Origin of the sequence: Faecalimonas umbilicata (assembly GCF_042846195.1) — a bacterium.
Classification (GTDB): Bacteria; Bacillota; Clostridia; order Lachnospirales; family Lachnospiraceae; genus Faecalimonas; species Faecalimonas umbilicata.
Genome location: NZ_AP031411.1, coordinates 1 through 57671 on the forward strand (window position 1 = coordinate 1; position 57671 = coordinate 57671).

The 57671-nt window shown below is 42.2% G+C and carries 40 protein-coding genes, 10 tRNA genes and 3 rRNA genes (1 of these 53 running past the window's edge); 51 read left to right on the plus strand and 2 right to left on the minus strand.

Annotated elements, in window-relative coordinates:
- Positions 1-100: 100 nt before the first annotated feature.
- From dnaA to ACGG81_RS00230, 46 genes are all read left to right on the plus strand, one after another.
- Entirely contained in the window at positions 101-1471 is a 1371-nt protein-coding gene (gene dnaA / locus ACGG81_RS00005; RefSeq protein WP_009263551.1) for a chromosomal replication initiator protein DnaA, read from the plus strand.
- A 278-nt stretch (positions 1472-1749) separates the two neighbouring features.
- Positions 1750-2859 (plus strand): DNA polymerase III subunit beta, encoded by a 1110-nt coding sequence (gene dnaN / locus ACGG81_RS00010; RefSeq protein WP_009263552.1) that lies wholly within the window; start codon positions 1750-1752, stop codon positions 2857-2859.
- 74 nt (positions 2860-2933) lie between these two features.
- Complete coding sequence (locus tag ACGG81_RS00015) at positions 2934-3143, plus strand: RNA-binding S4 domain-containing protein (protein WP_009263553.1); 210 nt, start codon at positions 2934-2936, stop codon at positions 3141-3143.
- Between the two features lie 20 nt (positions 3144-3163).
- Positions 3164-4249 (plus strand): DNA replication/repair protein RecF, encoded by a 1086-nt coding sequence (recF, locus tag ACGG81_RS00020; protein ID WP_008977319.1) that lies wholly within the window; start codon positions 3164-3166, stop codon positions 4247-4249.
- A 10-nt stretch (positions 4250-4259) separates the two neighbouring features.
- Positions 4260-6176 (plus strand): DNA topoisomerase (ATP-hydrolyzing) subunit B, encoded by a 1917-nt coding sequence (gyrB, locus tag ACGG81_RS00025; RefSeq protein WP_009263554.1) that lies wholly within the window; start codon positions 4260-4262, stop codon positions 6174-6176.
- A 48-nt stretch (positions 6177-6224) separates the two neighbouring features.
- Positions 6225-8744 carry a DNA gyrase subunit A gene (gyrA, locus tag ACGG81_RS00030; RefSeq protein WP_270457361.1) on the plus strand — a complete coding sequence of 840 codons (2520 nt, stop codon included), beginning with the start codon at positions 6225-6227 and terminating at the stop codon, positions 8742-8744.
- Between the two features lie 98 nt (positions 8745-8842).
- Positions 8843-9310, plus strand: a complete 468-nt coding sequence (locus tag ACGG81_RS00035; RefSeq protein ID WP_008977324.1) for a superoxide dismutase family protein — start codon at positions 8843-8845, stop codon at positions 9308-9310.
- 134 nt (positions 9311-9444) lie between these two features.
- On the plus strand, positions 9445-10290 hold the full coding sequence (locus tag ACGG81_RS00040) for a fumarate hydratase (protein ID WP_009263557.1): 846 nt from the start codon (positions 9445-9447) through the stop codon (positions 10288-10290).
- A 20-nt stretch (positions 10291-10310) separates the two neighbouring features.
- Positions 10311-10880: a Fe-S-containing hydro-lyase gene (locus ACGG81_RS00045; protein WP_270196970.1), complete on the plus strand. Its 570-nt coding sequence runs from the start codon at positions 10311-10313 to the stop codon at positions 10878-10880.
- Positions 10881-11603 (plus strand): lysophospholipid acyltransferase family protein, encoded by a 723-nt coding sequence (locus ACGG81_RS00050; protein ID WP_390108923.1) that lies wholly within the window; start codon positions 10881-10883, stop codon positions 11601-11603. It begins immediately after the preceding gene.
- A gap of 223 nt (positions 11604-11826) precedes the next feature.
- A tRNA-Ser gene (locus ACGG81_RS00055) sits at positions 11827-11914 on the plus strand.
- A 330-nt stretch (positions 11915-12244) separates the two neighbouring features.
- Positions 12245-13775, plus strand: a 16S ribosomal RNA gene (locus tag ACGG81_RS00060).
- A 201-nt stretch (positions 13776-13976) separates the two neighbouring features.
- Positions 13977-14094, plus strand: a 5S ribosomal RNA gene (gene rrf / locus ACGG81_RS00065).
- Positions 14095-14103: 9 nt separating this feature from the next.
- Positions 14104-14177 (plus strand) — tRNA-Ile (locus ACGG81_RS00070).
- 43 nt (positions 14178-14220) lie between these two features.
- A tRNA-Ala gene (locus tag ACGG81_RS00075) sits at positions 14221-14293 on the plus strand.
- A 214-nt stretch (positions 14294-14507) separates the two neighbouring features.
- Positions 14508-17394: ribosomal RNA gene (locus tag ACGG81_RS00080) — 23S ribosomal RNA — on the plus strand.
- The 16S, 23S and 5S rRNA genes sit together here with 10 tRNA genes alongside, the layout of an rRNA operon.
- An 86-nt stretch (positions 17395-17480) precedes the next feature.
- Positions 17481-17554: transfer RNA gene (locus ACGG81_RS00085), tRNA-Asp, on the plus strand.
- 31 nt (positions 17555-17585) lie between these two features.
- Positions 17586-17658: transfer RNA gene (locus tag ACGG81_RS00090), tRNA-Val, on the plus strand.
- Positions 17659-17707: 49 nt separating this feature from the next.
- A tRNA-Thr gene (locus tag ACGG81_RS00095) sits at positions 17708-17780 on the plus strand.
- 33 nt (positions 17781-17813) lie between these two features.
- Positions 17814-17895, plus strand: a tRNA-Tyr gene (locus ACGG81_RS00100).
- Between the two features lie 41 nt (positions 17896-17936).
- Positions 17937-18010, plus strand: a tRNA-Met gene (locus tag ACGG81_RS00105).
- Positions 18011-18040: 30 nt separating this feature from the next.
- A tRNA-Phe gene (locus tag ACGG81_RS00110) sits at positions 18041-18113 on the plus strand.
- A 33-nt stretch (positions 18114-18146) separates the two neighbouring features.
- A tRNA-Lys gene (locus ACGG81_RS00115) sits at positions 18147-18219 on the plus strand.
- 166 nt (positions 18220-18385) lie between these two features.
- Positions 18386-21613 (plus strand): carbamoyl-phosphate synthase large subunit, encoded by a 3228-nt coding sequence (carB, locus tag ACGG81_RS00120; RefSeq protein WP_116440943.1) that lies wholly within the window; start codon positions 18386-18388, stop codon positions 21611-21613.
- Positions 21614-21734: 121 nt separating this feature from the next.
- Entirely contained in the window at positions 21735-23237 is a 1503-nt protein-coding gene (locus ACGG81_RS00125) for an aminotransferase class I/II-fold pyridoxal phosphate-dependent enzyme (RefSeq protein WP_390108926.1), read from the plus strand.
- A complete protein-coding gene (locus tag ACGG81_RS00130; protein ID WP_039861787.1) occupies positions 23230-23844 on the plus strand; it encodes a guanylate kinase in 615 nt (204 codons plus the stop codon). The genes ACGG81_RS00125 and ACGG81_RS00130 overlap by 8 nt, the downstream gene beginning before the upstream one ends.
- A 41-nt stretch (positions 23845-23885) precedes the next feature.
- Positions 23886-24875 (plus strand): DNA polymerase III subunit delta', encoded by a 990-nt coding sequence (gene holB / locus ACGG81_RS00135; RefSeq protein WP_008977656.1) that lies wholly within the window; start codon positions 23886-23888, stop codon positions 24873-24875.
- A gap of 4 nt (positions 24876-24879) precedes the next feature.
- Positions 24880-25791 carry a stage 0 sporulation family protein gene (locus ACGG81_RS00140; protein WP_008977655.1) on the plus strand — a complete coding sequence of 304 codons (912 nt, stop codon included), beginning with the start codon at positions 24880-24882 and terminating at the stop codon, positions 25789-25791.
- Entirely contained in the window at positions 25781-26521 is a 741-nt protein-coding gene (locus ACGG81_RS00145) for a tRNA1(Val) (adenine(37)-N6)-methyltransferase (protein ID WP_270666427.1), read from the plus strand. Before ACGG81_RS00140 ends, ACGG81_RS00145 begins: the two co-directional genes overlap by 11 nt.
- A 61-nt stretch (positions 26522-26582) precedes the next feature.
- On the plus strand, positions 26583-27419 hold the full coding sequence (gene rsmI, locus ACGG81_RS00150; protein ID WP_390108931.1) for a 16S rRNA (cytidine(1402)-2'-O)-methyltransferase: 837 nt from the start codon (positions 26583-26585) through the stop codon (positions 27417-27419).
- A 142-nt stretch (positions 27420-27561) separates the two neighbouring features.
- Complete coding sequence (locus ACGG81_RS00155) at positions 27562-28674, plus strand: ABC transporter ATP-binding protein (RefSeq protein WP_009263814.1); 1113 nt, start codon at positions 27562-27564, stop codon at positions 28672-28674.
- A gap of 281 nt (positions 28675-28955) precedes the next feature.
- Positions 28956-30248, plus strand: a complete 1293-nt coding sequence (locus ACGG81_RS00160; RefSeq protein WP_116440941.1) for an MATE family efflux transporter — start codon at positions 28956-28958, stop codon at positions 30246-30248.
- 45 nt (positions 30249-30293) lie between these two features.
- A complete protein-coding gene (locus ACGG81_RS00165; RefSeq protein ID WP_008977649.1) occupies positions 30294-31184 on the plus strand; it encodes a carbohydrate ABC transporter permease in 891 nt (296 codons plus the stop codon).
- A gap of 11 nt (positions 31185-31195) precedes the next feature.
- Positions 31196-32113, plus strand: coding sequence for a carbohydrate ABC transporter permease (locus ACGG81_RS00170; protein ID WP_009263812.1), 918 nt, complete (start codon positions 31196-31198; stop codon positions 32111-32113).
- 8 nt (positions 32114-32121) lie between these two features.
- Entirely contained in the window at positions 32122-33423 is a 1302-nt protein-coding gene (locus tag ACGG81_RS00175) for an ABC transporter substrate-binding protein (RefSeq protein WP_009263811.1), read from the plus strand.
- Between the two features lie 19 nt (positions 33424-33442).
- Positions 33443-34951 (plus strand): CehA/McbA family metallohydrolase, encoded by a 1509-nt coding sequence (locus ACGG81_RS00180; RefSeq protein WP_390108937.1) that lies wholly within the window; start codon positions 33443-33445, stop codon positions 34949-34951.
- A 15-nt stretch (positions 34952-34966) separates the two neighbouring features.
- A complete protein-coding gene (locus ACGG81_RS00185) occupies positions 34967-35737 on the plus strand; it encodes an HAD family hydrolase (protein ID WP_390108940.1) in 771 nt (256 codons plus the stop codon).
- Positions 35719-36828, plus strand: coding sequence for an ABC transporter ATP-binding protein (locus ACGG81_RS00190; protein WP_390108943.1), 1110 nt, complete (start codon positions 35719-35721; stop codon positions 36826-36828). The genes ACGG81_RS00185 and ACGG81_RS00190 overlap by 19 nt, the downstream gene beginning before the upstream one ends.
- 380 nt (positions 36829-37208) lie before the next feature.
- Complete coding sequence (locus tag ACGG81_RS00195) at positions 37209-39809, plus strand: cation-translocating P-type ATPase (protein ID WP_009263807.1); 2601 nt, start codon at positions 37209-37211, stop codon at positions 39807-39809.
- Between the two features lie 11 nt (positions 39810-39820).
- Positions 39821-41014 carry an AI-2E family transporter gene (locus ACGG81_RS00200; protein WP_008977641.1) on the plus strand — a complete coding sequence of 398 codons (1194 nt, stop codon included), beginning with the start codon at positions 39821-39823 and terminating at the stop codon, positions 41012-41014.
- Positions 40992-41936 (plus strand): leucine-rich repeat domain-containing protein, encoded by a 945-nt coding sequence (locus tag ACGG81_RS00205; RefSeq protein WP_390108946.1) that lies wholly within the window; start codon positions 40992-40994, stop codon positions 41934-41936. Before ACGG81_RS00200 ends, ACGG81_RS00205 begins: the two co-directional genes overlap by 23 nt.
- 47 nt (positions 41937-41983) lie before the next feature.
- Positions 41984-43348: a VWA-like domain-containing protein gene (locus tag ACGG81_RS00210; RefSeq protein ID WP_390108949.1), complete on the plus strand. Its 1365-nt coding sequence runs from the start codon at positions 41984-41986 to the stop codon at positions 43346-43348.
- A complete protein-coding gene (locus tag ACGG81_RS00215; RefSeq protein ID WP_390108950.1) occupies positions 43338-44852 on the plus strand; it encodes an ATP-binding protein in 1515 nt (504 codons plus the stop codon). Before ACGG81_RS00210 ends, ACGG81_RS00215 begins: the two co-directional genes overlap by 11 nt.
- Positions 44853-44914: 62 nt before the next feature.
- A complete protein-coding gene (locus tag ACGG81_RS00220) occupies positions 44915-45502 on the plus strand; it encodes a nucleoside recognition domain-containing protein (protein WP_009263802.1) in 588 nt (195 codons plus the stop codon).
- Between the two features lie 115 nt (positions 45503-45617).
- The gene (locus ACGG81_RS00225) at positions 45618-45794 is read left to right on the plus strand and encodes a ribbon-helix-helix domain-containing protein (RefSeq protein WP_008977636.1); all 177 of its coding nucleotides are present in this window, start codon (positions 45618-45620) and stop codon (positions 45792-45794) included.
- Positions 45795-45846: 52 nt separating this feature from the next.
- Complete coding sequence (locus ACGG81_RS00230) at positions 45847-46380, plus strand: spore maturation protein (protein ID WP_008977635.1); 534 nt, start codon at positions 45847-45849, stop codon at positions 46378-46380.
- 128 nt (positions 46381-46508) lie between these two features.
- Here the strand turns inward: ACGG81_RS00230 and ACGG81_RS00235 are convergent, their stop codons facing one another.
- Positions 46509-47375 (minus strand): DUF4474 domain-containing protein, encoded by an 867-nt coding sequence (locus tag ACGG81_RS00235; protein ID WP_116440935.1) that lies wholly within the window; start codon positions 47373-47375, stop codon positions 46509-46511.
- A 68-nt stretch (positions 47376-47443) separates the two neighbouring features.
- Positions 47444-49213, minus strand: coding sequence for a DUF885 domain-containing protein (locus tag ACGG81_RS00240; protein ID WP_009263800.1), 1770 nt, complete (start codon positions 49211-49213; stop codon positions 47444-47446).
- 77 nt (positions 49214-49290) lie between these two features.
- Between ACGG81_RS00240 and ACGG81_RS00245 the strand changes: the two genes are divergently transcribed.
- The 5 genes in view from ACGG81_RS00245 to ACGG81_RS00265 are tightly spaced (at most 60 nt apart) and all read left to right on the plus strand, a layout consistent with a single transcriptional unit that may run on beyond the window.
- The gene (locus ACGG81_RS00245; RefSeq protein ID WP_116441381.1) at positions 49291-50826 is read left to right on the plus strand and encodes a trypsin-like peptidase domain-containing protein; all 1536 of its coding nucleotides are present in this window, start codon (positions 49291-49293) and stop codon (positions 50824-50826) included.
- A 21-nt stretch (positions 50827-50847) separates the two neighbouring features.
- A complete protein-coding gene (locus ACGG81_RS00250; RefSeq protein WP_117578235.1) occupies positions 50848-51639 on the plus strand; it encodes a PP2C family serine/threonine-protein phosphatase in 792 nt (263 codons plus the stop codon).
- A gap of 60 nt (positions 51640-51699) precedes the next feature.
- Complete coding sequence (locus ACGG81_RS00255) at positions 51700-53403, plus strand: serine/threonine-protein kinase (protein ID WP_116440933.1); 1704 nt, start codon at positions 51700-51702, stop codon at positions 53401-53403.
- The gene (locus tag ACGG81_RS00260; protein ID WP_120092745.1) at positions 53382-53666 is read left to right on the plus strand and encodes a hypothetical protein; all 285 of its coding nucleotides are present in this window, start codon (positions 53382-53384) and stop codon (positions 53664-53666) included. Before ACGG81_RS00255 ends, ACGG81_RS00260 begins: the two co-directional genes overlap by 22 nt.
- Positions 53663-57671, plus strand: the 5' portion of a protein-coding gene (locus ACGG81_RS00265) for an Ig-like domain-containing protein (RefSeq protein WP_390108955.1). 1082 nt of this gene lie beyond the right edge of the window; 4009 of the gene's 5091 nt are visible here — the first part of the coding sequence; the start codon lies at positions 53663-53665; its stop codon lies beyond the right edge, outside the window. Before ACGG81_RS00260 ends, ACGG81_RS00265 begins: the two co-directional genes overlap by 4 nt.

A 57671-nucleotide genomic window follows, 5' to 3' on the forward strand; every position in this document is an offset into this window, starting at 1 on the left:
CCACACTTATTTCCATTGCTTAAATATGGGTTTTGATGTAAAATATAGTGGAGAGATTGTCTACAAATTTCTTTTACTATGATACTTAGGAGTTAGAAGAATGAATATTGTTGAGGAAAATTGGGAAGAAATTATACAAAAATTAAAAATTGAACACAGTCTTACGGACGTTTCTTTCAAAACGTGGATTCTTCCACTGAGAGTATATAAAGTAACAAGTAATACTGTGTACATTCTTGTGAATTTAAAAGCAAGTATTGACTATATTAAAAACAAATACCTGCTGCCGTTTCAGGTATGTATTGCCGAAGTTGTCGGAAAAGAATATGAAGTAAAATTTATCGCCGAAAATGAATTCGATCCGAAAGATTTTGAGGATAAAACCGCCACACCGAAATCAAAAGTAACTGTATCTCAGGCTGCAAACCTGAATCCCAAGTATACATTTGATACTTTTGTCGTTGGTGGAAACAACAATTTTGCACATGCTGCATCACTTGCAGTTGCAGAATCACCGGGTGAAGTCTATAATCCCCTCTTTTTATATGGAGGTGTCGGACTTGGAAAAACCCATCTTATGCACTCCATCGCTCACTTTATTTTAGAAAATGAGCCAGAGAAAAAAGTATTATATGTAACAAGTGAAACGTTTACAAATGAACTGATCGAAGCAATTAAAAACGGAAAAACTGGCAATGAATCCGCAATGACTGCTTTTCGCGAAAAATACAGATCGATTGACGTCCTTTTAATAGATGATATCCAATTTATTATCGGAAAAGAAAGTACACAGGAAGAATTCTTTCACACATTTAATCATCTTCACATATCCGGCAAGCAGATCATCATCTCCAGCGATAAGCCTCCAAAAGACATTGAAACACTGGAAGCTCGTCTCCGCTCCCGCTTTGAATGCGGCTTAGTCGCAGATATTTCCTCACCTGATTATGAAACACGAATGGCAATTCTCAGGAAAAAGGAAGAATTGGACGGACTGGACAAATACAATATTCCGGATGCTGTTATGCAGTACATTGCTTCTAATGTAAAGTCAAATATCCGTGAGCTTGAAGGCTCTTTAAACAAATTGATCGCATTATATAAGTTAAAAAATGCACCGATTGATATCAATTTGGCTGCGGAAGCGCTGAAAGATATCGTTTCACCAAATGAAAACAGACAAGTCACCCCGGAATTAATCCTGGATGTTGTCTCAGAACACTTTAATATTTCGATCGCTGACTTAAAAAGTGGCAAACGAAACGCTGAAATCGCAATTCCGCGTCAAATAGTTATGTATTTATGCCGTACTATGACCGATACTCCACTCAAAGCAATCGGTCTGACACTTGGTGGTCGTGATCATTCTACGATCAGCCATGGAGTTGATAAAGTTACTGCTGATATCAAGGCCAGTGACACCTTCAGCAACACCATTGATATTATTAAGAAAAAATTAAATCCAGTTTAGATTGTTATTTTTTTAACGGCTATTGTGGATTGATATGTGGAAAAACTGTGGATAGATTGTTCGTTCATTGTGGATAATTTTTTCTGTGGAAAACTCGCTTAAGTTATCCCAATTTTGCGAACGTATTATCCTTTGTTTTTCCACATACTTTTCGAGCGTAAAAATCGCTCAACCATAGGGATTTTTAGGGTTATCCACATATCCACAGCCCCTACGGCGGTTACGGCGGATAACTTTCATATATTTACTCAAAGCAAATACCGAAAGGAGTTATACACATGAAAATCATTTGCACAAAATCAAATTTAGTCAAAGGTGTCAGTATTGTCTCCAAAGCAGTTCCTTCTAAAACAACCATGCCAATCTTAGAATGTATCTTAATTGATGCAACAACAGATACAATCAAATTGACAGCGAATGATATGGAACTTGGAATTGAAACTACGATTGAAGGAACCATTCTTCAAAAAGGAATCATTGCATTGGATGCCAAGATTTTTTCAGAAATCGTAAGAAAACTTCCTGATAATGAAGTAATCATTGAAACAAATAGTAATTTACAGACACTGATCACCTGCGAAAAAGCAAAATTTAATATTTCCGGAAAATCAGGAGAAGATTTTTCTTATTTACCTTATATCGAAAAAAAGGATTGCATCACACTTTCTGAATTTACGCTCAAAGAAGTGATTCGTCAGACAATTTTTTCAATCTCTGATATGGACAGCAACAAACTGATGTCGGGTGAATTGTTTGAAGTGGATCAGAATATTCTGAAAGTGGTTTCCCTGGACGGACACCGTATTTCCATTAGAAAAATCGAATTAAAAGAATCTTATGAGCCTAGAAAAGTTGTCGTTCCAGGAAAGACACTTCAGGAAATCAGTAAAATCCTTTCTGGTGAGACAGAAAGTGAAGTTACTATTTATTTTACAAATAATCATATCGTGTTTGAGTTCAGCAACACCGTTGTTGTGTCAAGATTAATCGAAGGAGAATATTTCCGTATCGACCAGATGCTCTCAAACGATTATGAGACAAAAGTGCGAATCAATAAAAAAGAACTGTTAAGCTGTATTGATCGTGCAACACTTCTTGTGAAAGAAGGAGATAAGAAGCCGATCATTATTAATATTACCGATGAGTCTATGCAGCTGAAGATCCAGTCACAGATTGGTTCTATGAATGAAGAGATCATGATTACCAAAGACGGAAAGGATCTGCTGATCGGATTTAATCCGAAGTTTTTGATTGATGCGCTGCGCGTGATCGATGACGAGGAGGTCAGCCTGTACTTCATGAATGCAAAAGCACCTTGCTTTATCAAAGATGAAGAACAAAGTTATATCTATCTGATCCTTCCAGTAAACTTCAATGCGGCTGCATAAATATGCAACATAGCAATGCATATTTATGCAGAAAAACTACGAAACGTATTTTCAATGTGCGAGAGGACGAAGAAATGGAAATTATTAAATTAAGAGATGAGTACATTAAATTAGGACAGGCATTAAAAGCGGCAGGATTTGTAGAATCTGGTGTTGATGCGAAATTTGTTATTCAGGATGGATTAGTATCTGTCAATGGGGAAATAGAAGTGCAGCGTGGAAAGAAACTTTATGCTGGAGATGTTGTCTCTTTTGATGGACAGGAGATCCGAATTGAGAAATAATAAGGACAGTTGGTGCCGGTATGGTAATTAAGTCATTAAAATTAAAAAACTTTAGAAATTATGATTTTCTCAGCATCGAGTTTGACCATGCTACCAATATATTTTATGGCGACAATGCTCAGGGTAAGACAAATATTTTAGAGGCGGTCTATCTGACCGGAACAACGAAATCTCACAGAGGTACGAAAGATCGGGATTTGATTCAATTTGGAAATGAAGAGTCTCATATTGAGACGGTGATCGAGAAAGATGGGATCGAGTTTCAGGTGGATATGCATCTGAAGAAGAACAGTCCAAAGGGAATTGCGATCAATAAGATTCCAATCCGAAAGGCAAGTGAGCTGTTTGGACTTGTTCATCTTGTATTTTTCTCTCCGGAAGATCTGAATATTATCAAGAACGGACCTGCCGAGCGGAGAAGATTTATGGATCTGGAATTGTCCCAGCTTGATAAAGTCTATCTGAGTGATCTGGCAAATTATAACAGAATCATCAATCAGAGAAACCGTCTGTTAAAAGACTGCCAGAATCGTGCAGAATTAAATGAGATGCTGGATTTATGGGATATGCAGCTGATTCAGTATGGCAGTCGGATCATGGAAAGACGGGAAAAATTTCTGGAAGAAGTAAATGAAATAATATCTGGAATTCATTATAAATTGACGGGAGGCCGAGAAACGATTACAATTTCATATGAGAAAAACATTGGGCAGATGGAATTCGAGTCGGTTCTGAAAAAGAACAGGGAGCGGGATATTCGAATGAAAAGCACCTCAGCAGGACCACACAGAGATGACATCTGTTTTTTGACAAAAGATATTGATATTCGTAAATTTGGTTCCCAGGGACAGCAGAGGACAGCAGCATTATCCTTGAAGCTTTCAGAGATAGAGATTGTCAGAAAGTTGATCAAGGATACGCCGGTTCTTTTGTTGGATGATGTCCTGTCAGAACTGGATAAGAACAGACAGAATTATTTATTAGACAGCATTCATGACATACAGACATTGATCACCTGCACTGGTGTCGATGAGTTTGTAAATCACCGCTTTTCGATAAATAAAATATTTCATGTAAGTAATGGAGTCGTAGTAAAGGAAAATTAGGAGGACTATAATGAGTACAGAATATGGTGCAGATCAGATTCAGATATTGGAAGGACTGGAGGCCGTCAGAAAAAGACCTGGAATGTACATTGGGAGCACATCTTCCAGAGGGTTACATCATCTTGTATACGAAATTGTGGACAATGCGGTCGATGAAGCACTCGGCGGATATTGTGATACGATTTTTGTATCGATCAACAAAGATAATTCGATCACGGTTATTGACAACGGACGTGGAATTCCGGTTGGGATCAATCATAAAGCAGGACTTCCGGCGGTTGAGGTCGTATTTACCGTGCTGCATGCCGGAGGAAAATTCGGTGGCGGAGGATACAAGGTGTCCGGTGGACTTCACGGAGTGGGTGCCTCAGTAGTAAATGCCCTGTCAGTATGGCTGGAAGTAGAGATTTACAACGAGGGCAAGATTTACAAACAGCGCTATGAGCGCGGGAAATCTGCCTATCAGCTGAAAGTGGTAGGAGAATGCGAAGCGGACAAGACCGGAACGAAAGTTACATTCCTGCCGGATGCCGAGATTTTTGAAGAGACAGAGTTTGATTATAATATTTTGAAGCAGAGATTCCGTGAGATGGCATTTCTTACGAAAAATCTGAAGATTGTTTTAGCAGATGAGAGACCGGAAGAACGCATCGAGAAGACATTTCACTATGAAGGTGGAATCAAGGAATTTGTGCAGTATTTAAACAAAAGCAAGACTCCTCTTTATGAGCAGATTATTTACTGTGAGGGACAGAAAGACGGAGTTGCAGTAGAAGTGGCAATGCAACACAATGATTCCTATACAGACAATACATATGGGTTTGTAAATAACATCACTACACCGGAAGGCGGTACACATGTTGTCGGTTTTCGAAATGCACTTACAAAGACTTTCAATGAGTATGCAAGAAAAAATAAGCTGTTAAAAGATAGTGAACCAAATCTTTCGGGAGAAGATATCAGAGAAGGTCTGACAGCAATTATCAGCGTTAAGATTCAGGATCCACAGTTTGAAGGACAGACGAAGCAAAAACTTGGAAACAGTGAGGCAAGAGGTGCGGTTGACAGTGTACTGAGTACACAGTTAGAGATTTTCCTTGAACAGAATCCGCAGGTTGCCAAAGTTGTCATCGAGAAGTCTGTTCTGGCACAGCGTGCGCGGGAAGCGGCCAGAAAGGCAAGAGATCTTACAAGAAGAAAATCAGCCTTAGAGGGAATGTCACTTCCGGGAAAACTTGCAGATTGTTCAGAGAAGGATGCATCCAAATGTGAGATTTACATTGTAGAGGGAGATTCTGCGGGTGGATCGGCAAAGACTGCCAGAGACCGTGCAACTCAGGCAATTCTTCCGCTTCGAGGAAAGATTCTGAATGTAGAGAAAGCAAGACTAGATAAAATCTATGCAAATGCAGAAATCAAAGCGATGATCACAGCCTTTGGAACGGGAATTCACGAGGATTTTGATATTTCAAAACTGCGATATCATAAGATCATTATCATGACCGATGCCGACGTGGACGGCGCTCATATCAGTACGCTTCTTCTGACATTTTTATATCGGTTTATGCCGGAACTGATCAAACAAGGATACGTTTATCTGGCGCAGCCTCCGCTCTATAAGTTGGAGAAAAACAAAAAAGTATGGTATGCTTACAGTGATGAAGAATTAAATAAGATTCTTCAGGAAGTTGGAAGAGATGGAAATAATAAGATTCAGCGTTACAAAGGTCTTGGAGAGATGGATGCGGAACAGCTTTGGGAGACAACGATGGATCCGGAGCACCGCGTGCTTCTGCGTGTGACAATGGATGAGGAATCTTCATCCGAATTAGACCTTACTTTTACGACACTTATGGGAGATAAAGTAGAGCCTAGACGAGAGTTTATCGAGGAGAATGCAAAATACGTGCAAAATCTTGATATTTAAAGGTTTTTACAGCGTTGATGAAAATGTATTTCAAGTAAGGAGAAGACAATGGAAGATAATATTTTTGATAAAGTTCATGAGGTTGACCTGAAAAAGACGATGGAAGACTCTTATATTGATTATGCAATGAGCGTTATTGCCTCCCGTGCACTTCCGGATGTCAGAGATGGTCTGAAACCGGTACAGAGAAGAATCCTCTATTCCATGATTGAACTGAACAATGGACCGGATAAGCCGCATCGTAAGTGTGCCCGTATCGTCGGAGATACGATGGGTAAATATCACCCGCATGGAGATAGTTCGATTTATGGAGCGCTTGTCAATATGGCGCAGGAGTGGTCTACAAGATATCCGCTTGTGGATGGTCATGGAAACTTCGGTTCAGTCGATGGAGATGGCGCTGCTGCCATGCGTTATACAGAGGCCAGATTAAGCAAAATTTCTATGGAGCTGACAGCTGATATCAATAAAGACACAGTAGATTTCACACCAAACTTTGATGAGACGGAAAAGGAGCCGGCGGTACTTCCGGCCAGATTTCCAAATCTGCTGGTCAATGGTACGTCAGGAATTGCGGTTGGAATGGCGACGAATATTCCACCGCATAATCTAAGAGAAGTCATTGCAGCAGTGGTAAAGATTATTGATGACCAGATAGAAGAAAACGGCGAGACGAGCATAGAAGATATTTTGCAAATCGTCAAAGGGCCGGATTTCCCAACTGGAGCAATGATCCTTGGAACGAGAGGAATCGAGGAGGCATACCGCACCGGAAGAGGAAAAATCCGTGTACGTGCAGTGACGGATATCGAGCCGATGGCAAATGGAAAGAGCCGTATCGTTGTCACAGAATTACCATATATGGTGAATAAAGCTCGTCTGATCGAGAAGATTGCAGAGCTTGTACGCGATAAGAAGATTGACGGAATTACAGATTTAAGTGATCAGTCTAACCGAGAAGGTATGCGTATCTGTATCGAGCTGCGCCGGGATGTCAATGCAAATGTTGTTCTGAATCAGCTGTACAAACATACACAATTGCAGGATACGTTTGGTGTGATCATGCTGGCACTGGTCAACAACGAGCCGAAAGTCATGAACATTCTTGAGATGCTGAACTATTATCTCAGACATCAGGAAGAGGTCGTGACAAGACGTACGAAATATGAACTCAATAAGGCAGAAGAGCGCGCGCATATTTTGGAAGGCTTGCTGATCGCCCTTGATAATATTGATGAGGTTATCAGAATTATTCGTAATTCCAAGAATGCACAGGCTGCGAAAGAAGGACTGATCGAAGCATTCCAGCTGACAGATGTACAAGCACAGGCAATTGTAGATATGCGTCTGCGTGCACTGACCGGTCTGGAACGGGAAAAGCTTGAAAATGAATATAAGGAGCTCATGGAGCGCATTGGAGAATTGAGAGCAATCCTTGCAGACAGAAAACTTCTTTTAGGTGTGATCAAGGAAGAAATTCTTGTGATCAGTGGAAAATATGGGGATGACAGAAGAACTTCCATTGGTTTTGATGAGTTAGATCTTTCTACAGAAGACCTGATTCCGGAGCAGGATGTTGTGATCACAATGACAAAGCTTGGTTATATCAAGCGGATGACAACAGATACCTTCAAGAGTCAGAACCGCGGCGGTAAAGGAATCAAGGGAATGCAGACCATTGAAGAAGATTATGTAGAGGAATTATTTATGACCTCGACACATAACTATATCATGTTCTTTACCAATACCGGACGAGTATACCGGATGAAAGGCTATGAGATTCCGGAGGCTGGAAGAACTGCAAGAGGAACTGCGATCATCAATTTATTGCAGCTCATGCCGGATGAAAAGATTACTGCGATGATTCCGATCCGTGAATATGAAGACGGGAAATATCTGTTTATGGCGACGAAAAAAGGTCTTGTGAAGAAGACGCCAATTACAGATTATGCAAATGTCAGAAAGACAGGGCTTGCTGCGATCACACTTCGTGAAGATGATGAGCTGATTGAAGTAAAGATCACAGACAATGAAAAAGATATCATCATGGTAACAAAATACGGTCAGTGTATCCGTTTCAAAGAGCAGGATGTAAGATCAACGGGAAGAACTTCTATGGGTGTACGAGGAATGAACCTGAGCGATCGCGATGAAGTGATCGGAATGCAGTTACATACCCAGGGAGATTACCTTCTGATCGCTTCTGAAAAGGGAATGGGAAAACGTACTGCAATTGAAGAGTTCACCTGTCAGAATCGTGGCGGAAAAGGTGTGAAGTGCTATAAGATCACGGAGAAAACCGGAAATGTGATCGGAGTTAAAGCAGTAAACGAAGACAATGAAATTATGATCATCAATACAGAGGGAATTGTAATTCGAATGGAATGTGCAGGAATTTCTATTCTTGGTCGTGTCGCATCGGGAGTGAAACTGATCAACCTTGACTCCAATACAAAAGTTGCCAGCATTGCAAAAGTGAGAGAAACTGTCGCAGAAGAAAATGCAGAAGAAAAGGCTGAAGTAGAAGAAGCAGGTTCAGAAGAAAGTCTTGAATTAGAAACAAATTAGAAAAAATGATGGAATCAGATACCCTATGTCACAAATAGAGTGCATCTGCATATGCTGAAACAAGGCAGAACAAGGAAGCATGCAGGAGGTAACAAGCTATGGTTCAGTTTATGAATGAGACAGCAGATGCATATGCACAGATACGAGGAGATGCCGGACATTCTAAGATCAAGGGAAATATTTATTTCTTTGAAATGTACGGGGGAACACTGGTTGTGGCAGAAGTGGAAGGTCTTCCAAATGCAGAAAATGCTCCAAACGCAAATTTCTACGGATTCCATATTCATGAAGGAGCATTATGTACAGGAGATGAAGAGGATCCATTTGCTCAGACAAAGGGACATTATAATCCGGAAAATACAGTACATCCAGGGCATGCGGGGGATTTTCCTCCATTGCTTGCAAATGAGGGGCTTGCATGGAGCGCCTTTTACACAGACCGGTTTTACCCGGAAGAAGTGATCGGAAGAACAGTTGTCATCCATGGGATGGCAGATGATTTCCGGACACAGTCATCAGGAAATTCCGGAAGTAAGATCGCATGCGGAGAGATTGTATCGGAATAGTCGATTCTAGAAAGAGAATATTGGGAAAAAGAGAAGGAATATCTGGATACAGGTATTCCTTTTCTTTGTGATGTATACTATAATCTTAGATAGATGAAAAATTTCAGAAGATTCAGATCAATGAGGAGGTCCCTATGATTCGAACAATAGATGTCAGTGAGATTACAAAAAATGTAAAAGAAATGTGTATTGAAGCTAATTATTATCTTTCAGATGATATGAAGAATGCATTGCAGACGGCAGTGAGAACAGAAGAGTCTCCACTTGGCAGACAGATTTTAGAACAGCTTCAGGAAAATCTGGAGATTGCAGCAACAGATATGATTCCAATCTGCCAGGATACCGGAATGGCAGTTGTATTTTTAGAGATTGGACAAGAGGTACATCTGACCGGGGGAAATCTAGAAGAGGCTGTCAATGAGGGGGTACGTCAGGGGTATGTGGAAGGATATTTGAGAAAATCTGTGGTAAAGGATCCGATTCTGAGAGAAAATACAAAGGATAACACCCCAGCAGTTATTCATTATAAAATTGTTTCTGGTGATCAAGTGAAGATCAAAGTGGCGCCGAAGGGATTCGGAAGTGAAAACATGAGTAAAGTTATGATGTTGAAGCCGGCAGATGGATTGGAAGGGGTAAAGCAAGCGATTCTCAATACAGTGGCAGAGGCAGGACCAAATGCGTGCCCACCAATGGTAGTCGGTGTTGGAATCGGAGGTACTTTTGAAAAATGTGCGCTGATGGCAAAGGAAGCATTGACAAGGGAGGTTGGCGTCCATTCGGAAATCCCATATGTGCAAGAATTAGAAGAAGAAATGCTGCAGAAGATCAACCAGCTTGGCATTGGACCGGGAGGATTGGGAGGCGTGATGACCGCTCTTGCAGTTAATGTCAACACATATCCGACTCACATTGCAGGGCTTCCAGTGGCGGTGAATATCTGTTGCCATGTGAACAGACATATTGTGAGAGTGTTATAGCAAGGAGAGAAAGGGAGGCAGTGCAGATGGAAAAACATATGACGGTACCAGCAGGAAAAGATCAGCTTTGCCAATTAAAAGCGGGAGATTATGTATATTTGACGGGAACAATCTATACGGCAAGGGATGCTGCGCATAAAAGAATGAATGAAAGCCTTGATCAAGGTGAGAAGCTGCCAGTGAAACTGGAAGAGCAGGTGATTTATTATATGGGACCATCTCCGGCAAGAGAAGGAAGACCAATCGGTTCAGCAGGACCAACAACTGCAAGCAGAATGGATAAGTATGCGCCGCGGCTGTTAGATCTGGGTCTGGGGGCAATGATTGGAAAGGGAAAGCGGACACAGGAAGTGATTGATGCGATTATAAGAAACGAGTCTGTCTATTTTGCGGCAGTAGGAGGTGCAGGAGCACTGTTATCTAAATGTATTAAACGCTCAGAAGTAGTTGCCTATGATGACCTTGGAGCAGAAGCAATCCGCCGATTGGAAATTGAAAACTTTCCTGTGATCGTCGTAATCGACAAAGATGGAAATAATCTCTATGAGACAGCAATTGAAAAATACAGAAAGAGAATAGAGGAAAATTAAATGAAACGTATTTTATTAATGGTCTTTAAAAATATTTTGCTGGTTCCTGTTATGTGGTGTAAATTATGCTATTATGCGGGACATGTAGAAAAATATACAGAGCAGCAAATTTACAAAATGCTCACCTTCATCGTACTTCGTGCCAATAAAGGCGGAAGAGTGACGATCGATGTACATGGAAAAGAGAATATACCGGAGAAAGATGGGTTTATGTTCTTTCCAAATCATCAGGGAATGTATGATGTACTTGCAATTGTAGAGGCATGTTCACATCCATTTTCAGTTGTAGCAAAAAAAGAGGTAGAAAATGTACAGTTTTTGAAACAGGTTTTCAAATGCATGAAAGCATATACAATGGACCGGAGTGATGTCAGACAGGCAATGAAAGTGATTACTGCAGTGAGCAAAGAAGTAGAAAATGGAAGGAACTATTTGATTTTTCCGGAAGGAACGAGGTCAAAAAATGGAAATCATGTTCAAGAATTTAAGGGCGGAAGCTTTAAAGCAGCGACAAAAGCAAAATGTCCGATTATCCCGGTGGCGTTAATTGATTCCTTTAAACCATTTGATACAAACAGCATTGAATCAGTTACAGTACAAGTTCACTTTTTAAAACCGATGTTGTATGAAGAATACAAGGATATGAAGACAAATGAAATTGCAGCAGAAGTAAAGAGGCGGATTGAAGAAGTAATAGAGAAAAATACTTCCGAACAGAAGTAGATCATCAGAGTCTTGCGAGAAAAAAGAAGAATCCAGAGTTTACACAGAAGGATTCTTCTTTTGTCATATCTATATAAAAATAAATTACAGACAAAGAAAAATGAGAGAAAATTCTAGTAAAAGATAAATTACAAAAAAGTAAAAAAAAGTTATTGACATTTGAAAAAAGCTTTAGTATAATCAATTATGCGCTTGATACAGCGCCTATATCGAAAACAAATTCGGAGAAATACTCAAGAGGCCGAAGAGGCGCCCCTGCTAAGGGTGTAGGTCGGGCAACCGGCGCGAGGGTTCAAATCCCTCTTTCTCCGCTTTTTAAAGAAAAGAACAAAATAAAAAGTTCAAAAAACTTTAAAAAGATTGTTGACAAACACTTGAGAGTGTGATATAGTTAAGAAGTTGTCGCGATAAGCGATGGCAAAATAAAAATAAAAAAGTGCTTGACAAGTAAGAAACGCTGTGATAAAATAAAACAGCTGATTACGAAAAGCAAAACAGAACATTGATAATTAAACAATAGACAACACAACCCTGAAAATTTCGAACAATTGAGAAAATTTCAGAATAGACAGAAATGTCAACCTAAAAACAGTAAAAGGGATAGGATTGCTAGTAGTGATTCTTGACTGGAAACAAACACTTTTAACGAGAGTTTGATCCTGGCTCAGGATGAACGCTGGCGGCGTGCTTAACACATGCAAGTCGAACGAAGCGCTTGGATGGAATTCTTCGGAAGGAAGCTCAAGTGACTGAGTGGCGGACGGGTGAGTAACGCGTGGGTAACCTGCCTCATACAGGGGGATAACAGTTAGAAATGACTGCTAATACCGCATAAGCACACGTGATCGCATGATCGAGTGTGAAAAACTCCGGTGGTATGAGATGGACCCGCGTCTGATTAGCTAGTTGGTGGGGTAATGGCCCACCAAGGCGACGATCAGTAGCCGGCCTGAGAGGGTGAACGGCCACATTGGGACTGAGACACGGCCCAAACTCCTACGGGAGGCAGCAGTGGGGAATATTGCACAATGGGGGAAACCCTGATGCAGCGACGCCGCGTGAAGGATGAAGTATTTCGGTATGTAAACTTCTATCAGCAGGGAAGAAAATGACGGTACCTGACTAAGAAGCCCCGGCTAACTACGTGCCAGCAGCCGCGGTAATACGTAGGGGGCAAGCGTTATCCGGATTTACTGGGTGTAAAGGGAGCGTAGACGGCAGTGCAAGTCTGAAGTGAAAGCCCGGGGCTCAACCCCGGGACTGCTTTGGAAACTGTGCAGCTAGAGTGTCGGAGAGGCAAGCGGAATTCCTAGTGTAGCGGTGAAATGCGTAGATATTAGGAGGAACACCAGTGGCGAAGGCGGCTTGCTGGACGATGACTGACGTTGAGGCTCGAAAGCGTGGGGAGCAAACAGGATTAGATACCCTGGTAGTCCACGCCGTAAACGATGACTACTAGGTGTCGGGGAGCAAAGCTCTTCGGTGCCGCAGCCAACGCAATAAGTAGTCCACCTGGGGAGTACGTTCGCAAGAATGAAACTCAAAGGAATTGACGGGGACCCGCACAAGCGGTGGAGCATGTGGTTTAATTCGAAGCAACGCGAAGAACCTTACCTGCTCTTGACATCCCTCTGACCGCTCTTTAATCGGAGCTTTCCTTCGGGACAGAGGAGACAGGTGGTGCATGGTTGTCGTCAGCTCGTGTCGTGAGATGTTGGGTTAAGTCCCGCAACGAGCGCAACCCCTATCTTCAGTAGCCAGCGGCAAGGCCGGGCACTCTGGAGAGACTGCCAGGGATAACCTGGAGGAAGGTGGGGATGACGTCAAATCATCATGCCCCTTATGAGCAGGGCTACACACGTGCTACAATGGCGTAAACAAAGGGAAGCAGAGTCGTGAGGCCGAGCAAATCCCAAAAATAACGTCTCAGTTCGGATTGTAGTCTGCAACTCGACTACATGAAGCTGGAATCGCTAGTAATCGCGAATCAGAATGTCGCGGTGAATACGTTCCCGGGTCTTGTACACACCGCCCGTCACACCATGGGAGTCAGTAACGCCCGAAGTCAGTGACCCAACCGTAAGGAGGGAGCTGCCGAAGGTGGGACCGATAACTGGGGTGAAGTCGTAACAAGGTAGCCGTATCGGAAGGTGCGGCTGGATCACCTCCTTTCTAAGGAAGAAATGCTTTTTTCGTCTGGAACAATCCAACTAAAACGGAAAAAGAAGTAAGGATTGAAAAAGTCTATTGTTTAGTTATGAGTGTTCTGGAGAGGAAACAGAGCAGAAAAGAAAAGGAAGTTATTTCCTTGCAGGCAAGAAAAGAACAGCTTTCGTACTAAGCTCGAAAAGACCTCGCTAAGAACGAAATGCTTCTGGTGGCGATGCGCTGAGGGGAAACACCCGTACCCATCCCGAACACGATGGTTAAGACCTCAGCGGCCGATGGTACTGCACTGGAGACGGTGTGGGAGAGCAGGTGGCTGCCAGATTACAACTAAGGGCTTATAGCTCAGCCGGTTAGAGCGCACGCCTGATAAGCGTGAGGTCGGTGGTTCGAGTCCACTTAAGCCCATAGCTTGAAACGAATGTCAAGCTAAATTGAATAAAACCTATTTGGGGGTATAGCTCAGTTGGGAGAGCGCCTGCCTTGCAAGCAGGAGGTCACGAGTTCGAATCTCGTTATCTCCATTGGATTCCAAAAGGAATCTAATGTGTACCTTGAAAATCGCATACAGAAATGAAATGATAAGAAAAATATCAAGACATCCGAGGTGATCATGGAAGCTTGCAAGAGCAGAAATGAGAACTGATTCGAGAAAACGAATAAAAACAACAAACTATTGCCAACGCATATCACGCTAGATATGTGTAGCGGAGTCCATACCCGTGGACGAAGCAAGTTGGTTATGCTAGAAAGAGCGTATGGTGGATGCCTTGGCACTAAGAGCCGATGAAAGACGTGATAAGCTGCGAAAAGCTTCGGGGAGGAGCAAATATCCAAAGATCCGGAGATATCTGAATGGGGAAACCCGGCGGAGCAAACCTCCGTCATCTTAACGCCAATACATAACGTTAAGAAGGGAACCCGGTGAACTGAAACATCTAAGTAGCCGGAGGAAGAGAAAGAAACATCGATTCTGTGAGTAGCGGCGAGCGAAAGCGGAAGAGCCCAAACCGGGATGCGTGCATTCCGGGGTTCGGACTGCGTAAGTGATGAGTAAGCCTAGTAGAATGGTTTTGGGAAAGCCAGCCAGAGAGGGTGAAAGCCCCGTACATGAAAGGCGAGCGAGCACGGCAGGATCCAGAGTACCACGAGACACGAGAAACCTTGTGGGAATGAGCGGGGACCACCCCGTAAGGCTAAATACTCCTTAGTGACCGATAGCGCATAGTACTGTGAAGGAAAGGTGAAAAGGACCCCGGGAGGGGAGTGAAAGAGAACCTGAAACCATATGTTTACAAGCTGTGGAACATCTTTATATGATGAACCGCGTACTTTTTGTAGAACGGTCCGGCGAGTTACGCTGGCTGGCAAGGTTAAGGACTGAAGGTCTGGAGCCGAAGGGAAACCAAGTCTGAACAGGGCGTGAAGTCAGTCAGAGTAGACCCGAAACCGGGTGATCTATCCATGTCCAGGTTGAAGTTGCCGTAAAAGGCAATGGAGGACCGAACCCACATCCGTTGAAAAGGGTGGGGATGAGGTGTGGATAGGGGAGAAATTCCAATCGAACCCGGAGATAGCTGGTTCTCCTCGAAATAGCTTTAGGGCTAGCCTCATACGAGTCTTGCGGAGGTAGAGCACTGAATTTCCTAGGGGGCGTCAAAGCTTACCGAAGAATATCAAACTCCGAATGCCGCGTAGATGATGTATGGGAGTCAGACTATACGAGATAAGTTGGATAGTCGAAAGGGAAAGAGCCCAGACCACCAGCTAAGGTCCCAAAATGTGTGTTAAGTGGAAAAGGATGTGGGATTTCGAAGACAACTAGGATGTTGGCTCAGAAGCAGCCATACATTCAAAGAGTGCGTAATAGCTCACTAGTCGAGAGGTCCTGCGCCGAAAATGTCCGGGGCTGAAACACACTACCGAAGCTGTGGAATTGAGTAATCAATTGGTAGAGGAGCATTCTTAAAGGGAAGAAGCTGTACCGGAAGGAGCAGTGGACTTTTAAGAAGAGAGAATGCCGGAATGAGTAGCGAGAGGAAGGTGGGAATCCTTCCGGCCGAATATCTAAGGTTTCCAGAGTAAAGCTGATCTGCTCTGGGTAAGTCGGGGCCTAAGGCGAGGTCGAAAGACGTAGTCGATGGACAACAGGTTGAAATTCCTGTACTATGATATAACAGAACTGTGGGGACACGTGTGGAGAGCGGGAGCCGGGAATGGAAAGCCCGGTGCAAGCGAAGTAGGAGAGGAGTTGGCAAATCCGCTTCTCAATCTGAAGACGTGATGCGGACCGAACTGAGAGTAGGGAAGCCCGTGAGCCATGCGTCAAGAAAAGCCGCTATTGTTTATATCATACCCGTACCGTAAACCGACACAGGTGGATGAGGAGAGAATCCTAAGGCCGACGGGAGAAGCATTGTTAAGGAACTCGGCAAAATGACTCCGTAACTTCGGGAGAAGGAGTGCCAGTGAGAACTGGCCGCAGAGAATTGGCCCAAGCAACTGTTTAGCAAAAACACAGGTCTATGCAAAACCGAAAGGTGAAGTATATGGGCTGACGCCTGCCCGGTGCTGGAAGGTTAAGGGGAGAGGTTAGCGTAAGCGAAGCTTTGAACTTAAGCCCCAGTAAACGGCGGCCGTAACTATAACGGTCCTAAGGTAGCGAAATTCCTTGTCGGGTAAGTTCCGACCCGCACGAAAGGCGTAATGATTTGGGCACTGTCTCGACAATGCACCCGGTGAAATTGAAATACCAGTGAAGATGCTGGTTACCTGCGCCAGGACGGAAAGACCCCATGGAGCTTTACTCCAGCTTGATACTGGGATTCGGTATTGCATGTACAGGATAGGTGGGAGACTGAGAAGTATTTACGCCAGTAGATACAGAGTCGCTGTTGGGATACCACCCTTGCAGTACTGGGTTTCTAACCAGCAGCCGTGACCCGGCTGGGGGACAATGTCAGGTGGGGAGTTTGACTGGGGCGGTCGCCTCCGAAAGGGTATCGGAGGCGCTCAAAGGTTCCCTCAGAATGGTCGGAAACCATTCAAAGAGTGCAAAGGCAGAAGGGAGCTTGACTGCGACACCGACGGGTGGAGCAGGTACGAAAGTAGGACTTAGTGATCCGGTGGTATAAAGTGGGATTGCCATCGCTCAACGGATAAAAGCTACCCTGGGGATAACAGGCTTATCACTCCCAAGAGTTCACATCGACGGAGTGGTTTGGCACCTCGATGTCGGCTCATCGCATCCTGGGGCTGAAGTAGGTCCCAAGGGTTGGGCTGTTCGCCCATTAAAGCGGTACGCGAGCTGGGTTCAGAACGTCGTGAGACAGTTCGGTCCCTATCCGGCGTGGGCGTAGGATATTTGAGAGGAGCTGCCCTTAGTACGAGAGGACCGGGGTGGACTGGCCGCTGGTGTATCTGTTGCACTGCCAAGTGCATGGCAGAGTAGCCAAGCCGGGACGGGATAAACGCTGAAGGCATCTAAGCGTGAAGCCCCCCTCAAGATGAGATATCCCAACGCAAGTTGTAAGACCCCTTGAAGACGACGAGGTAGATAGGACAGAGGTGGAAGTGCAGTAATGTATGGAGCTGACTGTTACTAATCGGTTGAGGGCATAACCAAGTGGTGATAGGAGAATGGATGGAAGAGAGAAAAAACTTAGAAAAGTAGTTGACTGTATGTGATTTTGAAGGTACACCAAATAGAATGGCCCGGTGGCTCAGTTGGTTAGAGCGCCGCCCTGTCACGGCGGAGGTCGAGGGTTCGAGTCCCTTCCGGGTCGCTTGTATCGATTAGATACATTTATAGTATATGGGATCATAGCTCAGCTGGGAGAGCATCTGCCTTACAAGCAGAGGGTCATAGGTTCGAGCCCTATTGGTCCCATAATTCTAATAAAAGGCGTAAGATTTACATGCCGACATTAATTGAATATGCCGACATGGCTCAATTGGCAGAGCAGCTGATTTGTAATCAGCAGGTTATCGGTTCAAGTCCGATTGTCGGCTTTGTTAAAAGCTAATCTTAGCATTTTAACTTATGGATGGATTCCCGAGTGGCCAAAGGGGGCAGACTGTAAATCTGTTGGCAACGCCTTCGAAGGTTCGAATCCTTCTCCATCCATTAGCTATTTAAAATAATAGCTGATTTTAATTTCATAATATCGCGGGGTGGAGCAGTCTGGAAGCTCGTCGGGCTCATAACCCGAAGGTCGTAGGTTCAAATCCTGCCCCCGCAATTTTTTATGCATGTCTGGTGCGTAAAATCAGCCCAGATAGCTCAGTCGGTAGAGCAGAGGACTGAAAATCCTCGTGTCGCTGGTTCGATTCCGGCTCTGGGCACTGTCAGATATAAAGCGACAAAAAACAGAATATGGAGCATTAGCTCAGTCGGTAGAGCACTTGACTTTTAATCAAGTTGTCCGGGGTTCGAATCCCCGATGCTTCACTTAGGACAATCACTTTGGTGGTTGTTTTTTTTATTATCTCACAAAAAAAAGATACATTTTGTAAGGAAATAGGGCAAAATGAAACAAAATAAAAATTTCTCTTGCAAACTTCAGTTTAGCTATGTATAATAGTTTAAAATGCGTTGAGAACAGGAGGAATTTAATATGTCACAGAGAAAAGATATTCATAAGGTACTTATTATTGGATCAGGCCCTATTATCATTGGACAGGCGTGTGAATTTGACTATTCAGGAACACAGGCTTGTAAAGCACTTAGAAACCTTGGGTATGAAATTGTATTAGTGAATTCTAATCCGGCTACGATTATGACAGATCCGGATGTTGCTGACGTTACTTATATTGAACCACTAAATGTGGATAGAATCGAACAAATTATTAAAAAGGAAAGACCAGATGCTTTATTACCAAACCTTGGAGGGCAGTCAGGTCTTAATTTATGCTCGGAATTGGCACAGGCAGGAGTTTTAGAAAAATACAATGTCGAAGTTATCGGAGTTCAGGTAGATGCCATTGAACGTGGTGAAGATAGAATCGAATTTAAGAAAACTATGGACAGCCTTGGAATTGAGATGGCAAGAAGTGAAGTTGCATATTCTGTTGATGAAGCGCTTGCAATCGCAGATAAATTAGGTTACCCGGTTGTTCTTCGTCCGGCATATACGATGGGTGGAGCAGGCGGAGGTCTTGTATATAATGTAGAAGAACTGAAGACAGTCTGCGCTCGTGGTCTGCAAGCCAGCCTTGTAGGACAAGTTCTTGTAGAAGAATCCATTCTTGGATGGGAAGAGTTAGAATTAGAAGTTGTCCGTGATGCAAACAATAATATGATCACAGTATGTTTCATTGAGAATATTGATCCGCTTGGAGTACATACCGGAGATTCCTTCTGTGCAGCACCAATGCTTACTATTCCGGAAAATGTACAGAAACGTTTACAGGAGAAGTCTTATAAGATTGTTGAGGCAATCCAGGTAATTGGTGGAACTAATGTACAGTGGGCACATGATCCAAAGACAGATCGTGATATCGTAATTGAGATCAATCCGAGAACATCTCGTTCTTCTGCACTTGCTTCTAAAGCAACCGGATTCCCGATCGCTCTTGTTTCTGCAATGCTTGCTACAGGTATGACATTAGAAGATATTCCTTGTGGAAAATATGGAACATTAGATAAGTATGTTCCAGACGGGGATTATGTTGTAATTAAATTTGCACGTTGGGCTTTTGAAAAATTCAAAGGTGTAGAAGATAAATTAGGAACACAGATGCGTGCAGTCGGTGAAGTAATGAGCATCGGTAAGACATACAAAGAAGCATTCCAGAAAGCAATCCGAAGCTTGGAGACAGGTCGCTATGGACTTGGACATGCAAAAGATTTTGATCAGAAATCAAAAGAAGAATTATTAAAAATGCTGATCACACCTACAAGTGAAAGACATTTTATTATGTATGAGGCACTGAGAAAAGGTGCTACTGTTGATGAAATTCATGAGATCACAAAAGTGAAGAAATATTTCATTGAGCAGATGAAAGAACTTGTGGAAGAGGAAGAAGCACTTCTGCAGCACAAAGGAACACTTCCATCAGACGAAGCACTTACTCAGGCAAAGAAAGACGGATTCTCAGATAAATACCTCAGCCAGATTTTGGAAATCAATGAAGACGAAGTAAGAGGAAGACGTCTTGCAATCGGAGTGGAAGAAAAATGGGAAGGTGTTCATGTAAGCGGAACAGAAGACAGCGCATACTACTACTCAACATATAATGGAGAAGACAAGAATCCAATCAGCACTGAGAAGCAGAAAATTATGATTCTCGGTGGCGGTCCAAACAGAATCGGACAGGGAATTGAATTCGATTATTGCTGTGTACATGCTTCACTGGCATTAAAACAGCTTGGATTTGAAACTATTATTGTAAACTGTAATCCAGAGACTGTTTCTACAGATTATGATACATCTGACAAACTGTACTTTGAACCATTGACACTGGAAGATGTTTTAAGCATTTATGAAAAAGAAAAACCGGTAGGAGTGATCGCACAGTTCGGAGGTCAGACACCACTGAACCTTGCAGCAGATCTGGAAAAGAATGGAGTAAAAATTCTTGGTACAGCTCCATCTGTAATTGATCTTGCAGAAGATAGAGATTTATTCCGTGCAATGATGGAAAAACTGGAAATTCCAATGCCGGAGTCAGGAATGGCAGTCAATGTAGAAGAAGCATTAGAGATCGCTGAAAAAATCGGATATCCGGTAATGGTACGTCCTTCTTATGTACTTGGAGGAAGAGGAATGGAAGTTGTTCATGATGCAGAGAGCATGGTTGGATACATGAAAGCTGCAGTAGGAGTAACACCGGACAGACCAATCTTGATCGACCGCTTCTTAGGACATGCAACAGAATGTGAAGCAGATGCAATCAGCGATGGAACACATGCATTTGTTCCGGCAGTTATGGAACACATTGAGCTTGCAGGTGTACATTCAGGAGACTCTGCATGTATCATTCCTTCTAAATATATTTCAGAAGAGAATGTAAAGACAATCAAAGAATACACTAGAAAAATCGCAGAAGAAATGCATGTGAAAGGACTTATGAACATGCAGTATGCGATCGAGAACGGAAAAGTATATGTATTAGAGGCAAATCCGAGAGCATCCAGAACAGTACCGCTTGTATCAAAAGTATGTAACATCAGAATGGTACCGCTTGCGATCGACATTGTGACATCTGAACTGACAGGAAGACCGTCACCGGTTCCGTCATTGAAAGAACAGGATATTCCTTACTATGGAGTAAAAGAAGCTGTATTCCCATTTAACATGTTCCAGGAAGTAGACCCTGTATTAGGACCAGAAATGCGTTCAACAGGTGAGGTTTTAGGACTTTCAAGATTCTACGGGGAAGCATATTATAAAGCACAGGAAGCTACACAGCTGAAAATCCCGATGGAAGGAACAGTTCTGATCACAGTCAATGACAGAGATAAAGCAGAAGTTGCTGATGTGGCAAGACAGTTTGCAGAGACAGGATTTAAAATTCTTGCTTCTAAGAATACTTACAAATTACTTCAGCAGGAAGGAATTGAGGCGGAACTTGTAAATAAAATGCAGGAAGGTCGTCCAAACATTCTTGATTTAATCATGAATGGAAAGATCGATCTGATTGTCAATACACCAATCGGAAAGAGCGAGAATGTAGATGACAGCTATTTAAGAAAAGCTGCAATTAAGAAAAAAGTTCCATATATCACAACAATGGCAGCTGCAAAAGCAACTGTAAGCGGTATTCAGTCAATGAAAAAACCGGGCTGCGGAGAAGTAAAATCTATTCAGGAATTACACAGCGAGATTACAGACAAAATGTAAAAAATTGTTGAAAAAGTAAATAGAAAAGTGAGTGAAATAAAAACTCCAGTGGATGATGTCGCGTACATAGATCCACTGGAGTTTTCTTCTGTAGAAAGCTATTTTTGGAAACGGAAATGGAATGTGGGAAATCTTGCTTAAAGATGAACACTTTGATACAATGAGAAAGAAATGCAGTCTGAAAAAGATGCAGTTTCAGGAACTAGAAGATAGAAAGTATAGAATAGAAAATATGAAGACACTTTATGATAGATTAGAAACGTATGGAAATAGTGATTTTTACGGGATGCATATGCCTGGACATAAGAGAAACCGGCAGCTGATTCCAAATCGGATTCCTTATGAATTGGATATTACGGAAATTGACGGATTTGATGATCTTCACCATGCAGATGGGATTATCAGGGAGGCGGAAGCGCGGGCAGCCAGGCTTTACAAAGCAGAGACCACCCATTTTCTTGTAAATGGAAGCACGGTTGGCATTCTGAGTGCGATTCTTGGTTCCACAAACAGAGGGGACAAGATTCTTGTAGCAAGAAACTGTCATAAGTCTGTTTATCATGCGATAGATCTAAATGAACTGGAACCAGTGTACATTTATCCGTCGCATGTGGAATCGGGAATGAGTGGAGAAATTTCCGCAGAAGAAGTAAAAATGTTGTTGGAGAGGGAACCAGAGATCAGAGCAGTCATGATTGTCTCTCCAACATATGACGGTGTGGTTTCAGATGTTGAGAAGATTGCTGAGATCGTACATCAATACAGCATTCCGTTAATCGTGGATGAAGCGCATGGGGCACATTTTGGATTTCATCCGTATTTCCCGGAAAATGCAAACAGAAAAGGGGCAGATGTTGTTATCCACAGTGTACATAAGACCTTACCTGCTCTGACACAGACAGCGCTGCTTCATCTAAATGGTCCGATCGCAGACCGGAAGAAGATCGAGCGTTACCTTCATATATTGCAGTCCAGCAGTCCTTCCTACATTTTGATGGCGAGTATTGATGTGTGCATGGAATTTCTGGAGCAAAGCGGGGAACGGGAATTTGAAACGTATGTGCAGGCGCTGGAAAAAGTCAGAGAGAGACTGGGAAGACTATGTCACCTGAAATTAATCGAGACAGAACAGTATGACCGGTCGAAACTGGTAATCTCTGTTCAGAACAGTACATTGTCAAGCAGAGAGCTTTCAAAGATACTGAGAGAAAAATATCACCTGGAGATGGAGATGACAGCGGGGAACTATATTCTTGCCATGACTTCGGTTGGAGATACACGGGAAGGATTGGAACGGTTTGTAAGTGCATTAGAGGAAATTGATGCAGCATGTAAGGAATCAAAAGAGAAGCATTGTTTCGGTAGTCTTCCACGAACCAGATTGTGTTTGAAAAGTTCGGAAGCAGTTGAAAGAAAAAATGGAATCAGCATAGCATGGGAAGACAGTGTCGGGTTGATTTCTATGGAATATGCGTATCTGTATCCGCCGGGAATCCCATTGATCGTGCCCGGCGAAGAGGTGACTTGGGAAGTTATTTCCTATCTTGAACAATATAGAAAAAGGGGATTTTCAATCGAAGGGTTGACAGAGGAAGGAAGAATAAAGGTGTGCAGCGATGAGTAAGATTTTTTATTTTATGGGCAAAAGTGCAGCAGGAAAAGATACTATTTTTCAGAAAATACAAAAGCTTCTGACGGATCTGCGGACGGTGGTAATCTATACGACGCGCCCGATCCGGGAAGGAGAAGAAGACGGTGTTGCGTATCATTTTGTAACGGAGGAGAGGATGCGAGAACTTGAAAGAGAGGGAAAGATCATCGAACTTCGGGCATACAATACGGTACACGGCATCTGGTACTATTTCACGGCAGATGACGGGCAATTTTCAGGAAATGAAAGTTGTGTGGCAATCGGGACACTGGAGTCTTTTGAAAAAATGCAGAATTATTTTGGAAAGGAAAATGTAATTCCAATTTATATACAGGTAGACGATGGAGTTCGATTAGAGAGAGCGCTTGAGAGGGAACGCACGCAGAAAGAACCAAAATATGCAGAACTTTGCAGACGGTTTCTTGCAGATGAGAAGGATTTTTCGGAAGAAAATTTAGAACGGCTTGGAATTGTGCAGCGTTTTGAAAATCTGGATATGGGAAAATGTACAAATGAAATTATGCTATATATTCAGAAAAATCTATGCTATAATAACAACAAAGAAACTGGCAGTATCTAATGCTTTCAACTAACAATTTACACACAAAGGACGTGATGATCATGGGCGGATTTAAAGATGTAATTGGACATAATGAGATTATTGAGTATATTCAGAATGCGGTGAAGATGGACAAAGTTTCCCATGCATATATTATGAACGGACAGAAAGGCTCCGGAAAGAAGATGCTTGCAGACTTATTTGCAAGGACACTTCAGTGCGAGGGAGAGGGAGTAGAACCTTGTGGAGAATGTCGTTCCTGTAAGCAGGCGGATGGAAATAATCAGCCAGATATTATCAAGGTGACACATGAAAAGCCGAATTCGATCAGTGTCGATGATATCCGCACACAGGTGAACAACGACATTTTGATCAAGCCGTACAGTAGTAAATATAAGATTTATATTATTCCAGAGGCGGATAAAATGACTGTGCAGGCACAGAATGCTCTTTTAAAAACAATAGAAGAGCCGCCGTCTTATGCAGTAATCTTTCTTCTGACAGAAAATGCAGAAGTGCTTTTACCGACGATCCGTTCCCGTTGTGTCATGTTAAAACTGAGGAATATCAAAGACAAGCTGATTAAGAAATATTTGATGGAAGAGATGGAGATTCCGGACTATAAAGCGGATATCTGCACTGCATTTGCACAGGGAAATATGGGACGTGCGATCATGCTGGCGACTTCCGAACATTTCAATGAGATCAAGGAAGAAGCGGTGCAGCTTTTAAAATATATTAATGATATGGAACTGTATGAGATTGTGGAGGCAATTAAGAGGATCAATAATTATAAGTTAGATATCACAGATTATCTCGACATTATCATGATCTGGTACAGGGATATTCTTCTCTACAAGGCGACAAAAGATGTAGATGGCGTTGTATTTGCTGACCAGCTGAATTATATCAAAGAACGGGCAAGTAAAAGTTCCTATGAAGGAATTGAGAAGATCTTAGACAGCATCGAGAAGGCGAAAGCACGTCTGAAGGCGAATGTAAACTTTGATCTTGTCATGGAACTGTTACTGCTGACAATAAAGGAGAACTAGAACAATGGCAAGAGTAATCGGGGTAAGATTTCGCACGGCAGGGAAGATTTATTTTTTTTCACCGGGGAAATTTGATGTCAAAAGAGGAAATCAGGTGATCGTAGAGACTGCAAGAGGAATTGAGTTTGGGAATGTAGTGACAGGACCGAAGGATGTTCCAGATGACCAGATCATGCAGCCGCTAAAGACGGTGATCCGTATCGCGACAGAAGAAGACCGCCGAACGGAAGAAAAGAACAGAGAAAAAGAAAAAGAAGCATTTCAGATTTGTCTTGAGAAGATAAGAAAACATGGACTGGAGATGAAGCTGATCAATGCAGAATATACATTTGATAATAACAAAGTATTGTTTTATTTTACAGCCGATGGAAGAATTGACTTCCGGGAACTGGTAAAAGATCTTGCAGCAGTCTTCCGCACAAGAATTGAATTAAGACAGATCGGGGTCAGAGATGAGACAAAGATCCGCGGAGGTATTGGAGTCTGTGGAAGACCGCTCTGTTGTCACACCTACTTGTCAGAATTTGCACCGGTATCGATCAAGATGGCGAAAGAGCAGAATTTGTCTCTGAATCCGACAAAGATCTCCGGAGTATGCGGCAGGTTAATGTGCTGCCTGACAAATGAGCAGGAGACCTATGAAGAATTAAACAGTCACCTTCCTTCTGTAGGAGATACGGTCACGACTGTGGAAGGCCTGAAAGGGGAGGTTCATAGCCTGAGCGTGTTAAGACAGCTTGTGAAGGTGATCGTGAAGCTTGACAACGATGAGAAAGAGATCAGAGAATATAAAGTTTCTGAATTGAAATTTAAACCAAGAAGGAAGAAAAATGAAGTCAGACTCTCGAAAGAGCAGATGAGAGAGCTGGCTGCGCTTGAGAAAGGTACAGGAGAATCGAAGTTAGATGACAACTAATTTAAAGCAGGAAGAGAGATTAGATGATCTCCAGATTCATGGGTATGAAATCATCCAGCATCCGGGAAGATTCTGCTTTGGCATGGATGCAGTGCTCCTTTCTAATTTTGCTACAGTCAAAAAGGGAGAGAGCGCGCTGGATCTTGGAACAGGAACGGGAATCATTCCAATCCTTCTGGAAGCAAAGACAGAAGGGGAACATTTTACTGGGCTGGAGATCCAGAAAGAAAGTGCGGATATGGCGCAAAGAAGTGTGGCACACAATCATCTGGAGCAGAAGATAACGATTCAGACAGGCGATATCAAGGAGGCGGGCACGATATTTTCTCCCGCTTCTTTTGATGTGATCACAACAAATCCGCCTTACATGTTAGGAGAACATGGACTTAAGAATGAGGCTGATGCAAAGACGATTGCCCGTCATGAAGTGTTGTGTACACTGGATGATATTTTAAGGGAGAGTGCAAAACTTCTGAAATTTAAGGGAAGATTTTATATGGTACACAGACCGTTCCGATTGCCGGAAATTCTTACGAAAATGTCTATGCATGGAATTGAACCGAAGCGGATGCGGCTTGTGCACCCATATATCGATAAAGAACCGAATATGGTGCTGATTGAAGGATCAAGAGGTGGGAGACCGCGGATGAAGGTAGAGCCACCGTTAATCGTGTACAGAGAGCCTGGAGTTTATACAGAAGAATTGCTTCAGGGATACAGCATGAAATAGTAGACATAACGTTAGTGGCAGCAGGCTCGCTGAGAAAAAGGAAGAAGAAAGGAAAAGTGCCATGGCAGGTATTTTATATTTATGTGCAACACCGATCGGAAATCTGGAAGACATGACTTTCCGGGCGGTAAGAGTACTTGGCGAAGTGGATTTGATTGCTGCAGAAGATACGAGAAACAGTATTAAACTGCTCAATCATTTTGAAATCAAGACGCCGATGACGAGCTATCACGAATATAATAAAATTGAAAAAGGAAAGAAACTCGTACAGAAACTTTTGGAAGGACAGAATATTGCACTCATTACAGATGCGGGTACACCGGGAATTTCAGATCCGGGAGAAGAGCTTGTAAAAATGTGTTACGAAGCCGGAATCACAGTCACATCACTTCCGGGGGCAGCGGCATGTATTACGGCATTAACAATTTCCGGGCTTGCCACGAGAAGATTCGCATTTGAAGCATTTCTTCCGAGTGATAAGAAAGAGCGCCGGGAAGTCGTAAAGGAACTGGAACAAGAGACGAGAACTATCATTTTATATGAAGCTCCACACAGACTTGTGAAGACCTTAAAGGAGCTGGAGGGAGTACTTGGCAATAGAAGAATCACGGTGTGCCGGGAGTTGACAAAGAAGCATGAGACTGCATTTGTGACAACTTTAAGAGAGGCGATCGTCTATTACGAGGAAACGGATCCAAAGGGAGAGTGCGTGCTCGTAGTGGAAGGAAAGAGCAGAGAAGAGATACGAAAGGAAGCACAAAGTCAGTGGGAGCAGATGTCACTGGAAGACCATGTACAATATTATATGGATCAGGGAATCGATAAGAAGGAAGCGATGAAAAAGGTAGCAAAGGATCGCGGGATTTCCAAGAGAGATGTATATAACAGCCTGATTTAGAGGTGTTTTGAGCAACTTGTATACTAATTCCCAAAAAGTTTGTGCAAGTGGAGCATGGAACAAGATTTGATTTTCACTTATACTAATCATATCGAAAAACGAAATAAGATATGAATTGGAAAGTTTAGGAGGAAATGTAACAATGGCAAGTTTATCATTAAAACACATTAACAAAACATATCCAAATGGTTTTGAAGCTGTAAAAGACTTCAACCTTGAGATTGAAGATAAAGAATTTATCATCTTTGTAGGTCCTTCAGGATGTGGTAAATCTACAACACTTCGTATGATCGCAGGTCTGGAAGAAATCACATCCGGTGAATTGAAAATCGGAGACAAAGTGGTAAATGATGTAGAGCCAAAAGACAGAGATATTGCGATGGTATTCCAGAACTATGCTTTGTACCCACATATGACAGTATATGATAACATGGCATTCGGTCTGAAATTAAGAAAAGTTCCAAAAGATGAGATCGACAGAATGGTAAAAGAAGCTGCTAAGATTCTTGACCTTGAAAGCTTATTAGATCGTAAACCGAAGGCATTATCTGGTGGACAAAGACAGCGTGTTGCTATGGGGCGTGCTATCGTTCGTAATCCAAAAGTATTCCTTATGGATGAGCCTTTATCAAACCTTGATGCAAAATTAAGAGGACAGATGCGTATTGAGATTTCTAAATTACACCAGAGATTAGGTACAACAATCATCTACGTTACTCATGACCAGACAGAGGCTATGACACTTGGTACAAGAATCGTAGTTATGAGTGCAGGTATCGTTCAGCAGGTAGATACACCACAGGTATTATATGATACACCATGTAACTTATTCGTTGCTGGATTCATCGGATCACCACAGATGAACTTCTTAGATGCAACATGTAAAGTAAATGGAAATAAAGTAGCTCTTGAAGTTGGAGGAGCAGCAATCGAACTTCCACCAGCAAAAGCGAAAAAATTAATCGAAGGCGGATATGACGGAAAAACAGTTGTACTTGGTATTCGTCCGGAAGATGTTCACGATGAGCCAATGTTCATTGCATCTTCTCCAAACACAGTTATCGAATCTAAGATTCGTGTATATGAAATGTTAGGTGCTGAAGTTTACTTATACTTTGACTATGCTGGATCAAGCATGACAGCAAGAGTTGACCCAAGAACAACAGCAAGAACAGGTGATACAGTGAAGTTTGCATTCGATGCAGAAAAGATTCATGTATTTGATAAAGAAACAGAGTGCACAATCACAAACTAATTTGTGTATAGAAAGAATCCAACGAATGGATGAGAAACTCTGAGAAAGTTGGAAGTGAGCGGAACTGCCACAGTATAGTAAGATGCTATGCTGTGGCAGTTTTTTTGTTCACAGAAGATTCGTTGTTCGATGCAGGCATGTAGATCACTGTTTTGTCAGATGAAAAATTAGATTTTACAGAGATTTAAAAAAGATTTTTTTGATAAAATCAAGATATCAGTTATAATGAAGAAGTTGTGCAAACAACCAATTTATAGGAAAAAGGTAAGGAAGCAAAACAAATGAATCGAAAATATTTATTAAAAAGGATCGCACAGGACTGTATTCCAACGGTGTTTTCACTTTTGATGTCCGGTCTTTATGGGGTGATGGATGGCTTGTTTGTCGGGCGTGCAGTTGGGGATGCAGGACTTGCGGCCATCAATATCGCATGGCCGATTGCAGCGGTGATCACTGCAGTGGGAATCGGAATTGGCAGTGGGGGAAGTGTGCTGTATTCCAATAGCAATGGGAAGGGAGAACAAGAGAGAGGAGAATTGGTGTATCATCAGACCATCACACTTCTGTTTGCAGCAGCAATGGTATTACTTATTGTGCTTGGATTTACATATCCCGCTATTCTAAGTGCGCTGGGAGCAAAAGGGGATGTATACCAGAAAGCCGTAGAGTATATTCAGATTATTATTTTCGGCGCAGTCTTTCAGGTGATGGGAACCGGATTTATTCCAATGCTCCGGAATCGGAATCTTGCGTTTCAGGCGATGGTCAGCATGGCTGCCGGGATGGGAGTCAATGGGGTATTGAATTATCTGTTATTATTTGTTGTAAAAATAGGAATCCGGGGAGCGGCAGTTGGGACAATTGCTGCACAGTTTGTTGTGTTGGTGATCAGTTCCTATCTTATTTATGGCAGGCAGAAAGTACATCTCAAGGTAGTGTGGCAACATAAGATGATCGGGGAAATTCTAAAAATAGGAATTTCCGCATTTGGATTGTCGCTTGCCCCGTCGATCGTGCTGCTTTTCACAAATTTACAGTGTCTGAAATATGGAGGAGATGCAGCAGTTGCGTGCTATGCGGTAATTTCCTACATTGTCTTCCCAGTGCAGTCTATGCTCATGGGAATTGGAGATGGCACACAACCATTGATGAGTTTTTACAGTGGAGCGAAAAAAATGGAAGAACTTCGTTTCGTGAAAAAAATCGCATCGATTGCAGTTGTAGGAATGGGTGCTGTTTTCTTTGTCATCGTGATTTTAGTATCAAAATATATTCCGGATGTTTTTGGAATGCAGATGGACTCCCAGGCTTATTTTGGAACCGGGATGGCAGTCAGTGCGGTTTCATTTTTGTTCACCGGACTGGCAAAGTTCCATATTTCTTATTTGAATGCGACACTTCAGGTGAAAAAAGCAATGCAGCTTATTTATGGTGAGACAATTGTCGTGGCACCATTTTTGATTTTTCTATTACCATATGTTTTCAAAATCAATGGTATCTGGTTATCACTTCCGGGGACACAGCTCATAATGCTCTTAATATTTAATGTGTTCTTTACAAAAACAGGAAAGTAGATTTTATAAATGCCTTGTATAATGCGTTTCGGAAAGGAGAAAGTTATGAACCGAAAGAGCATTATGCAAAGGCTGAAACAGATGGGAGGAGTTTGGTTGTTTGTCATACCAGCCCTGATCCCGCTGATCGTTTTCTGGATTTATCCAATATTCAGGTCTTTATTTATCAGCTTTACCGATTGGGATTATATGAGTCCCACATACAATTTTGTGTTTTTTGACAACTTTAAATCTTTGTTCACCGATGAACGGTTCTATGAAGCACTGGGAAATACAATTCTATTTAGCGTGGGGACGATCATTCCGACAATTGTCGGGGGCTTGCTGCTTGCCTTGCTGCTTCAGAAAAATTTCAGAGGGAGCGGAATTTATAAATTTATTCTATTCTCTCCGTGGGTAACACCGACCGTAGCAGTTTCCATTGTGTGGACATGGATTTTTGAACCTCAAGTAGGAATGGCAAATACAGTCTTAAAATTTTTCCATTTACCGGGCTTGCAGTGGATTCAAAGCTCAGATACAGCGATGCTGTCCGTAATACTGGTAACAGTTTGGAAGAGTCTTGGTTATGCAATGATCTTTTATTTATCAGCTCTGGAGAAAGTGCCAAAAGATCTGTATGAGGCGTGTGGACTGGATGGGGCAAAGAAATGGCAGAGGTTTCGTGATATTACAATTCCGTGCATTTCCCCAACTACGTTTTTCCTCATGATCATTACGATGGTCAATTCTCTTCAGGCATATGACCAGATTCAGATTCTGACACAGGGTGGACCGTCAGGAAGTACAAGAACTTTGCTGTACATGTATTATCAATTAGGGTTTGAGGAATTTAACATGGGAGAGGCGACTGCAGTTGCAATCGTGATTATTTTGATCACAGTACTGCTTTCCTGTGTGCAATTTACGGCATCGAAAAAATGGGTACATTATTAGAAAGGAACAGCATGGAAGGACAGAAACTATTAAATGGATATCAGACGGGACAACAGACCCGCAGACAAGGGGCAGTAATGTTCGGGCCGGGCAGGAAGATTATAAATAGTTTACTGCATCTGTTAAAAATGGCGGTACTGCTTTTGGCAAGTCTTGTGACGGCATTTCCATTTGTATGGATGATTATCAGTGCATTAAAAACGAAGGCGGAAATTATGGATGTCAGTGCTTTTCTGCCGGAGACTGCACAATGGCAGAATTTCTCGGAAGTTTTGTTTGAATCTCCAATGGTAAGATATATTGGCAACAGTTTATTTGTATCTGTATGTACAGTTGCAATTCAAGTTGTCACAGGAGCAATGATCGCATATGCGATTGTGTTTATGAGATTTCGAGGCAGAAAGATGTTGTTTGCTGTAATCATGGCAACATATATGCTTCCAACAGCAGCAACGTATGTTCCAAGTTATATCATTTTATCTAATTGGAACTTACTTAACACTTATACAGGACTGATCATATCAAATGCAGTCAGCATTTTTGGGATTTTCCTTTTGCGTCAGGCATTTATGCAAGTTCCGGCAGGTCTGGTGGAAGCAGCCAAAATCGATGGAGCAAATGCATGGAAAATCTTATGGAAAATCGTAACACCAATGACAAAATCATCATTTATTACATTTGGGCTGATGAGTTTTATCAGTAGTTACAATAATTATATGTGGCCTTCGCTGATCACGGATTCACCGGAGATGAGTCTTGTCTCACAGGGACTTCGCAGATATTTTATCGAAGGCGGAGCTTATGGAACTGAATGGCCGAAAGTAATGGCAGGAAGCACGATTATCGTTGTGCCGCTTTTAATCTTATTTATGTTTACACAGAAGTGGTTTATCAATGGAATCGGCGGCGACACAGGAATGAAAGGATAGGAAAATATATGAAATTAAAGAAAATCATGGCAATCGGGTTAATTTGTACAATGACAGCATCTGCATTTGCAGGATGTGGAGGAGCAAAAAAAGAGGAGACAGCAAAGACTGAGGATGGAAAAGTAAAGATTGATTTTTGGTATTCCGGAGGAAAGACTGCAGTTGGAGTTCTTGGAGATATGGTGGAAGAGTTTAATGCTTCACAGGATCAATATGAGATCAACAGCGTGACACAGGCAGACTATGATGAGACATATGAAAAACTGCAGGCAGGAATTGCAGGAAAAAAAGCTCCGGATATGGCACTTCTTGATGTAGATAAGGCGAGAAATCTTTCTAGAAAAGACTTGGTGGCAGATATTCAGCCATTTGTAGACGACGATAAGGCGTTTGAAAAAGAAGATTATATTGAGGTATTTTACAATCAGGGAATCGATGATGGAAAGTTGTTTGCATTCCCTGCATATGGAACTACTCAAGTCATGTATTACAATAAAGCTGCTTTTGAAGAAGCAGGTATCCAGGCAGAAGACATTAAGACATGGCAGGATTTGGAGGCAGCGGCAAAGAAAATGTCAAAAGGAGAGGAATTCTATGGATGGGAGCCGATGTGGGGATCTGGAAATATGATCGATGCGGCGCTCAGCAATGGAGCACAAATCTTCAGCGAGGACAAAACAGAAGTGCTGATCAACTCCGAAGAGTGGGTAGAAGTATGGGAAAGCTTCCGTAAGTGGATCCATGAAGATAAAACGATGAGAATCCATTCTGGCGGACAAGGATGGGAATACTGGTATAAAACAATTGATGATGTCCTGCAAAATAAGGCAGGAGGTTATACAGGATCTTCCGGAGATCAGGCAGACCTTGATTTTGATATTGTAGCTGCAATGGAGCAGCCGGGATGGGGAGACAATCCATCAGCGCCGGTTGCAGGAGCATTACAGCTTGTAATGTTGGAGGGATCTTCAGAGGAAGAAAAGCAAGGGGTATATGAATTTATGAAATTCTTTACTACGCCGGAAAATCAGGCAAAGTGGTCTATGGGAACAGGTTATGTTGCTGTGCGCAATTCCACACAGGAAGTAGAGGCATTTGAAGCATATACAAATGAACATCCACAGGCACTTGTTCCATTGCAGCAGGCAGCACATGCATCGATCATGCCGGAAGATCCAACCGGAGGAAAAGTAATGGATGCATTGCGTATTGCAGCAGATAAAGTAGAAATTGAAGGTATTTCCGCAAAAGAAGCATTGGATGAAGCGCAGAAGACCGCACAGAAAGCATTGGATAGTGTCAATAAATAAAACAAGCGAGGAGAAAAGTGTGAGAGAAAAAATTTCATTTGAGATAAACAAAAATACAGATGGGATTTTAGAGGCAGAGGTTCTGATTTCAGAACCTCTGGAAGTCCTTTCTATCATGTTAGATGTGGAACAAGTAGAAATGCTGATGGGATATCTGTTTCTTCAGGATGAAAGCGGAAAGATCCGATTCCAAAAATTACTAGGGTACAGTGAGAGAGTCATTCAGATTGGGTCATCTTCGGAATGTACGACCATCGGAGGTGTTCCGGGAAAAATTGGTCAGGGAAGTTGGAAACTGACACTTTGCATTTTTACCGAGGAGGTCCGGAAATATTTGGGGGCACAGACGATACCAGTTACCTTTGAGATCACCGGAGAAAAAAAGGAAATTAAGGAAAGCATTGGAGAAGAATGCTGGGTTTCCGAAGAACAAAAATGCCCTCTGTATTATGATCAATTTTCGTGGAATCAGAAATTTAATGGCGAAGAAAGGTGGTATAAAGGGGATTTCCATACGCATACGAGATTGTCAGATGGAAAAGAAACTGTTGCAAATGCAATGGAGAAGGCAAAGCAGATGCAAATGGATTTCTATGTACCGACGGAGCACAATGTGATTCATACGGGATGGAAGCATACAGAAGTGATGATTGTTCCGGGAGTTGAGGTGACTGCTGAAAAAGGGCACTGTAATCTTTTTGGAATTGACCGACTTCCGTCCAGAATCAAAGAAATCATCTGCAGACCGGCATCCGAACAGGCAGAAACATGGGTTACGGAGATTTTGCAGGAAGCAGCAGAAAGAGGATGGCTTGTGAGCATCAATCATCCGTTTTTACATGTTTGGAAATGGAAATTTCATTCGATTCCACTTCGTATGGTTCAGTTTCTGGAAATTGTAAACGATCCTACATATGAATATGCAAAGGAATCCAATGAGAAAGCAATCCGGTTTTTAGATTTGCTGTGGCAGGAAGGGTATCGAATCTACGGAATTGGGGGAAGTGATTCTCACAATCTGATCGAGGAGAGATATGACGGGGCTTTAGAGCCATCTGTGGCAGGAGATCCGGGAACGTATGTATTCAGTAAAGGGCTGACACCGACAAAACTGTTGCAAAATTTGAGAAAAGGACATGTTTATGTGAGCAGATATTGCACACTGGAGGTAGAAATTACAGCCGATGGAGAAACCTATCTTCCGGGAGAACATATTCCTGTTGGAACAAAGGAAGCGGTGCGTATACAATATCAGGTGGTCATTCGTGGACTGGAAGAGTGCCCGGTTGTATATGCTGTGATCAACCGTGTCAGAATGGGGATGGAACTTACGGAGATAGAGAAGGGTGTCTATGAGGCGAAGACAGAGATTCTCTTTTCAGCAGGAGAATATGAATGGATGCGTCTGGATGTCCGAAAAGAAGATGGTACATTCTTAGGATATGTCAATCCAATTTACCATGGGACAAAAACACCACAGTGCAAGACGTTTGGAGAGATGGTTCAGAAAGCATCCGGGATGATTTAGAGAGAAGAGGAAACGATGGATATAAAAGGAATTTTATTTGACAAAGATGGGACTTTGATAGAGTTTCATTCATTTTGGGTGCAGGCGGCAAAAAGAGTTGTACCAGAATTTTTAACTGAGAATCAGATATCGCCGGATCAGAAACATGCGGATGTAGTAATGGAGGCAATGGGAGTTTTCGGGGATGATATAGATCCCAATGGTGCACTTGCTTATAAATCCAATAAAGAAATTGCAGAGGAAATTACAGAGGCACTTGCAAGTAAGGGTATTTACATAGACAGCAGGAAGGCACAGGAGCAGATTGTCAGGTTGTTTGAAAAAATTGTAACAGACAGCCGGATGCAGTTTCAGACATTTACAGATCTTCCAGAATTATTTCAGCAGCTAAGGAAAAGACAAATTCGTATCGGTATTGCCACAACAGATACGATTGCTTCTACAAGACATTGTCTGAGAAAATTGCAGATTGAAGACTTGATCGATTATGTTGGAGCCGATGATGGGGTAGCAAGACCAAAGCCGGATCCAGATATGTTTGAAACATTCTGTAAAGCATATGGGCTTGAACCAGAAAAAGTTGCAGTAGTCGGAGATACTTATAATGATATGAGATTTGCGAAAAATTGTAAGGGGAAGGCAGTTGGAGTGTTGAGCGGTGTCAGTAGGAAGGAAGATTTTCAGGATTTGGCAGATGTTGTATTGCCTTCCGTAGCAGATATTTTTTCTATTTTGGATCAAGGAGAAGAGAAAGAGGAGTGTAGTGAATGGCAGAGATCACTTTAAATCATGTATATAAAAAATATGAAGGCGGTGTGACGGCTGTTCAGGACTTTACACTGGAGATTTCGGATAAAGAATTTGTAATCTTTGTAGGACCTTCCGGATGTGGAAAATCGACAACGTTACGGATGATCGCCGGATTGGAATCTATTTCGGAGGGGGAACTTCTGATTGATGGTGAGCGAATGAATGAGGTGGAGTCCTGCAATCGGAATATTGCAATGGTATTTCAAAGCTATGCATTGTATCCTCACATGACCGTATTCGAAAATATTGCTTACAGTATGAAGTTAAAGAAAGTTCCGAAAAAAGAGATCAAAGAACGGGTACACGAGGTAGCACAGATTTTGAAGATTGAAGAGATTCTGGATAGAAAACCGGGACAGCTTTCAGGAGGACAGAAGCAGAGAGTGGCAATGGGACGTGCGATCGTCAGACATCCGAAAGTGTTTCTGATGGATGAGCCGTTGTCCAATCTCGATGCAAAACTCCGTACACAGATGCGGATTGAGATCATGAGGCTTTACAAGGAACTTCAGACTACGTTCATTTATGTGACCCATGACCAGACAGAGGCGATGACACTCGGAACACGCATTGTCGTGATGAAAGATGGGATCATCCAACAGGTAGATACACCGCAACGGCTGTATGATTTCCCTGCAAATAGATTTGTTGCCGGATTTATCGGATCACCACAGATGAATTTTATTTCGGGAATATGCCGTGTGAAGAAAACGGGTGTCTTTTTGGAAACTGCAGATTGTGAAGTGCAGATTATAGATGGAAGAAAAGAGCGGCTAAGAAATGAAGGGTATGATGGCAAGCAAGTGACGATGGGAGTGAGGCCAGAGCATGTGAAAGTATGGAGTCCAGAAGAATCCGAAGTGAGTGATCTGGTGTTGCAGTCACAGGTGAGTGTCTATGAAATGCTGGGAGCAGAGACTTATCTTTATTTTACTTACGAAGGGCAGCAAGTGTCTGCGAGAGTGAAAGCAGATACGAAGATCCGAAAAGAGGATAAGGTATTTTTGGGATTTGATACAAAAGATATGATCCTGTTTGATTTTGAAACGGAAGAAGCAATTTATTAGAAGAGACAATAATCTGAAAGAAATAAATTTTTTATGAAAGTGAAATAAATAGTTGACAATGTGAATCAGATTGTCGTATATTAACCATAATGAATAAAAGGGAGTAGCTAGCGTTACCCAACGTTTACGATGACGTCAGGACGATGAAAATTCATCCGTATCGTAATTAAATGGCGAGACTTTTATTGCATATAACAAACATATGCAATAAGAAGGCTCGTCATTTTTTATTGCACAGTTATAAGATCTTTTTCTTTGATGTTGAAATGTTTTTACAGATTCTGGCATAATAAAGACAAGATCATATAGCAGCAGGAGGCGTTGGAAGAACCTATGGTGACAGATAGAAACTTCTTCATTGCAGGATAGGAGGGTGAAACATGGACAAATTTTATCAATTGTCGAAAGAAGAGACAAGAAAAAAGGTAAACGGCCAGCAGGAGCCGCTTACAGACCAGCAGGTCAGGGAACACCAGGAAAAATATGGAAAGAATGAGCTGGTGGAAGGAAAGAAAAAGAGCACGTTTCAGATTTTCCTGGAACAGTATAAAGATTTCCTTGTAATCATTCTGATCGCAGCGGCGATTGTATCTGGATTCCTCGGGGATGCAGAGAGTGCGATCGTTATTTTAGTCGTAATCACGATGAATGCGATTCTCGGAACTGTGCAGACGGTCAAGGCAGAACAGTCATTAAACAGTTTAAAGAAATTATCAGGTCCGACAGCGAAGGTACTTCGTAATGGAAATGTGATCCAGATTCCTTCGGTAGAATTAACCGTTGGTGATGAAGTTATGCTGGAAGCCGGAGACTATGTGCCGGCAGACGGACGTATTCTTCAGAATGCAAGCTTGAAAATTGACGAGAGCGCCCTTACAGGTGAAAGTCTTGGTGTAGAAAAGTCAGATGAAGTGATTTCTGGAGAAGTTCCACTTGGAGACCAAACAAACATGGTATTCTCAGGAAGCTTTGTCACTTACGGAAGAGGTTCTTTCCTTGTAACCGGAATCGGTATGGAGACGGAGGTTGGTAAGATCGCAACATTGTTGAAAACAACTTCTGAGAAACGTACTCCACTTCAGATTAACTTAGATCAGTTTGGACAGAAATTATCTATCATTATTTTAATTTTCTGTGGTATTTTATTTGGAATCAATGTATTCCGCGGAGATTCTATCGGAGATGCATTCCTCTTTGCAGTTGCCCTTGCAGTAGCGGCAATCCCAGAGGCATTAAGCTCTATCGTGACGATCGTTCTTTCTTTTGGTACACAGAAGATGGCAAAAGAACATGCGATCATCCGTAAGCTTCAGGCTGTAGAAGGACTTGGAAGTGTATCTATCATCTGTTCGGATAAGACAGGTACTCTGACACAGAATAAGATGACAGTAGAAGATTATTATGTAAACGAAAAGAGAATTCCGGCAGCCGAGATCGATATTCAGAAGAAAGAGCAAAGACAGCTTTTGGATTACAGTATTCTCTGTAATGACTCTACAAACGTAGATGGTATGGAAATCGGTGACCCGACAGAGACAGCTCTGATCAATATTGGAACAAGACTTGGAGTAGGGACAATGGATGTCAGAGAAGCCTATCCGAGAAAGACAGAGATTCCGTTTGACAGTGACAGAAAATTAATGTCCACTGTCAATGAGATGGACGGAGAGCGTGTCATGATCACAAAGGGTGCAGTAGATGTACTCTTAAACCGTATGGCTTATATTCAAAAGGGAGATAGTGTCTGCCCGATCACAGATGCTGACAAAGCAGCGATCGAAGCACAGAACCAGGAATTTTCAAGAGGCGGACTTCGCGTGCTTGCATTTGCATATAAGAAGATGGAAGATGAAAGAGATCTTTGCCTGGAAGATGAAAACGATCTGATCTTCCTTGGTCTGATCTCTATGATGGATCCGCCGCGAGTAGAATCTGCAGATGCGGTTGCAGAATGTATCCGCGCAGGAATCAAGCCAATTATGATCACAGGTGACCACAAGGTGACAGCGGCAGCGATCGCTAAGAGAATTGGTATTTTAAAAGACGAATCAGAGGCATGTGAAGGTGCGGAGATTGATAATTTATCGGATGAAGAGTTAAAAGATTTTGTAGAGCATGTGTCAGTATATGCACGAGTTTCACCGGAACATAAAATCCGTATTGTGCGCGCATGGCAGGAAAAAGGAAATATCGTATCTATGACAGGTGACGGTGTCAACGATGCCCCTGCATTAAAGCAGGCGGATATTGGTGTTGCAATGGGAATCACAGGAAGTGAAGTTTCCAAAGATGCAGCATCTATGGTACTGACAGACGATAACTTTGCAACAATTATTAAGGCAGTAGAAAACGGACGTAATGTCTATAAAAATATCAAAGGTTCCATCCAGTTCCTGTTATCCGGTAACTTTGGTGCAATCCTTGCGGTATTGTATGCATCTATCGCAGGTCTTCCGGTTCCATTTGCACCGGTACACTTATTGTTTATCAACTTGCTGACAGATAGCCTTCCGGCAATTGCACTTGGTCTGGAACCACATACAAAAGATGTCATGAATGAAAAACCTCGTCCGATGAACGAATCTATTCTGACAAAAGATTTTCTGATTAAGATTGCAACAGAAGGTCTTTCTATCGGTGTAACAACAATGATCGCATTTTTAATTGGATTCAAGGGTGGCGATGCAGTGCTTGCAAGTACAATGGCATTTGGTACTCTTTGTACAGCAAGACTTGTTCATGGATTTAACTGTAAATCAGACAGACCGGTTCTCTTTAAGAAAAAAATGTGGAACAATATTTATCTGATCGGGGCATTCCTTCTCGGATTAGTATTGATTACAAGTGTACTGATGATTCCGGCACTGCACTCTGTATTTAAAGTATCTACATTGACCATCCAGCAGTTACTGATCGTATATGGTCTTGCAGCTGCAAACCTTCCGATCATTCAGTTATTAAAATGCTTCCGTAAGAAATAGAAGGGGGTTCAATGAACTTAAATAACGAATCAATCAAAAAAATCCGCGGACTGATCCTTTTCACAGCGTTGATCGTGATCGGTCTGTGGAAGTATGAAATTGTTCTGGATGCGGTTCATTTTTTGTTTAGCATTGCTTTTCCATTTATTTTGGGAGGTGCGATCGCATTCATACTAAATGTTCCGATGAATTTTATGGAGAAAGTATTTTTCTCCAATCAATGGGCAAAGAATAACAAGATTGTGCAGAAAATCAAGAAACCGTGTAGTTTAGTCTTGTCGATTATGCTTGTACTTGGTATTATCTTTGTTGTAATCTTCGTTGTATTTCCGCAGCTAGGAAAAACAATTTTAATGCTGGGAGAAAGCATTCAGGTATTTATACCGAAGCTTGAGCTGTGGGCAGAAGATTTATTTCAAAATAATACGGGAATCATCGAGTGGATTGAGACGATGGAGTTTGACTGGGATAAGATGATCCAAGGCGGAATTGATTTTCTCAGAAATGGAGCAGGAAGTGTCTTAAATACAACTTTTGCAGCGGCAAAAAGTATTGTCAGTGGATTGACAACATTCTTTATTTCAGCGGTATTTGCATGTTATATCCTACTTCAGAAAAAGAAGCTGACAGTTCAGATCCAGAAGGTGCTGTATGCATTTTTGCCGGAGAAAAAGGTTAGTACTGTTCTTGATATTTGTTCACTGACTTACCGGACATTTTCCAATTTCCTTACCGGGCAGTGTATGGAAGCGGTTATTTTAGGAACAATGTTCTTTATCAGCATGAGTATTCTGAGAATGCCATATGCACTGTTGATCGGTGTGTTAATCGCATTTACAGCTTTGATCCCGATTTTTGGGGCGTTTATCGGATGTGTGATCGGTACATTTCTAATTCTGATGGTCAACCCAATGCAGGCGATCGGTTTTATAGTCTTATTCTTAGTCTTACAGCAGGTGGAGGGAAATCTGATCTATCCGCACGTTGTTGGAGGATCTGTAGGCCTTCCTTCCATGTGGGTGCTTGTTGCAGTCAGTCTTGGAGGAAGTCTGATGGGACTTGTAGGAATGCTGATCTTTATCCCGATGGTTTCTGTGATCTATACATTGTTCAGAGGATATGTGTATGAGAGATTGAGAAAGAAAAATATCACAGTGTTCGAGAAGAAAGAGGAAAAGGAACATGGAACAGAGACAGAAGAATAAGGAATTTGAAATAAAAGTCAACGGAGACAGCGCAATTATTTTGCGCTGTTTTTCGTATGGAGAGAGTGCGGTGATTCCGCGGGAAATTGATGGATACAGGGTGACGGAGATTGCACCGTATGCATTTTCGGCACATATGGACTATCCGCCGGAGGAGGAAACCGGGCAGGATGCGTTGTGTGGAGAACGGTTGGAGGAAATTGTTTTGCCGGATACGATCGAGAAAATCGGTCGGTATGCGTTTTATAATTGTAGAAATTTAAAACGATTGAAGTTTTCTACAGATATTCGAGATATTGGGGCAGGGGCATTTACCGGATGTCATCAGATTGAAAAAATGGATGTGACGGTGGTTCCCGAAAAAAGGTCATGCTTCCGGGAACTGCTCATTGAGATCGGAGAGGAACAAGAAGTCATGTATCACTGCCCGGATGGAGATGCAAAGCTGATCTTTCCGGAATATTTTGAGGAGGCAGTGGAAAATACTCCGGCGAGGATCCTCGTCACAAAGACGCACGGAAGTGGGATGTGGTATCGAAATTGTATCGTGAAGAATGAATTGCAATTTGACCAGTATGATAAGCGGTTTGCGTGGGCGGTGGAAAATGAGCAGGAAGAAGTTGTGGTGGCACTTGCATTTGCACGACTTTTGTATCCGTACCGGCTTGCGGAGGATGCAAAGGAACAGTATGAGGGGTACTTAAAATCTCATGTGGAAAATGTGTCAGAGTATCTTTTGAAGAAAAAAGATATGAAACTTCTCACATATTATGTGGAACATTGTATTGACAATGTGGATAACCTTCGTGTATTAATAGACATGGTGGGGATAACCGGGGAGGCATCGATGATGAGCTATCTGATGGAGCAGTATCATCAGAGATTTGCTGTAACAGAGAAAAAGAAGAAGTTTGAATTATAGAAGGAAGAAAGATAAGAAAAGCAATGATAAAAAGAGAGGAGGAAGCGATGAATATTATACAGAAACAGCAGCAAAGAGAACTGGAAAAGATTGAGATCTGCATGGATATCTGGAAGCAGGCGAGAAATGAACTGTATTTGTCGATGCGATTTCTTGATGTGTCTTTGAGTCGATTTTTCTTTTTGCCGGAGACGAATATAACAGGGATGGGGACAGATGGATTTGGCATTTATTTTTATCCGGATGCATTGATCTACCTGTATAAAAAGGATCGGATCTATATTAATCGAGCCTATCTTCATATAGTATTTCATTGTCTGTTTGGACATTTGACGATTCCGAAAACTGTAGATACCGCTTTGTGGGATCTTGCGGCAGATATTGCGGTGGAGTCGATCATTGACGGACTTTCTGTACGCGCAGTCAGAAGATATGTTTCGCCATATCGGAAAAAAGTGTATCAGAGTCTGAGGGAAAAGATGAAGGTACTGACAGTCGCAGGAATTTATCAAGTGTTGGAAGAAAAAGAGGCGGGAAGAGAAGAAGATACATGGATTGGAGAAGCTGATTTTGAAAAACTGCGAGGAGAGTTTTTTGTGGATGATCATCAGCTTTGGAATCAGGAAGTTCCGCCGCAGAAAATGATGGAACGGCAGAAAGAGTGGAAAGAGGAAAACGAGAAGCTTCAGACGAAAATGGAGACGTTTGCAAAAGAAGCATCAGAAGATGCAGAGGCACTTGCAGAGCAGGTGCGCGTAGAAAATCGGACACGATATGATTATAAAAAATTTTTGAGAAAATTTTCAGTACTAAAAGAGGAAATACAGGTAGATCCAGATACCTTTGATTATATATTTTATCACTATGGAATGGAGATGTTCGAAAATGTACCATTGATCGAACCGCAGGAGACGAAGGAAGTGCATAAAGTCGAGGACTTTGTCATTGCCGTTGATACATCGATGTCGTGCAAAGAAGAGCTGATCCGAAAATTTTTAGAGCAGACATACAGTGTGTTAAGTGAGTCGGAGAGCTTTTTCAGAAAAATCTGTGTGCATATCATCCAGTGTGATGATAAAGTACAGTCAGATGTAGTGATCCATAATCAGGAAGAGATGGAACGCTATATGGAGCAGTTTGAGATACATGGATTTGGCGGCACTGATTTTCGCCCTGTGTTCGGTTATGTCAATGAGTTGATTGCCAAGAAAGCGTTTCGAAGACTCCGTGGTCTGATTTATTTTACAGATGGATATGGAACATTCCCGGCGAAAAAGCCGTTGTATGAAACTGCGTTCGTATTTTTAAAAGAGGATTACAGTGATGTGGACGTGCCGGCGTGGGCGATGAAACTGATACTGGAGCCAGAACAATTAAGAAGAACAGAAGGTGAGATGGAATATGGATATTAAGAGAGCAAAGGAAGAAATCAAAGATTCAATCGAAGCATATTTGCTGAAAGATGCATATGGAGAATATGAGATCCCGGTGATGAGACAGCGACCGATATTTCTTTTAGGAGCACCGGGAATCGGAAAAACACAGATTATGGAACAGGTTGCGAGAGAATGTGGGATCGGGCTGGTGGCGTATACAATCACGCACCATACAAGACAGAGTGCGATTGGATTACCGCTGATCTCAAAAAATGAGTATGGGGGAAAAGCGTATTCGGTTACAGAATATACAATGAGTGAGATCATTGCATCGGTGTATAAAAAGATAGAAGAAACAGGGCTTTCAGAAGGAATTTTATTTATCGATGAGATCAACTGTGTGTCGGAGACACTTGCTCCGGCAATGCTTCAGTTTCTGCAGTATAAGACGTTTGGAAATCATGAAGTACCAAAAGGCTGGGTGATTGTGGCAGCGGGGAATCCGCCGGAGTATAACAAGTCCGTCAGAGAATTTGATGTGGTGACGATGGACCGCGTGAAGAAAATCGAGGTGGAAGCAGATTTTTCGGTTTGGAAAGAGTATGCTTACCATCAGGGGATTCACCCGGCAGTGATTTCTTATCTGACAAACAGACAAAATTATTTTTACAAGATGGAACATACAGTAGATGGCTCCTTCTTCGCAACACCAAGAGGATGGGAAGATCTGTCAAGGCTGATCCAAGTGTATGAAAAACTGGGGAAAAAAGTAGACAGAGATGTGGTCGGTTCCTATATTCAGTTTCCGGAGATTGCAAAGGATTTTGCAAATTATCTGGAGCTGTATTACCGCTATGAGGCAGATTATCAGGTTGAACAGGTGATGGGAGGAAAGATTCCGGAAATCTTGTTGAAAAAGATTTCCCATGCATCTTTTGATGAAAAGCTAAGTGTGATCAGCCTGCTCCTTGCGCGTGTCACAGAAGTTTTCCGCAAAGTATTTGGGCAGGAAGCCTATGTTTCTATGCTGTTTGAGAAGTTAAAACAATACAAAGATGTGCTTGGTCAGAAAAAGGAAGCAGTGGAGGCATTCCGGGAAATTTTAGAAGAAACTTGTGAGGAACAGAAGGAAAAAGAACGTGCAAAACTGCTCACAAAAACGGAAAAGATTGTTTATCGAAAAGGGATCGAGAAATTGGAACTGTATCTGAAGGTATTGGAGGAGGGGCAGATTTCTGATGGAGAGGATGCATTTGAGAAAATCCGCGGACTTTTTGCAGAAGAGCGCGGTGCTTATGAAAAGCTGGAGGAATCTGCGGGACAGAAACTGGAGTATGCATTTGACTTTATGGAGATTGCCTTTGGAGCCAGTCAGGAAATGACAATCTTTATCACGGAACTAAATATGAATGCTTACAGTGTAAAGTTCCTTCAAGAATACCAGTGCGATAGATATTATCAATACAACAAGCAGCTTGTGTTTGATGAGACTGACAGAAATATCCGGAACCGGATCGAGCGGGTGGAGATGCCGCTTTAGAGAATATAAGAGTTCCCCGGGACATAGAGTATATTTATAAAATAAATATGGGGGAGAAAAAGTTGTTAAATGATCTTTGGGCAGGAATGATACTTGTAGGAATTATCTATGGAGCGTTGACAGGGAGGATGGCAGATGTCACGAACGCGGCGCTGGACTCTTCCAAGGAAGCAGTGACACTTTGTATTACAATGCTTGGAGTAATGTCTTTTTGGGTAGGGCTTATGGAAATTGCACAGCGGTCAGGGCTGATCGCTGCAGCATCGCGAAAACTACAGCCTGTGGTACATTTTCTGTTTCCAGACGTGCCAGAAGGACACGAAGCAAATAGACATATTACAACAAATATCATTGCAAACATCCTGGGGCTTGGATGGGCAGCAACGCCGGCAGGACTGATGGCGATGAAGAGTCTTCAGGAAGTCAATCCAAACAAGGACAAAAGCATTGCGAGCAGAGATATGTGTACGTTTTTGATTTTAAATATTTCTTCTTTGCAGCTCATTCCAATCAATATCATTGCCTATCGGAGTCAGTATGGAAGTGTAAATCCGGCAGGGATTGTCGGGGCGGGGATTGTGGCGACGCTGGTCAGTACGGTAGTCGGAGTAGCATTTGCAATGGCGATGAGGAAAAGGAAGCGCGTGTAGGAAAAGAGATTTTGTCATCCTGGTGTGTTTTTTGAAATACCAAAACATATTTTAGACTTGATTTTTTGTAATACATATATTATGATTATTGTAATACAAAAAAGGAGATGAGATTATGGGAAAACCAGGAAGACCAAAGGGGAGTGACAATAAGGAGAAGATCTGTTCTCTGCGCCTGGATGAACAGACGTTAAAGCGCCTGAATGCTTACTGTGAGCGCCTGAAAGTGGCAAAGTCAGAGGTGATCCGGGAGGCAATCGAGCGGATTTTGGAGGAAGATCAGTATAAATAGTTTTCCGTTTTCATAAGATGATAAGAGCCTATTTATGAAAACGGAGGAGTAGATGAAGTTCTTACTATATCTGAGTGATTTTATCGTACCTTTTGTGATTTTCTATATCGTCGGTTTTGGAATTTTGATGAAGACAAATGTCTATGAGCATTTTATAAAGGGTGCGAGAAAGGGATTTTTTACTGTTATTAAGATTATGCCTACATTGATCGGGCTGATGGTTGCGGTAGGAGTATTGAGAGCTTCTGGATTTTTAGATTTTTTTGCGGAAGTGGTCAGTAGGTTTGTGGTACATATCGGATTTCCGGTACAGCTCGTACCGCTTACGATCGTCAGGATGTTTTCTTCCTCAGCAGCTACAGGGCTGGTACTGGACATCTTTAAGGAATATGGAACAGATTCGTACATTGGGCTTGTGGCATCTATCATGATGAGCTGCACGGAGACAATCTTTTATACGATGTCTGTGTATTTTATGACAGCGAATATCAAAAAGACAAGATACACACTGGCGGGAGCGCTTTTGGCGACATTTGCAGGAATTGCAGTAAGTGTACTGCTTGCATCGGGGATGTATGCCGGGTAATGATTTTCTGACAGACTGAACCGGAGAGTAGGAAAGCTCTCCGGTTCCGTAAGGAAATTCTCGTAGAATTCAGTGTATTTTGTTATCGGGTATATCGTAAAATTCAGTGTTTTCGTTATGTGGAACTGTCAGCTTCTGATGCGGCATAGATACCGGAACATAGAAGGATGAGAAGTGTGCAGATAGATTAGTTTATCTGTGGTATTGTCAAAAGGGTGCGTAAGGAAAGAATACAGATGACAGTGGAAAGCGTTTTGCCATTTGACTGCATTCTCTTTAAACTGCGAGGATCGTGTATGATAATTGGGGGATTCGTTGACGGAAGGAAAGAGGAAAGAAATCGTAAGTTTGCGAATCGTAAGCTCGCATTCGGAATAACCTGCTTCCAGTAAGCCGTGAATGAATCTTTGCAGCATGAATGTATCCGGAAAGGTAACAGATACTTTTAATTGAGAGTCTGCGGAAACAGGACATCGTCCAATTTGGAATCCGCTTAGTCGCCAGTGTCGTTTGCTGAGCTGAAAAGTGGACAGGTCTTCTTCCAGAAGCTCTAAGGAAAGAGGAAGAAATTCAGATTCTGCTATACTAAAAAATCGGGTTGTAGTTCTGTTTTGGGGAGAGACAATGTGGTCAGCACAATATAGTCCGATCTCTCCGCCAAAATAGATTCCATATTGACCTTTTTTCAACTTGATCAGACATGTTTTTTCGTTATAGTCAAAGTAGATCAGAAGAGCATCCTGAAGAGAAACATCGCGGATGGCAGTATCAGCAGGACGGCGGCAGGTTTTTGGGAGCCACGCGTCCTCTCGATAGGTAAAGAGATCATGTAGAGGCAGATAGGACAAATCATATGGAAGGAGCAAGTTCTGCAAAAGAGCCGATTTCTTTTCAGAGGGCATTCTTTGGATCTGAAGAATCAGCTTTTTCCTTTTGTGATAATTCAAAAGGAAGAGAAGAAAGAGCAGCAATAAAAATACTGGTAAGAAAGACATAAAAACCTCCTTGGAAATATCTTATTGTATTGTATGCCACAGAGGAGTCGGATGTGTGACAGGGCAGCTTATCTATCAACCGCATATTTAGAAACAATATCAAATGGGGCAGGTCCGACATCGAGAACTGCACGGTGAAAGTTTTTCTGGGAGAATTCATCTCCGTCTATTTTCATCGCTTTCTTTTTCAATTCCATAAATTCAAGATAGCCAACATAATATTTCAAGTAATTTCCCGGATCAGATAGGATCAAATTATATATTTCCTGGATAGCATCGGTATCTTTGATTCCATAATCAGAGAAAAAGCGTACAGTATCGGGTACCGACCATCCATCGTAATGGATTCCAATATCTGCGGCAGCATAGAGTCCAAGTGTCAGAGAACCATTTTTTTGAAACAGCGCAGCCTGGTCTTTTGGCAGCGGACTCAGATAGTAGGAGCACATCTCGGCATAAGTTGCCCATCCTTCCACATAACCGCTAAAATTAAAAATGCTGCGGAGAGGTTCTGTATTTTTTTCAGCAAAATAAGTTGTTTGATACAAGTGTCCGGGATAGCCTTCGTGTGCAAGTGTCGTAAATAGTTTTAGGGTATCGACATTGCGGGATTGGTTGATGTAGATTACATTTTCTGACTGGTCGTCAATGGCGGGAATCATATAAAATGCAGGGCTCAAATAAGGTTCCATAGCATTGGGAACATATTTCACTTGAGCAGTTACGTCTGGAGGAGCAGGAAAGGCAGCAGAAGATTTTTGTTCCAGCAATGTTAAAATCTGTTCCGGCTGATTCCGGTCAATCTGGTTTTGCAGAAAAATATCTGACTTGTCTGGAGGTGCTTCGGCAGAGACAGGACGCGAGGCAAGTTCAGGATCTTTGGACAACAATGTCTGAATAGACAAAAGATCAGAGGAAATCTGGTCATGGATTAATTTTTTTATTTCCGATACCGAGCGAGGTGAGCCGGTATCTCTTTCTACGACATAGCTATAGTATTCTTTTCCATTCGGAAAATAACAGACTCCCTTTTTATTTTTTCCACTGCCGCGCAGTTCTAGAAGGGCATCGATCAGTGACTCATAAGCTGGAACGACAGCATTTGCAATCATTTCTTGATTTTTCTTTTGATAATTCCTTTTTACAGTAGAAGAAAGTCCAGGTATCTTGGAAAGCCGTTCATCAAAAGTTGTGAGCAGATAATTGGAATCTTTCATGTCGACAAAGGAACTACATTGGTCGACCACAGCATCTACGGTGCTGTCCGGGATGAATAGACCACTATCTGCCTTCTCCTTTTCGAAGGAGATCAGAGAGTTGAAGTAATCCGGGGTACAGGATAAGAGTGAGAGATATGTATCGACATCTTTTATATCATGAAATGGATATTCCGCTAATAGCACCGGGAGCTGTGCCTGAATTCCGGTAATCTCTCCTAATGGTTCCTCGTATAAGAGATAGGGAGCGCCTTTTTGGGCAGTCTGCAAATAAGATTCGAGAATATCGTAGGTGAGTTTATTTTCGTCTGTGAGATCTTCATAGTGATAATGGGACAAAGCAGAAAGACTGTTTTCTAGAGATGCCATCATTCCGGTCGTATTTGTGGAAAAAGATCCGTATGTAACCGGAGCCTGGACGATATCGTAGGCAGATGGATCTTTCAATGTGTAATGTAGTCCAATAGTATTTGCAGCCACATCCTGCCGGAATAGTTCAAGAGTAAATTGACGGAAAGCGGTGTTAGTGTCGGAAGATGCTCGAATAGAAGAGCAGCCGGAGAAGAGTAAAGAGGACGATAAGAGCAGTGCAGTAAATGAAGTAAGATATTTGTTTTTCATAGATACTCCAAAGACATTTTTAACAGTTTATGAGAAAGAAGCGGGAAAAAGACATGGATTCAGAGGAGATGGTGTATATGACAAAAGAAGTGAAAAAGCTGTTGCTTGTAATCTGGATGACAGTTGTGGCAGTGTGCTGTCTTCCGACGATAACTGTGGCAGAAGAGGGAGCAGCAAAATCAGATGAAAGAGAGGAAATGATTTCGGATGCCGTTCTTCCGGTAGCAGTTGGTTATCGAAACGACAGTGGGGAAGTGTCCTATTATCTCAATGGGACTTCTTTTCTGATCAACGAGCAAGCAGTTCTTACGAATAAGCATGTGGCGGTTCCAGATGAGATACTTTTGGAAAAAATTATGGAAGAGCATGCGCTGAACGAATTGCCGGAGAAAGATGAAAGGTTGGGAATCTACGTAATGACAGGAAAAAATATGTTTGTTCCTGCAAAGATTCATGCAAGTGTGCAGAGTGATCGGATGGATTTTGCAGTTTTGCAGTTGTCGTCGAAGTTATACGACAGAGAGAGTTTGACATTAGGGGAAGGAGTGCCGCCGGAAGAAGGAAACCCTATTACGTTTGTCGGCTGTTCTGGGGAGGGATACCGGGAAAAAATTTTGGAGAAAATTCCACAGATATCAGAGCGAGGAGAGGTTATCCGTCTTAGTGAATCGGAGGAGGTACCAGATGGAGAGAATGATAAAGTCATCGAACATAATATTCCACTATATGGAGCAGGGGCTGGAAGCCCGCTTCTAAATGCCAACAGGGAAGTTGTGGGAATTAATGTGTTCCAGGAGGGGATGGTGCCATATGCAGTGCAGATCTATCATATCAGAAAGGCATTGGATACATTTGAAATTCCTTATAAAAAGCCGGAAACAATGGCGGAGGGAGAAAAGCAAACAGAGAAGCATACAGAGCAGGCAGAAAAAGAGCGAAAAAGATTTAGTAAAAAAATAGATTCACTGGAAAATAGAGAGAACCAAAACGGAGGAGAAACCGGGAGAACAGGGGTGATACTGGCTGTTTTCGGAGGAATGGCAGCCATGATTTGGATGTCAGTGCATACAAATCAGAAAAAACATGCAGAGAAGAACGGAGCAAGAATGCAACATACATACCAACAGATGCAGACATCAAAAAGGCAGGTACGACAAGTGGATGGAAGGACAGAAAGCAGATATTCGCCTGGAAGAAGGAAAAGAGAAGAAGAGAGAGAATGGAATATGGAGGAATATATGATGGCAAGTGAAGGCGTGGGAGAAACAACATTGCTAAATGCAGCGGGAGGAGAAACAACAGTACTTCACAATGCAGAGTTTGCATATTTGCTTCGAAAGGATACAGGAGAGAGAATCCTGATCAATACGCAGCCATTTTTGATTGGAAAGGAGCAGAGGAAAGTCAATTACTGTATCCGGGATAATACATCGGTCAGCAGATGTCACGCAAAAATCAGCAAGCAAGGGTGGCAGTATTATATCGAGGATCAAAATTCGACAAATGGAACTTATGTAGAGGGAAAGGCATTACACCCATACCAGGAAACTGCTCTGTCAGACAATGTGACAATCCGTCTGTCGGATGAGGTGTTTGAATTTCATTTCATGTAAAAATAGAGAGGAGAAGGGTTTATGAAATTGTTGAGTGCGGTGTGCAGCGATAGAGGAATTAAAAAGAAGATCAATCAGGATTCTTTGCTAGTTCGGTCAGCAATGACAAAAGAAGGAGAAATCTTATTGGCGGCGGTCTGTGATGGAATGGGCGGACTGGAAAAAGGGGAAGTGGCAAGCGGAGAAGTGATCCGGGCGCTTGCAAGATGGTTTGAAGAAACACTTCCCTTACTTCTTTTTGGGGAGCAGGAGAAAAAGGGAGTGGGAGAAAGGAGAAAAAGAGAGATTGCGAAAAGTCTGGAAAGCTTGATACAGGAGGAAAACCAGATGATTTCTGTCTACGGAAAAGAAAAGAATCTTCTGCTTGGGACGACAGTTTCGGCAGTCCTGTTGATTGCCGGATGGTATTTGATCGTACATGTTGGAGATTCTCGTGTTTATGGGCTTACAGAAGACGTGCAGCAGCTGACAAAAGACCAGACTTATGTGCAGAGAGAAATTGATGCAGGAAGACTGACAAAAGAGCAGGCAAGACAACATCCCCGGAGAAATGTACTGTTGCAGTGCGTTGGAGTGCAGGAGAAAATTACTCCGGAATGGAAGTCGGGAGTATATTATCCGGGAATGGGATTTTTAATTTGCTCGGATGGATTTTGCAATCAATTGCTGGATGGAGAGCTTGAGGAAAGATTTTGCAGGAATTACTTGAGAGCAGAATGGGAGATGGAAGAAAACTTGAAAGAAGTTATGGAACAGAATAAAAGACGGATGGAGACGGATAATCTTTCCGCGATTTGGATTTCTGTTCAATAGGGCATCGGTAATAGGAGAGGGAGCAGCAAAGGTAAGAAAGAAATGGAAAGGAGGAGGCAGATGCTTGAGAACGGTATGATTGTAGATGGAAAATACAAAATTTTAAATAAAATCGGCAGGGGAGGGATGAGCACAGTTTACCTTGCAATGAATGAGAGAGCAAATCGACAGTGGGCGATCAAGGAAATTCAAAAGAAAGGGAATCGATATTATCGGACGATGCGGGAGGAACTTCTGGCAGAGACGGATATTCTCAAAAGACTGGATCATCCCAATCTTCCTAAGATTGCAGATGTTCTGGAATACAAAGATATATTTTTGATCGTGATGGACTACATCGAAGGAAGACCGCTCAGCCTGACATTGCAGGAGCAAGGGGCACAATCTCAGGAAGTGGTAGTTGCATGGGCAAAACAACTCTGTGATGTACTGGAATATCTGCATTCCCGAAAACCACCGATTATTTATCGAGATATGAAGCCTGCAAATATTATGCTGCGGCCAGATGGAAGAGTGATGCTGATTGATTTTGGAACTGCGAGGGAATATAAGGAAGAACATGTGGAGGATACAATCTGCCTTGGAACGGTTGGATATGCGGCGCCGGAACAGTTTGGGGGAAATGGGCAGACAGATGCAAGAACAGACATTTTTTGTCTGGGAAGGACCTTGTATCATCTTTTAACTGGTCATAACCCATGTATGCCACCCTATGAGATATATCCAATCCGGCATTGGAATCCACAGTTGTCTTCTGGATTAGAAGAAATTATTTGGAAGTGTGTACAAAATGATCCGCAGGAACGGTACCAGTCCTGCGCAGAATTATTGTATGCATTGGAACATTATAGGGAATTTGATGTTGAATGCAAGAGACAGCAGCAGAAGAAGTGGCGGATTTTTGTCTGTTCAGCAGTTTGTACATTGGCATTTGCAGCGGGGGCTGTGGGGTTTCGCTGCGCAGAAGAGAAGACAGTCAGGAACAGTTATGAGCGAGTGATGAAAGAAGCATCGTCTTCAGTGACAAGAGAAAAACAGATTGCGAATTATCGAAAAGCAATCGCATTGAATCCGAGAAAGGCAGATGCATATGAGTTGTTATTGGAAAAGGTATTCCTGACTGATGACAATTTCTCTCAGGAGGAAGCGGCGATGATGCTGGAAATTTTGCAGCAAAGAGGAATGAATAAAAAGGACTATTTAAGTGTTCTGGAGTCGGAGCAGAATGCATATGGGAAAGTAGCTTTTCGGATTGGGATAGCCTATTTCTACTATTACGAAGGAGAGGGAAATAAACAGTTATCCGGGAGGTGGTTTGTGGATGCCGCCAAGTCAGAGACGCTGGAAGAACATCAGAGAATGCGTGCAAAGATGCTGGGGAAAATTGCAGGATATTATGCACAATTAAATCGAAATGATCGGGCGGGGGACAGCAAGGTTACTTACCGGGAATACTGGGAAGATCTTACAGAATTGACAAAAGGAAATATCGTGGCGATTGATAATGAAAAAACTGCGCTTGTGATGTACCAGGAATTGGTGTATCAAATTGGTCAGAATGCAGATAAATTTTATGCAGAAGGAGTTAAAAGAGAAGAAATGAGCGAACAGCTTGAAAAAGTAAAAGAGAGGCTGCGGACAGATCTGACGATACAGAATAGAGGAGCGCAAAAGAAAATAGAGAAGAAAAAGGAGGAACTGGTAAAAAATATTTCATGGGCAGAAGAAGAGGTGAAGACAATATGTACGATCAGGAACAGATAATTCAGATATACCGTCAGGGCTTTTTCATCTGTGCAGGTTTATCTGTAGTTGGAGGAATCATGACAACGATATTTTTTTGGAAATTTGGGATTCGGAGAATCATCGCAGTACGCACAGGATATGAGGCGAGGAAAGAAATCAGAAGGATCGAAGAAGAAAATCGTAAAAAAGAAACAAAAACAAGTGATGTGTTTGTGTTGAAAAAGAATGTGATGATGGTTCATACGAATGAAGTGATAGAAAGGGACGGTGGAAGAAGTTGAGAGAATCTTGGGGAAGAGTCAGAAAATGGGTACAGATTATCATGATGCTTACAGGTCCGGTTGTGTTGGCGATAGCCCTGTGTAATGTTACCTCCGAGAAACTTTGGCAGGCGAGGGCGGAAGAAGTGCAGCAGATAAAAAAGGAGAAGGGATTAAATGGCGAAAATTCAGTCAGAAGGGCAGTCGCGCTTGAAAAAATTCAGTGGGAAAAGGCAGAGAAGGTCTATGATGGGAAAAGGGAAGCGGTGCTTACAGGATATTATCAGGAGAAAAAAGAAGAAAATAGAGTAACGGTCGAGGTGCAATTAGAGGGAAGCAATGTAAAAACTTACACGGAAGCGGTTATTCATAAAGTGATCAAACAGCCTCAAAATTATGAGCTGGCAGAGTGTGAGCAAAAGAAAATATCCGGTATTCATATGAAAGTCATTCCTAAAAATTTGTATTTGCAGGTAGAAGATCATTCTGTGGATTATGGAGTGACAATGGAAACCTTGGAAGTAGATCTGAGAAAACAGGGGAAAGTATTTATCAAGGAAGGTATCTTACAGGAAGATTTAGAGAAAGTAATGCTTCCAGAAGTAATTTTGCGGGATCCGTATCCGGAATTAAAAATTGGATCTTATGATAATTGTCTGATTCCGGAACTAAAAAGGGAAGATGGGAAACTTGCAAATCCTTTCGAAGGGGTTGTGCAGGGAAATTACTGTATGAAAGTGGCGCAGGAAGAAGATTATGGAACACTGGAGGTTCTTCCTCAGAAATTGGAAGAGGCAGAAGATGTGATTTCAGTGGAGCATAGAGCGGGGATATTTCAGAAGGAAGAAGGGAAGAATATATATGTCAGAGGAACTAGAGGGGATATCGGAGAACCGGTGAAAGTAAAATTGCATATCCGGGAAGAGTCATCTTTTGCACAGAGATATGACGAAGTGTGGGTGCGGATCAAAGAAGAGGGAGGAGTGTTTGTAAATGCCACGAAAGAAGGGATTGTTTTTGAAGAGCAGCAGGAGGGAGTGCAGCGAAGGACTGGAGAATGGTATTTAAAGGATAGCAGAGACGGTTCAGGGAAGACAGTCACAGAAGTGACGGATGGTCTTGTATTTGTCATTGACAGCGAAGCGCCGGAGGTTATTTTTCATAGATTATCCTTGGAAAAGAACAAGATTGGTGAGGAAGAACGGGGATTGAACTTTGGCACATATCAAAATACTTCTTATGCAGAGAAAGTTTCTGTCGAAGATCAGAACAGTCTGGATGAGAGAGGAAGCGGAGTTGACAGATGGTCTTATGCGGTCTGGAATGTGAAAAAAGATCAGAAACTTACAAAAAATCTTGTGGAGAAGCTAACCATATCAGGGGAGCTTCAGTGGAATCCAGTAGAAGAAGAGACCTGTGAGATTCTTATCGGTATAGAAAACCAAGGAAAAGTAAAAGAAGGAAATTATGTCCTACTTGTGCGGGTGGAAGATCAAGTGCAGAATCAAGCGGTGTTTTTGTCGGACGGAATAGTTGTGGATCTGAAACAACCAAAAGTGACTCTTAGGGGAATCGACTCAGAGAAATATTATACGGAAGATATTCCATTTTCGATTACCGTAGAAGATTTTCATTTGAAAAATCAAAAAATTACTTCCGGAATTAAAGAAATCTGTGTCGCATTGTCGTGTGATGGGACGGAATGCTTTTGCGAGACAGAACAGATTCGGGAGAATTTTCCGGAATCCGGCACTGAGGTGGAGAAGACATTACAGGAATTGCAGACAGAGGCAAAGGTTTCCAGAGAAAAAATAATACAAGCTTCCAGGCATAATAGTAATGATGTAAAACTTTCTGTGACGGTGTCCGACCATGCGGGAAATCAGACTGTGGCAGAAGAAAGGCTGAAAATTGATACAGTCGCGCCGCAAATTATAGTGGCTTACGATAATAATGACAAAAAAAACGGAAATTATTTTCAAGAAGAAAGAACAGCACAAATTTTATATCAGGATAAAAATTTTGAACAGAAAAATGTCACATTTGATGTAGGTGTCGGCAAAAAACAACAGAAAAATGTAAGGGTACAAGATTTGGAAAAAGAGTTTGGGATCCTGGCAGAGTGGAGAAGACAAGGGGGCAAAGAGGGAGAATGCCTATATTTGAAGTTTCAAAAAGAGCAGGAATACAGAATCAGACCGCATTGCAAAGACCGCGCAGGAAATGTGGAGCAAAGAGTGGACTATGGGGATTCTGAGGCTCCAGAGCAGTTTGTAATCGACACGACGGATCCTGTGGCAGAAATTCGATATTACTGCGATGGAGAGGAGATTCTTTTATCAGAGGAAGTTGGTCGGAGAAGCTTTACAGACAAAGCAATTGAGGTGAAGATTGTAATTTGTGAGCGGAATTTTTCTTTTCCGGAAACATTTTCAGAAGAACAGAGCCAAATGGAGCTTTCTGTAAAAGCAGAAGGAATGCAGGAAGGGGAATATCCTCAGGAAGTAGAGGGCGGATACTTCCAGCAGGCAGCAAAGAGGAAAAATTGGAAAAAGATAGATACAGATACATACACTGCAACATTTTTGTTTGAAAAAGATGCAAATTATATCGCAGAGTTTACGTATATGGATCTGGCAGGAAGGAAAGTCAGCATTGCTCCGAGAAGATTCACAGTGGATCAGACGGCTCCGAAAGGAGAAATTGTTGTGGATGGGCAGAAAAATTCAGCAGAATCATGGAGAGCTGTTTCTTTTAGTTTGTTCCAAAGAGATGCTTATCAGATTCAGATTACGGGAGAAGATGTTACAGCCGGGGTGGCTTCCGTAAAATATTACTGTTCGAAACGTCCGCTTTCGGAAGAAGATGTAAAGAATTTACCATCAAAAGAATGGGTGAAAGGAGATGCATTTGCAGTAAATCCGGACCAACAGTGTATCGTGTATGGAAAAGTGGAAGATCTGGCGGGAAATATCTGCTTTTTATACCCGATAAGTGGAATGATTACGGAATGCTCAGAGCCAAAGATCAAAATGACATTGGAAGGGGAAAAATTCGGTGGGGTTTATCGAGGAGATGTGACAGTAAAGATAGAAGCGGAAGATCCACAGGCAGGGGATACATATTCAGGAATTCAACAAGTTTTCTACCATGTGGCAGCAGAAGAAAATGTACAGGCAGATAAGGAGGAAATTTTATTTCAAAAAGAAGATCATCAGACACGAGGAAAGGCAAGATGGGAAGGAGCAGTTGTCATTCCGGCGGAGGTGTTCAACAGCAATGATGTGAGGGTTCAAGTAACGGTAAAGGATTTTGCCGGAAACGAGAAGACAGAGAACAAAGAAAAGATAGCAATAGACATCACACCGCCGATCCTTCACGTTCAATATGATGATCAGATGCCTGTAAACGGAAACTATTACAGGAAGGCACGGAAAGCGACCATCACTGTTCACGAGAGAAATTTTGATGAAAAGACTTTGAAAATTCAGGCAGGCAGTTTGGAAGGAAGGCAACCGATCAGTGGGGAATGGACCAGGCAGGAAGGCGGAAAAAATACGGATCAGGATACATATGTATGTACAATGCTATTTCGGGAAGATGGGGTATACAAGCTTTCGCTTAATTGCACAGACAAGGCGGGAAACCAGACTATATATGAAAATGATGATGTGTTTGTGATTGATCAGACTGCTCCTGTTATCCGGGTTTCGTATCAGGAACAGACGGAAAGGACAAAGGGATATTATCATAAACCTCGGACTGCAGTGATCTCGATTCAGGAGAAAAATTTCCGACCGGAAGATGTAGCGATCAAAATCACAGCAGTTCTTGATGGGGAGGAGCAAAAGGCGCCGGAAATAGGGATGTTTACATCAGAGGGAGTAGACAGTGAAACATCTTCCCAAAATAGAGAAAGAGAAGCAGTACACCGTGCAACCATTTTATATGACAAAGATGGGACATATACATTTAATGTTTCTTACACAGATCTTGCGGGAAATATGGCAAAAGAGTATCCGGAAG

Coding starts and splice junctions, on each gene's coding strand:
- dnaA (WP_009263551.1), top strand. CDS start 101: ATGAATATTGTTGAGGAAAATTGGGAAGAAATTATACAAAAATTAAAA.
- dnaN (WP_009263552.1), top strand. CDS start 1,750: ATGAAAATCATTTGCACAAAATCAAATTTAGTCAAAGGTGTCAGTATT.
- ACGG81_RS00015 (WP_009263553.1), top strand. CDS start 2,934: ATGGAAATTATTAAATTAAGAGATGAGTACATTAAATTAGGACAGGCA.
- recF (WP_008977319.1), top strand. CDS start 3,164: ATGGTAATTAAGTCATTAAAATTAAAAAACTTTAGAAATTATGATTTT.
- gyrB (WP_009263554.1), top strand. CDS start 4,260: ATGAGTACAGAATATGGTGCAGATCAGATTCAGATATTGGAAGGACTG.
- gyrA (WP_270457361.1), top strand. CDS start 6,225: ATGGAAGATAATATTTTTGATAAAGTTCATGAGGTTGACCTGAAAAAG.
- ACGG81_RS00035 (WP_008977324.1), top strand. CDS start 8,843: ATGGTTCAGTTTATGAATGAGACAGCAGATGCATATGCACAGATACGA.
- ACGG81_RS00040 (WP_009263557.1), top strand. CDS start 9,445: ATGATTCGAACAATAGATGTCAGTGAGATTACAAAAAATGTAAAAGAA.
- ACGG81_RS00050 (WP_390108923.1), top strand. CDS start 10,881: ATGAAACGTATTTTATTAATGGTCTTTAAAAATATTTTGCTGGTTCCT.
- carB (WP_116440943.1), top strand. CDS start 18,386: ATGTCACAGAGAAAAGATATTCATAAGGTACTTATTATTGGATCAGGC.
- ACGG81_RS00125 (WP_390108926.1), top strand. CDS start 21,735: ATGTGGGAAATCTTGCTTAAAGATGAACACTTTGATACAATGAGAAAG.
- ACGG81_RS00130 (WP_039861787.1), top strand. CDS start 23,230: ATGAGTAAGATTTTTTATTTTATGGGCAAAAGTGCAGCAGGAAAAGAT.
- holB (WP_008977656.1), top strand. CDS start 23,886: ATGGGCGGATTTAAAGATGTAATTGGACATAATGAGATTATTGAGTAT.
- ACGG81_RS00140 (WP_008977655.1), top strand. CDS start 24,880: ATGGCAAGAGTAATCGGGGTAAGATTTCGCACGGCAGGGAAGATTTAT.
- ACGG81_RS00145 (WP_270666427.1), top strand. CDS start 25,781: ATGACAACTAATTTAAAGCAGGAAGAGAGATTAGATGATCTCCAGATT.
- rsmI (WP_390108931.1), top strand. CDS start 26,583: ATGGCAGGTATTTTATATTTATGTGCAACACCGATCGGAAATCTGGAA.
- ACGG81_RS00155 (WP_009263814.1), top strand. CDS start 27,562: ATGGCAAGTTTATCATTAAAACACATTAACAAAACATATCCAAATGGT.
- ACGG81_RS00160 (WP_116440941.1), top strand. CDS start 28,956: ATGAATCGAAAATATTTATTAAAAAGGATCGCACAGGACTGTATTCCA.
- ACGG81_RS00165 (WP_008977649.1), top strand. CDS start 30,294: ATGAACCGAAAGAGCATTATGCAAAGGCTGAAACAGATGGGAGGAGTT.
- ACGG81_RS00170 (WP_009263812.1), top strand. CDS start 31,196: ATGGAAGGACAGAAACTATTAAATGGATATCAGACGGGACAACAGACC.
- ACGG81_RS00175 (WP_009263811.1), top strand. CDS start 32,122: ATGAAATTAAAGAAAATCATGGCAATCGGGTTAATTTGTACAATGACA.
- ACGG81_RS00185 (WP_390108940.1), top strand. CDS start 34,967: ATGGATATAAAAGGAATTTTATTTGACAAAGATGGGACTTTGATAGAG.
- ACGG81_RS00190 (WP_390108943.1), top strand. CDS start 35,719: ATGGCAGAGATCACTTTAAATCATGTATATAAAAAATATGAAGGCGGT.
- ACGG81_RS00195 (WP_009263807.1), top strand. CDS start 37,209: ATGGACAAATTTTATCAATTGTCGAAAGAAGAGACAAGAAAAAAGGTA.
- ACGG81_RS00200 (WP_008977641.1), top strand. CDS start 39,821: ATGAACTTAAATAACGAATCAATCAAAAAAATCCGCGGACTGATCCTT.
- ACGG81_RS00205 (WP_390108946.1), top strand. CDS start 40,992: ATGGAACAGAGACAGAAGAATAAGGAATTTGAAATAAAAGTCAACGGA.
- ACGG81_RS00210 (WP_390108949.1), top strand. CDS start 41,984: ATGAATATTATACAGAAACAGCAGCAAAGAGAACTGGAAAAGATTGAG.
- ACGG81_RS00215 (WP_390108950.1), top strand. CDS start 43,338: ATGGATATTAAGAGAGCAAAGGAAGAAATCAAAGATTCAATCGAAGCA.
- ACGG81_RS00225 (WP_008977636.1), top strand. CDS start 45,618: ATGGGAAAACCAGGAAGACCAAAGGGGAGTGACAATAAGGAGAAGATC.
- ACGG81_RS00230 (WP_008977635.1), top strand. CDS start 45,847: ATGAAGTTCTTACTATATCTGAGTGATTTTATCGTACCTTTTGTGATT.
- ACGG81_RS00235 (WP_116440935.1), bottom strand. CDS start 47,375: ATGTCTTTCTTACCAGTATTTTTATTGCTGCTCTTTCTTCTCTTCCTT.
- ACGG81_RS00240 (WP_009263800.1), bottom strand. CDS start 49,213: ATGAAAAACAAATATCTTACTTCATTTACTGCACTGCTCTTATCGTCC.
- ACGG81_RS00245 (WP_116441381.1), top strand. CDS start 49,291: ATGACAAAAGAAGTGAAAAAGCTGTTGCTTGTAATCTGGATGACAGTT.
- ACGG81_RS00250 (WP_117578235.1), top strand. CDS start 50,848: ATGAAATTGTTGAGTGCGGTGTGCAGCGATAGAGGAATTAAAAAGAAG.
- ACGG81_RS00255 (WP_116440933.1), top strand. CDS start 51,700: ATGCTTGAGAACGGTATGATTGTAGATGGAAAATACAAAATTTTAAAT.
- ACGG81_RS00260 (WP_120092745.1), top strand. CDS start 53,382: ATGTACGATCAGGAACAGATAATTCAGATATACCGTCAGGGCTTTTTC.